The sequence below is a fragment of the Pelobium manganitolerans genome, from assembly GCF_003609575.1.
Taxonomy (GTDB): Bacteria; Bacteroidota; Bacteroidia; order Sphingobacteriales; family Sphingobacteriaceae; genus Pseudopedobacter; species Pseudopedobacter manganitolerans.
In genome coordinates, this window is sequence record NZ_MBTA01000004.1 from 1 (window position 1) to 57671 (window position 57671).

The 57671-nt window shown below is 40.4% G+C and carries 53 protein-coding genes and 2 pseudogenes (1 of these 55 running past the window's edge); 36 read left to right on the plus strand and 19 right to left on the minus strand.

Annotated features, from left to right (window positions below):
* The 5 genes and pseudogenes from BCY91_RS03995 to BCY91_RS17470 form a co-directional block, all read right to left on the minus strand.
* A pseudogene (locus BCY91_RS03995) lies at window positions 1-874 on the minus strand (hypothetical protein); the annotation flags it as partial.
* Between the two features lie 30 nt (window positions 875-904).
* Window positions 905-1540: a conjugal transfer protein TraD gene (locus BCY91_RS04000; RefSeq protein ID WP_078704228.1), complete on the minus strand. Its 636-nt coding sequence runs from the start codon at window positions 1538-1540 to the stop codon at window positions 905-907.
* Window positions 1541-1542: 2 nt separating this feature from the next.
* Entirely contained in the window at window positions 1543-1947 is a 405-nt protein-coding gene (locus BCY91_RS04005) for a DUF3408 domain-containing protein (protein ID WP_078704227.1), read from the minus strand.
* A gap of 12 nt (window positions 1948-1959) precedes the next feature.
* Window positions 1960-2727 carry a ParA family protein gene (locus tag BCY91_RS04010; RefSeq protein WP_120180741.1) on the minus strand — a complete coding sequence of 256 codons (768 nt, stop codon included), beginning with the start codon at window positions 2725-2727 and terminating at the stop codon, window positions 1960-1962.
* A 290-nt stretch (window positions 2728-3017) separates the two neighbouring features.
* Entirely contained in the window at window positions 3018-3326 is a 309-nt protein-coding gene (locus BCY91_RS17470; RefSeq protein ID WP_131829027.1) for a hypothetical protein, read from the minus strand.
* A 101-nt stretch (window positions 3327-3427) separates the two neighbouring features.
* On the opposite strand from BCY91_RS17470, the gene mobA reads away from it, so the two are divergent.
* Both mobA and mobB read left to right on the plus strand, forming a co-directional pair.
* A complete protein-coding gene (mobA, locus tag BCY91_RS04020; RefSeq protein WP_120180743.1) occupies window positions 3428-3859 on the plus strand; it encodes a conjugal transfer protein MobA in 432 nt (143 codons plus the stop codon).
* 7 nt (window positions 3860-3866) lie between these two features.
* A complete protein-coding gene (mobB, locus tag BCY91_RS04025) occupies window positions 3867-5159 on the plus strand; it encodes a conjugal transfer protein MobB (RefSeq protein ID WP_120180744.1) in 1293 nt (430 codons plus the stop codon).
* Window positions 5160-5219: 60 nt separating this feature from the next.
* Here mobB and BCY91_RS04030 read toward each other — a convergent pair whose 3' ends face one another.
* From BCY91_RS04030 to BCY91_RS04040, 3 genes are read right to left on the minus strand one after another with little or no spacing between them, the layout of a single operon-like run.
* The gene (locus BCY91_RS04030) at window positions 5220-6101 is read right to left on the minus strand and encodes a cation diffusion facilitator family transporter (protein ID WP_120180745.1); all 882 of its coding nucleotides are present in this window, start codon (window positions 6099-6101) and stop codon (window positions 5220-5222) included.
* Window position 6102: 1 nt separating this feature from the next.
* Complete coding sequence (locus tag BCY91_RS04035) at window positions 6103-6606, minus strand: DUF2231 domain-containing protein (RefSeq protein ID WP_120180746.1); 504 nt, start codon at window positions 6604-6606, stop codon at window positions 6103-6105.
* Window positions 6603-6920: a hypothetical protein gene (locus BCY91_RS04040; protein ID WP_120180890.1), complete on the minus strand. Its 318-nt coding sequence runs from the start codon at window positions 6918-6920 to the stop codon at window positions 6603-6605. Before BCY91_RS04040 ends, BCY91_RS04035 begins: the two co-directional genes overlap by 4 nt.
* A 196-nt stretch (window positions 6921-7116) precedes the next feature.
* Between BCY91_RS04040 and mobC the strand changes: the two genes are divergently transcribed.
* The 9 genes and pseudogenes from mobC (at window position 7117) to BCY91_RS04085 (ending at window position 16785) form a co-directional block, all read left to right on the plus strand.
* Entirely contained in the window at window positions 7117-9114 is a 1998-nt protein-coding gene (mobC, locus tag BCY91_RS04045; RefSeq protein WP_120180747.1) for a conjugal transfer protein MobC, read from the plus strand.
* A gap of 102 nt (window positions 9115-9216) precedes the next feature.
* Window positions 9217-9891: an ArsR/SmtB family transcription factor gene (locus BCY91_RS04050; protein WP_120180748.1), complete on the plus strand. Its 675-nt coding sequence runs from the start codon at window positions 9217-9219 to the stop codon at window positions 9889-9891.
* Window positions 9892-10071: 180 nt separating this feature from the next.
* Complete coding sequence (locus tag BCY91_RS04055) at window positions 10072-11175, plus strand: MBL fold metallo-hydrolase (RefSeq protein WP_103913861.1); 1104 nt, start codon at window positions 10072-10074, stop codon at window positions 11173-11175.
* A gap of 32 nt (window positions 11176-11207) precedes the next feature.
* Window positions 11208-11567: pseudogene (locus tag BCY91_RS17835) on the plus strand (DsrE/DsrF/TusD sulfur relay family protein).
* Window positions 11568-11580: 13 nt separating this feature from the next.
* Complete coding sequence (locus BCY91_RS04065) at window positions 11581-12825, plus strand: MFS transporter (protein WP_103913862.1); 1245 nt, start codon at window positions 11581-11583, stop codon at window positions 12823-12825.
* A 31-nt stretch (window positions 12826-12856) separates the two neighbouring features.
* Complete coding sequence (locus tag BCY91_RS04070; protein WP_120180749.1) at window positions 12857-14392, plus strand: MBL fold metallo-hydrolase; 1536 nt, start codon at window positions 12857-12859, stop codon at window positions 14390-14392.
* Window positions 14393-14415: 23 nt separating this feature from the next.
* Window positions 14416-15597 (plus strand): trans-sulfuration enzyme family protein, encoded by a 1182-nt coding sequence (locus tag BCY91_RS04075; protein WP_120180750.1) that lies wholly within the window; start codon window positions 14416-14418, stop codon window positions 15595-15597.
* 5 nt (window positions 15598-15602) lie between these two features.
* On the plus strand, window positions 15603-16118 hold the full coding sequence (locus BCY91_RS04080; protein WP_120180751.1) for a hypothetical protein: 516 nt from the start codon (window positions 15603-15605) through the stop codon (window positions 16116-16118).
* A gap of 112 nt (window positions 16119-16230) precedes the next feature.
* Complete coding sequence (locus BCY91_RS04085; protein WP_120180752.1) at window positions 16231-16785, plus strand: cysteine desulfurase family protein; 555 nt, start codon at window positions 16231-16233, stop codon at window positions 16783-16785.
* Here BCY91_RS04085 and BCY91_RS04090 read toward each other — a convergent pair.
* The 3 genes from BCY91_RS04090 to recF all read right to left on the minus strand — a co-directional run bounded on the left by BCY91_RS04090 (window position 16693) and on the right by recF (window position 18813).
* The gene (locus tag BCY91_RS04090; RefSeq protein WP_317124674.1) at window positions 16693-17106 is read right to left on the minus strand and encodes an RteC domain-containing protein; all 414 of its coding nucleotides are present in this window, start codon (window positions 17104-17106) and stop codon (window positions 16693-16695) included. The two genes, BCY91_RS04085 and BCY91_RS04090, sit on opposite strands and share 93 nt — an antisense overlap.
* Before the next feature lie 317 nt (window positions 17107-17423).
* Window positions 17424-17714 (minus strand): DUF721 domain-containing protein, encoded by a 291-nt coding sequence (locus BCY91_RS04095; RefSeq protein WP_120180753.1) that lies wholly within the window; start codon window positions 17712-17714, stop codon window positions 17424-17426.
* Window positions 17701-18813 (minus strand): DNA replication/repair protein RecF, encoded by a 1113-nt coding sequence (gene recF, locus BCY91_RS04100; RefSeq protein ID WP_120180754.1) that lies wholly within the window; start codon window positions 18811-18813, stop codon window positions 17701-17703. The genes BCY91_RS04095 and recF overlap by 14 nt, the downstream gene beginning before the upstream one ends.
* 185 nt (window positions 18814-18998) lie before the next feature.
* On the opposite strand from recF, the gene BCY91_RS04105 reads away from it, so the two are divergent.
* The 4 genes from BCY91_RS04105 (at window position 18999) to ytxJ (ending at window position 21721) form a co-directional block, all read left to right on the plus strand.
* Complete coding sequence (locus BCY91_RS04105) at window positions 18999-19673, plus strand: tetratricopeptide repeat protein (protein ID WP_120180755.1); 675 nt, start codon at window positions 18999-19001, stop codon at window positions 19671-19673.
* Between the two features lie 60 nt (window positions 19674-19733).
* The gene (gene ribH / locus BCY91_RS04110; RefSeq protein ID WP_120180756.1) at window positions 19734-20225 is read left to right on the plus strand and encodes a 6,7-dimethyl-8-ribityllumazine synthase; all 492 of its coding nucleotides are present in this window, start codon (window positions 19734-19736) and stop codon (window positions 20223-20225) included.
* A 432-nt stretch (window positions 20226-20657) separates the two neighbouring features.
* Window positions 20658-21395, plus strand: coding sequence for a DUF6503 family protein (locus BCY91_RS04115; protein WP_120180757.1), 738 nt, complete (start codon window positions 20658-20660; stop codon window positions 21393-21395).
* Window positions 21392-21721, plus strand: a complete 330-nt coding sequence (ytxJ, locus tag BCY91_RS04120; protein ID WP_120180758.1) for a bacillithiol system redox-active protein YtxJ — start codon at window positions 21392-21394, stop codon at window positions 21719-21721. The genes BCY91_RS04115 and ytxJ overlap by 4 nt, the downstream gene beginning before the upstream one ends.
* Here the strand turns inward: ytxJ and BCY91_RS04125 are convergent.
* Genes BCY91_RS04125 through BCY91_RS04150 form a run of 6 tightly spaced genes read right to left on the minus strand, consistent with a single transcriptional unit; the run spans window position 21718 to window position 26465 of the window.
* On the minus strand, window positions 21718-22785 hold the full coding sequence (locus BCY91_RS04125; RefSeq protein ID WP_120180759.1) for a DUF2157 domain-containing protein: 1068 nt from the start codon (window positions 22783-22785) through the stop codon (window positions 21718-21720). The two genes, ytxJ and BCY91_RS04125, sit on opposite strands and share 4 nt — an antisense overlap.
* A gap of 22 nt (window positions 22786-22807) precedes the next feature.
* Entirely contained in the window at window positions 22808-23809 is a 1002-nt protein-coding gene (locus BCY91_RS04130; protein WP_120180760.1) for a bifunctional riboflavin kinase/FAD synthetase, read from the minus strand.
* Between the two features lie 14 nt (window positions 23810-23823).
* Window positions 23824-24552, minus strand: a complete 729-nt coding sequence (truB, locus tag BCY91_RS04135) for a tRNA pseudouridine(55) synthase TruB (RefSeq protein WP_120180761.1) — start codon at window positions 24550-24552, stop codon at window positions 23824-23826.
* Between the two features lie 3 nt (window positions 24553-24555).
* Window positions 24556-25350, minus strand: a complete 795-nt coding sequence (locus BCY91_RS04140) for an undecaprenyl-diphosphate phosphatase (protein ID WP_120180762.1) — start codon at window positions 25348-25350, stop codon at window positions 24556-24558.
* Between the two features lie 5 nt (window positions 25351-25355).
* Window positions 25356-25583: a DUF3098 domain-containing protein gene (locus BCY91_RS04145; protein ID WP_120180763.1), complete on the minus strand. Its 228-nt coding sequence runs from the start codon at window positions 25581-25583 to the stop codon at window positions 25356-25358.
* A 3-nt stretch (window positions 25584-25586) separates the two neighbouring features.
* A complete protein-coding gene (locus BCY91_RS04150; RefSeq protein ID WP_120180764.1) occupies window positions 25587-26465 on the minus strand; it encodes a cell division protein FtsX in 879 nt (292 codons plus the stop codon).
* A gap of 279 nt (window positions 26466-26744) precedes the next feature.
* Between BCY91_RS04150 and BCY91_RS04155 the strand changes: the two genes are divergently transcribed.
* The 3 genes from BCY91_RS04155 to gnd all read left to right on the plus strand — a co-directional run bounded on the left by BCY91_RS04155 (window position 26745) and on the right by gnd (window position 29397).
* Window positions 26745-27281, plus strand: coding sequence for a YciE/YciF ferroxidase family protein (locus BCY91_RS04155; protein WP_120180765.1), 537 nt, complete (start codon window positions 26745-26747; stop codon window positions 27279-27281).
* 76 nt (window positions 27282-27357) lie between these two features.
* Window positions 27358-27771 (plus strand): organic hydroperoxide resistance protein, encoded by a 414-nt coding sequence (locus BCY91_RS04160; RefSeq protein WP_120180766.1) that lies wholly within the window; start codon window positions 27358-27360, stop codon window positions 27769-27771.
* 171 nt (window positions 27772-27942) lie between these two features.
* Complete coding sequence (gene gnd, locus BCY91_RS04165; RefSeq protein WP_120180767.1) at window positions 27943-29397, plus strand: decarboxylating NADP(+)-dependent phosphogluconate dehydrogenase; 1455 nt, start codon at window positions 27943-27945, stop codon at window positions 29395-29397.
* A 71-nt stretch (window positions 29398-29468) separates the two neighbouring features.
* Here the strand turns inward: gnd and BCY91_RS04170 are convergent, their stop codons facing one another.
* Together BCY91_RS04170 and BCY91_RS04175 are read right to left on the minus strand one after the other, a co-directional pair.
* The gene (locus BCY91_RS04170; RefSeq protein WP_120180768.1) at window positions 29469-30797 is read right to left on the minus strand and encodes an SGNH/GDSL hydrolase family protein; all 1329 of its coding nucleotides are present in this window, start codon (window positions 30795-30797) and stop codon (window positions 29469-29471) included.
* A 62-nt stretch (window positions 30798-30859) separates the two neighbouring features.
* Window positions 30860-32080 (minus strand): OmpP1/FadL family transporter, encoded by a 1221-nt coding sequence (locus tag BCY91_RS04175; protein WP_245988999.1) that lies wholly within the window; start codon window positions 32078-32080, stop codon window positions 30860-30862.
* 327 nt (window positions 32081-32407) lie between these two features.
* Here BCY91_RS04175 and atpD point away from each other — a divergent pair, with 327 nt between their 5' ends.
* From atpD to BCY91_RS04270, 18 genes are all read left to right on the plus strand, one after another.
* The gene (gene atpD, locus BCY91_RS04180; protein ID WP_120180770.1) at window positions 32408-33916 is read left to right on the plus strand and encodes a F0F1 ATP synthase subunit beta; all 1509 of its coding nucleotides are present in this window, start codon (window positions 32408-32410) and stop codon (window positions 33914-33916) included.
* 86 nt (window positions 33917-34002) lie between these two features.
* Window positions 34003-34251: an ATP synthase F1 subunit epsilon gene (gene atpC / locus BCY91_RS04185; protein ID WP_120180771.1), complete on the plus strand. Its 249-nt coding sequence runs from the start codon at window positions 34003-34005 to the stop codon at window positions 34249-34251.
* 502 nt (window positions 34252-34753) lie between these two features.
* Entirely contained in the window at window positions 34754-35644 is an 891-nt protein-coding gene (locus tag BCY91_RS04195) for an aminotransferase class IV (protein WP_120180773.1), read from the plus strand.
* The gene (ilvD, locus tag BCY91_RS04200) at window positions 35644-37323 is read left to right on the plus strand and encodes a dihydroxy-acid dehydratase (protein WP_120180774.1); all 1680 of its coding nucleotides are present in this window, start codon (window positions 35644-35646) and stop codon (window positions 37321-37323) included. The genes BCY91_RS04195 and ilvD overlap by 1 nt, the downstream gene beginning before the upstream one ends.
* A gap of 6 nt (window positions 37324-37329) precedes the next feature.
* Complete coding sequence (locus BCY91_RS04205) at window positions 37330-37905, plus strand: ORF6N domain-containing protein (protein ID WP_120180775.1); 576 nt, start codon at window positions 37330-37332, stop codon at window positions 37903-37905.
* A gap of 7 nt (window positions 37906-37912) precedes the next feature.
* Entirely contained in the window at window positions 37913-39658 is a 1746-nt protein-coding gene (ilvB, locus tag BCY91_RS04210; RefSeq protein WP_120180776.1) for a biosynthetic-type acetolactate synthase large subunit, read from the plus strand.
* A gap of 34 nt (window positions 39659-39692) precedes the next feature.
* Entirely contained in the window at window positions 39693-40295 is a 603-nt protein-coding gene (gene ilvN, locus BCY91_RS04215) for an acetolactate synthase small subunit (protein WP_182995301.1), read from the plus strand.
* 1 nt (window position 40296) lies between these two features.
* Window positions 40297-40767, plus strand: a complete 471-nt coding sequence (locus BCY91_RS04220) for a DinB family protein (protein ID WP_120180777.1) — start codon at window positions 40297-40299, stop codon at window positions 40765-40767.
* Window positions 40768-40796: 29 nt separating this feature from the next.
* On the plus strand, window positions 40797-42278 hold the full coding sequence (ilvC, locus tag BCY91_RS04225) for a ketol-acid reductoisomerase (protein ID WP_120180778.1): 1482 nt from the start codon (window positions 40797-40799) through the stop codon (window positions 42276-42278).
* A gap of 95 nt (window positions 42279-42373) precedes the next feature.
* On the plus strand, window positions 42374-43948 hold the full coding sequence (locus BCY91_RS04230) for an ATP-binding cassette domain-containing protein (RefSeq protein ID WP_317124675.1): 1575 nt from the start codon (window positions 42374-42376) through the stop codon (window positions 43946-43948).
* 16 nt (window positions 43949-43964) lie between these two features.
* The gene (locus BCY91_RS04235; protein WP_120180779.1) at window positions 43965-45479 is read left to right on the plus strand and encodes a 2-isopropylmalate synthase; all 1515 of its coding nucleotides are present in this window, start codon (window positions 43965-43967) and stop codon (window positions 45477-45479) included.
* Window positions 45480-45778: 299 nt separating this feature from the next.
* Window positions 45779-47176 carry a 3-isopropylmalate dehydratase large subunit gene (gene leuC, locus BCY91_RS04240; RefSeq protein ID WP_120180893.1) on the plus strand — a complete coding sequence of 466 codons (1398 nt, stop codon included), beginning with the start codon at window positions 45779-45781 and terminating at the stop codon, window positions 47174-47176.
* 178 nt (window positions 47177-47354) lie between these two features.
* Complete coding sequence (leuD, locus tag BCY91_RS04245) at window positions 47355-47951, plus strand: 3-isopropylmalate dehydratase small subunit (protein ID WP_120180780.1); 597 nt, start codon at window positions 47355-47357, stop codon at window positions 47949-47951.
* A 23-nt stretch (window positions 47952-47974) separates the two neighbouring features.
* On the plus strand, window positions 47975-49522 hold the full coding sequence (locus BCY91_RS04250; protein WP_120180781.1) for an alpha-isopropylmalate synthase regulatory domain-containing protein: 1548 nt from the start codon (window positions 47975-47977) through the stop codon (window positions 49520-49522).
* Window positions 49523-49673: 151 nt separating this feature from the next.
* Window positions 49674-50732: a 3-isopropylmalate dehydrogenase gene (gene leuB / locus BCY91_RS04255; RefSeq protein ID WP_120180782.1), complete on the plus strand. Its 1059-nt coding sequence runs from the start codon at window positions 49674-49676 to the stop codon at window positions 50730-50732.
* A 250-nt stretch (window positions 50733-50982) separates the two neighbouring features.
* Window positions 50983-52647, plus strand: a complete 1665-nt coding sequence (locus BCY91_RS04260) for a DUF6377 domain-containing protein (protein ID WP_120180783.1) — start codon at window positions 50983-50985, stop codon at window positions 52645-52647.
* A gap of 549 nt (window positions 52648-53196) precedes the next feature.
* The gene (locus BCY91_RS04265) at window positions 53197-56193 is read left to right on the plus strand and encodes a SusC/RagA family TonB-linked outer membrane protein (RefSeq protein ID WP_120180784.1); all 2997 of its coding nucleotides are present in this window, start codon (window positions 53197-53199) and stop codon (window positions 56191-56193) included.
* Window positions 56194-56281: 88 nt separating this feature from the next.
* Window positions 56282-57671: the 5' portion of a RagB/SusD family nutrient uptake outer membrane protein gene (locus BCY91_RS04270; protein ID WP_120180894.1), read on the plus strand. 98 nt of this gene lie beyond the right edge of the window; the window shows 1390 of its 1488 coding nt (coding positions 1-1390); its start codon is at window positions 56282-56284; the stop codon falls past the right edge of the window.

The following is a 57671-nucleotide window of genomic DNA, read 5'->3' on the forward strand; positions in this document are numbered from 1 at the left end:
TACCTTTGTAAGCAATTTTATCGAACGCATCCTGATCAACCATTAGTTTGAAATCGTCCATAGCATCGATTTTGTCTTCTGAAATGTTATGCTTTTTTGCCATTCCGATCGGGTCAAGTTTTACAAAGTCAGGTATCTCTGCCAATTTTGCTCCCGGTTCGGCGTACGTTGTCAAGCCCTTAGTGTTTGGGCTATACCAAAATCTGTAACCTTGTACTGCTTTTTCTTCCATATCGGATAGAGAAATTACATTTTTCGGATTGGCTTTTTCACGGAGTTCCAATTGATTTACATCCACTATAAATTCTGTTCCGAATACTTTATGTGTCGGAAGTCCCCTTTGTGTATCCGTGGGTATCTTATACAGATTGTCCTTTGGTTGGTTGACAATATATTCTTCTTTTGGTTGTAGCTGTTCAGCGACATTACGTTTTATATGCTCAATCACATTGGTATCTATCCACGGCAGGGTACGCGCTTCAAAGTGCATTTGTTTCACATCCTGATCAGTTAGGCTATTATCATGCTTTCTATTCCATCCCACTATATCCAATTCATACTGATTGGGAAACTGCACTATGATAATATCAGTAGGCAGTTCGGTCATTTTAGAAACATCGTCCTGTTGAAATTCGCGTTTTGTTGGATTATAGGGAATAACAAATGCCCGTCTGTCACGATCATAGTAGTCTTTTATTTCAGTAAAGTCTATGCCTTTGGATATAAAGTCGTCCTTTGGCCGTAGTTTGTTCATGCGTAAATCCACATAGAATGTATGACCTGCAATATCAATAGTAGGTAGTATGCCTTTATTCAAACGCAGATCAAGCAAACTGCCCGGTTCTATATTAGTATTTGGCAATCCATTTTCCATATTTTCTTATTTTAAAAGACAAAGGAAAGTCTATACAAACTCCCCAATGTCAAAATCACTCAAATCACTTTTCCGCAAAGTGGAAGAACTGTCTTCCGTTTCAGATGAAAGGGTGCTATCCAAAAGCTCGGCTATTCTTCGGGAAGCATCTTCCATAGAATTTTCCAATAGGCTGAATAATTCGGTTCCCTGTATTTTTTGAACTATGGCTATCGCTGTTTCCTTTTGGGCTGGTTCCAATTCTTCTTTTTGGAGCAACACCCCCACGGAGCTTAGTTCTTCAAAGGTAACCCCTTGGGCAAAACCGTCATCACCACCGGATATTCCGTACCTGTTCCATTCTTCTTCCTCTTCTTCCAAATCAGGTATCTTTCTGAAAACTTCGTCCAGCTCTTCCTGCGGAATTTGAATACCTACGTTTTCATTTTCGTCGTATTCAATGTCTAAATTAGCAGGGTTTATCTCCGGTTCCTGAATTTGGCGTTCAGTGGCAGTGTTTGGCACTGAAAGGCGTTCTACGGGTTTTGGTTGGCCCATAATATCGGGCAGGTTCGGATTGACTTTCTTCTGCGGAGGTTCTTGTTTCGACCTTTTATGAATGACAATCTTATCCTGCAATAGCAGTACAATGACAATCAGCAGGCATATCACAATTACTATTTCCATAGCTACAAAATGGGTTTAAAATGGTCGTTGAAATAATCGGTAATATCGTCCCCGTACTCTCTGAAATGATGTTCAAGAATGTTGTCAATGTAAGAGTAAAGCGTTGTTCTTTCCTCTCTTGTCAGTTGCACGATGCGGAGCAATCTTTCGTGGTATTCAGGGCGTATGTAAACTACCTTGCCGTTACGCCCCGATGGAAACCGATTGACCAAAAATGTTTCCTCGTAGTCCGCTTTCTTTGATGAACTGTTACGGGCTTTTTCCCTGGGCTTTGTTTCCTTTGGTACATCCTGCTTTTTGTTATTGCTCGGTGGAGCAACAGGCTCATCGCCGCTTATGACGTTCATAAGGTATTCCTCATCAACATTGGGCTTTTCAAAATCGTTGTTTTTGTTATCTGAAGCCATACTTTACTATTTTTATAGATGAGTGATTTTTAAAAATTCCTCGACAAACAAATCCATTTTAGTTGCTTTCATTAACTGTGGTTCGGCAGGCAGCAAACTTGACCGGAATACATAACTACCTGTATCGTCTGTTTCCTTTCGGAAACGCTTGCTATCCATTATCCTTGTTTCCATTATGGGCAGGTTGAGTTCCTTGATGACACTTTGATACACATCATACAAACCTGTTTTTTCCCTGCCGTCCACCTGGTTCCAAAACAGCCACATCTCTTGTTCGGGATTGCCCTCGTCCGTTTGGGGAAGTCCGAGAAAGGCTTTGGTAAAGCCCAATGTACTTTCCACTACCAAACGGTCGGCAGTAATGGGCGAAAAGATGAAGTCCATTTTTTTTAAAGTGGTCAAAACGCCTTTAGTATTGGCTGTTCCCGGCAGGTCGAAGAAGATCACATCTGGCACAACCGCCGACTGGCTTCTGTATTCCGATGCTTTCTCCAGAGCCGTTTCAGCTTTACATTTAATAATCGGGTACGCTTTTTTGTTGATTGCTTGAAACTGCTTCATTGCCGCTTTTTTATGGTAGTCGTTCTGCATTATGGTTCTCTTATCCCGTTCACGCATATTGGTCAGGCTGTGTTGCGGAAAGTCGCAGTCCATCACCAGCACATTAAAACCTAAACGGTAGTGAAGCACACTTGCCAGTAAAGTGGTCATTGTAGATTTTCCCACACCGCCTTTTTGGGTGGAGAAGCTGATTTTTAAAGTTTTCTTTGTTGTTTCCATTATTTAAAAATTTATTGTTACACACTTTATTTGTTTTGCAGGATTGAATATTGGTTTATCTGATTATTACCTCATTCCTATATTCCTGCATTCCCTTTTGGGTACTTTCCTGCATAGGTATCTGCTTTCATTTTTGCCTTGTAAGGCACATTCTTTAGCAAGTGGCAAAACTTGCAACAGGTAAATTGCTTTACCGCTTTTATGCTTTTACACTTTTATTGTTTTATGCTTTTAAAACCCTATGCTTTTATTCCAAACCGCTTGTTTGCAAACCTGATTTTCTTCTTTGTTTAGATACATTTTTTACTACCTGCACTAAAATTATACGGCAAATAAAGCGATTGATTTGCCCGCTGATTGCGGTGTGGCAGTGTTTGGCGTTCAAAGGCAGTGTTTGGCACTGCTATACAGTACAATGCTTTCGTAAACAGGGCTTTACTTTGTACAATGATTTTTATTAATGGATTTATGCAAAATTCTTTTGACAAATCGGAGGGCAACGGGAACGGCATCGAGCCGTTTTTCCCTGTTACATTTAATCCGTCCCGCAGGGCGGATTTTTGTGTTCTACAGAACACGGCAAGTTGTGTTTTGAGCATCTCGGAATGATTTCCGATGCTCAAAACAACTTGCCCTTTGCAGGGGGCAGAAAACACCTTCCGAAGTCAGGGTTTTGTATGGATTTTAAAATGGATTAGTGATGAACGATAACAACAAAAAGCAATTGAAAAAGACCGGACGCCGCCCCAAAGAAGACCCGGCGACCATCCGCTATACAATTTCCTTTAATGAGCAGGAACACGCCCGCTTTCTTGCCCTGTTTGACAAATCAGGTATGCAGGTAAAGGCTCATTTCATTACGTCCTGCATCTTTGACAAGACCATAAAGACCATTCAGATTGACAAGGGAACGGTTGATTTTTATATGCGGCTAACCTCATTTCACAGCCAGTTCCGTTCCATCGGCGTAAACTATAACCAAATTGTAAAGCTGCTGTACAAGAATTTTTCCGAGAAAAAGGCGGCTGCATTCCTGTATAAACTGGAAAAACAGACGGCTGAAATGGCAAAGCTATGCCAAAAAATCATTCAGATTACCGAAAAATTTGAGGAAGAATACCTAAAAAAATAATGTAATAGTGATAGCAAAAATTGGAAGAAGCGCAAATTTATACGGGGCATTGGCATACAATCAGCTTAAAGTAGAAAATGAAAACGGGCAGATTTTGTTTGCCAATAAGATGATTGAAACCGCAAGCGGTCATTATTCCGTGGCACAATTAGCCCAGTCTTTTGCCCCTTACCTGATAGCCAACCGCAATACCGAGAAACATACGCTGCATATTTCGCTAAATCCTGACCCGAACGATAAGGTAAGCGATGAAAAATATCGGGAAATGGCAGAACAGTATATGCGGGAAATGGGTTACGGCGAACAGCCTTTTGTCGTATTTAAACACACCGATATAGACCGCAGCCATATACACATTGTATCGGTTTGCGTGGACGAGCAGGGTAAAAAGATTTCGGATAAATTCGAGAAAATGCGGTCTATGAATGTATGCCGTGAACTGGAAAGACAACACGGATTGATACCCGCAACAGACAAAGAGCGCAACCAAACTGATAAGGTTTTCCGTCCGGTGGATTATCGGGCAGGCGATGTAAAGAGCCAAATAGCTTCGGTTGTTCGCCACCTGCCGAAATACTATCAATACCAAACATTGGGCGAATACAATGCCCTGCTTTCCCTCTTCAATATTACCGCCGAGAAAGTCGAGGGCGAATTACAGGGAAAGATGCAGCAGGGCTTGTTATACATTCCACTAAATGAAAAAGGCGAAAGAGCCGGGCATCCGTTCAAGGCTTCTCTGTTCGGAAAAAGCGCAGGGCTTCCGGCTTTGGAACTGCATTTTGCGAAATGCAAAACCGCTTTAAAGGACAACCCTACCAAGCAAACGCTAAAATCTGCCATTAGCATAGCCCTGAAAACCACAAGCGATGAACAGGCTTTTAAAAAGCAGTTAGGGCAACTGGGCATTAACGTAGTCGTGCGCCGGAATGATACCGGGCGTATTTATGGTATCACATTTATTGACCATAATTCCAAAGCAGTTTGGAACGGTTCACGTTTGGCAACAGACCTTTCTGCCAACACCTTTAATGATTATTGGAACAATAACATCAACCCCGATATTAAAGAACCTGTCGTTTTACAACCCAAACTATCCATATCAAATGATGCGGATCTTCCTGCGGAAGAACCACACCATTTGTTCGACTTCTTAACTAAGGACAAACACGAAGACGGTTTGATTGAGGCATTGGGAGGTTTATTGCCCGAAGCCCAGGGCGAAGATTACGAAGAACAGGACTTTGCCAACAAAATGAAGAAAAAGAAGAAACTCAAAAGAACAGGAAAACAGCAATAGACTATTATCGCCTGCGTAAAAGAGCCAACCCAATGCGAATGTTCAGACCTATAATTCCATTCAATGAACTTTTAAATCATCGGGTTCAATATGGATTAAAACGTGTCCAAGCTGCGGCAATCGTTCTCTTAATATATTTTTTAGTTTATGAGCAATGTCGTGTCCTTGCTTTACGGTAATATTCCTATTAACGGTGGCATGGAGGTCAATGTGATATTTCAGTCCTGCTTTTCTCACAAAACATTTTTCCGTATCATAAACACCCTCAACCGTCAGAGAAATTTCTCTGATTTCCTGTACAAGTTCATCATAAGTATGCTCGTCCATTATTTCGCTCAATGCAGGACGGAAAATGCGATAACTGTTATAGAGTATAAAGCCCGAAGCAAATAATGCAGCCCAATCATCCGCCGTTTCATAGCCTTTGCCGAAAATGAGCGCTATTGAAATACCGATAAATGCCGCTACGGATGTAATGGCATCGCTGCGATGATGCCATGCATCTGCTTTTAATGACGAACTATTGGTCTCTTTGCTTTTCCTTATCACAATCTGAAACGAGATTTCTTTCCATATAATGATTGCCACAAGAATAAAAAGTGTCCAGAATTTTGGCAGTTCGTGAGGTGTATTAATATTTTGAATGCTTTCGTAGGCAATGATAGTAGCCGAAACTATTAAAAAACCTACTACCGCAAACGTTACCAAAGGTTCAATTCTGCCATGTCCGTAAGGGTGGTTTTTATCGGCAGGACGATTGGCATATTTAAGCCCGAATAATACTAAAATGGAAGAAAATATATCTGCGGTACTCTCTATTGCATCCGCAATCAGCGCATAAGAGTTTCCAAAAAAGCCTGCAAGACCTTTTATGCCTGCCAGCATCGTATTTCCGGCTATGCTGAAATAAGTTGTGCGTATTGCTGTTTGTTCTGCTTGCATTTTATTTGGTAAATTCAGAACAATTCCCTGATGGCTTGTATGTACCCGCCCCTTGCTGATACACTAAGGAAGCCCCTAAGTGTCCTACATAAAAGAGTATTGCCATCCCTGCAACAAGTAATATAGTGGCAAGAATGCTGAATAATTTTTTGGCTTTTTTAATATAGTGGGAAATGATGTTGACCAATAACGCTGCGGAATAGATAAAAGCCATGATGTAACCCCACCGTTGATGAGATTTTAAAACTTGTGGGTCGCAGATTTTACGAACCTCAACATCATAAGCCAACTCCCCTGTGTATATGGCAATCCAGGTTCCTATCGTACCGATAACAAGCGTTACAAACACAAATTGCTGAATGAACAATTTGTGCCTGCCTGCCAAGAAATAGTATAACACGCTACCTAAAGAAGCTAATGCTAATGTTGCTATCGGTAAGTGAACTACAAAAGAATGCCATAATTCAGTCCTCCACATTGAGGGCAATTCAGCATTCAATATCATTCTAAAATATTAACAGCTTCAGGAACCAATTTATTCCCCTCTTTTTTAACCGTTACTTCAACTTTACCGTTTTGTTTCAGATTATCAAAAGTAACAGCTTGACCACCTTTTGAGATTTTTGTCTGGTCGGTCAGGTATAGTTCCAACAACTTGTTGTCAGACGTTCTTACATAGATTTCCTTGTCGCCCGCATCAACTTCTTCTGCAACTCCTTGATAGGTTCCTGTCTCTACAACATCAGTCTTTTTATTCTCTCCACAGGAGAACATAAATAAACAACTACTCAATACGGTTACTAATGCTAATTTTTTCATTTTATAATATTTATGATTAATACTTCTATTATTTATACAAAACAAATTTACAAATTAATTTCAATCCGGTACTCCAAAACGTTTCCATCGCACATTGCTCCGCCAAACACTGCCACAGAAAGCCACTGGCTGCCACATTCTTATAGCCACTGCATAGAGCCTTTAAATTCACGCCCGAACATTAAAACTTTAAATAATGCAGGGAGAAGACGATTTAAGAGGGCTTGCCAAGATAATGGCTTTTATGCGGGCAGTCAGTATTCTTTTGGTGCTGATGCACCTTTATTGGTTCTGCTACGGGTTCTTTTTAGAACGTGGCTGGACGTTGGAAGTAATCAATAAGATATTAGGCAATTTCGACAGAACGGCGGGCTTGTTTTCACATAGCTTATATACCAAAGTATTCGCTTTGGTTTTGTTGGCTTTGAGTTGTTTAGGAACAAAGGGCGTAAAGAATGAGAAGATAACCTGGTCTAAAATTTACGTGGCTTTGGGTATTGGTTTTGTGCTGTTCTTTCTAAATAAACCGTTATTAAAGCTATCTCCAGCAATAGGCACATTTCTGTATATTCTTACTATCTCATTAGGATATATCGCCTTTCTTATGGCAGGTGTATGGATGAGCCGATTGCTCCGTACTAACTTGATGGATGATGTTTTCAATAATGAGAACGAGAGCTTTCAGCAAGAAACAAAGCTGATGGAAAATGAATATTCTGTTAACTTACCCACTAAGTTTTACTACAAAGGAAAATGGAACAACGGTTGGATAAACATAGTAAATCCTTTCAGAGCATCAATCGTGTTGGGTACTCCGGGTTCCGGAAAATCGTATGCAATCGTAAACAATTACATCAAGCAACAGATAGAGAAAGGCTTCAGTATGTACATCTACGATTTCAAGTTTGACGACCTTTCAACCATTGCCTATAATCATTTGCTGAAGCATCGGGATAAGTACAAAGTTCAGCCCAAATTTTACGTCATTAACTTTGACGATCCACGCAAGAGCCACCGTTGCAACCCACTAAATCCCGATTTTATGACGGATATTTCAGATGCTTACGAAGCAGCATATACCATAATGCTAAACCTCAACAGGTCGTGGATACAAAAGCAAGGGGATTTTTTCGTGGAAAGCCCAATCATTCTTTTGGCTGCTATTATTTGGTATCTGAAAATATATGAGGATGGTAAATATTGTACGTTCCCACACGCTATTGAATTACTGAATAAAAAATACTCGGACGTGTTCACGATTTTAACCTCATATCCTGATTTAGAAAACTACCTATCACCCTTTATGGATGCGTGGCAAAGCGGTGCACAAGACCAATTACAAGGTCAGATAGCATCGGCAAAAATTCCGTTATCAAGAATGATTAGCCCTCAATTGTATTGGGTAATGACAGGCGATGATTTTACGCTCGACATCAATAACCCGAAAGAGCCGAAAATTTTGTGCGTAGGTAATAATCCCGACAGGCAAAATATTTATTCCGCAGCTTTGGGCTTGTACAATTCGAGGATCGTAAAACTGATAAATAAGAAAGGGCAATTAAAAAGTTCCGTTATCATAGATGAGTTGCCTACAATTTATTTCAGAGGGCTGGATAACCTTATCGCAACTGCAAGAAGTAACAAGGTGGCAGTTTGTTTGGGTTTTCAGGATTTTTCGCAATTAACAAGGGATTATGGCGACAAGGAAAGCAAGGTTATCCAAAATACGGTAGGTAATATTTTCAGTGGTCAGGTAGTTGGCGAAACGGCAAAAAGCCTTTCGGAACGCTTCGGAAAAGTATTGCAGAAACGCCAAAGCATGACGATTAACAGGAATGATAAATCTACCTCTATTTCCACACAGTTAGACAGCCTTATTCCGGCTTCTAAAATCTCAACACTTACACAAGGAATGTTTGTGGGTTCAGTTTCGGACAATTTTGATGAACGTATTGAGCAAAAAATATTTCACGCTGAAATTGTCGTGGACAATGAAAAAGTTGCCACAGAAACTAAGGTATATCAGAAGATACCGGAAATCTTATCCTTTGTTGATGAACACGGAGAAGACAAAATGAAACAGGAAATTGAAAGCAATTACCGTCAGATAAAACAAGATATTGTACAGATTATAGCATTGGAATTGGAGCGTATCAAGAACGACCCGAACTTACAGCATCTGATACAAGAGTGATAGTAATAATAACGCATCTATTCTATTATTTTGTTGAATAGATTTTTATACCTTTGCAATAGGAAAGTTAATGATGATTACCTCATTAGATAATTGATAAAAATGAACAAACGAGAATTTAAAGACAAGGTATATACGGAATTATCTAAAATCGTTAAAGCGATGGCTAACCCACGTAGGTTAGAAATAATAGACCTATTGGCGCAAGGGCAATTTAGTGTTGAACAAATAGCAAAAAATACAGGGCTTTCTATAGCAAATACATCACAGCACTTGCAGAACCTTAAAAATGCAAAGCTTGTCAAGATAAACCGTAACGGTAATTTTATCAACTATTCACTTGCAAGCGAAAGTATGTATAGCACGATGGTATCTCTTCGGGAGTTGGGTATGACTTTTAATGCCGAGGTTGAAAAGGTCATCAGTGATTTCCGTAGTGGTCAAGGCGGAGATATGCAGGCTATCGATGTCGATACCTTGGCAACAATGCTTGAAAATGATGAAGTGATACTATTGGATGTACGACCTGAAGAAGAATATAAAAGGGGGCATATCCACAAGGCATTATCAACACCAATAGAGAAGTTGGGCAATTCATTAAAGAATTTTCCCAAAAGAAAAATGCTTGTGGCATATTGCAGAGGTCCCTTTTGTGTCTATGCAGATGAAGCTGTTGCAATGCTTACGAAAAATGGCTATAATGCAATTCGCTTAGATGAGGGTTTTCCAGAATGGGCGTTAAAAGGTTATCCTATAGAAAAGACTGAAGTTTCGTAAAGACACGAATAAGATAATTTGTGACAGGGTATCTCAATTAAATTGGGATACCCTTTTCGTTTTTATGCATTTCAACCAAGGTTATTTAAACAAGAGAACTTATTCAAAAAATAACTATTCAATAATTCTATTGAATAGTTATTTTTTTCTTTATCTTTGCCTTAATAAAAGACATCAGTTATGAGTACACAGGAAATAACAGTAGCAGAACTACAAAAAATGTTTCAGGACGGCAAAGAAGTGGTCGTATTGGACATAAGACCACAGGAACAAAGAGAAGAATGGCAAATTGCCAGCAGTGTTCATAAGAACGTGTATAACGGTCTTGTGAATGGCGATAAAACGGTCTTTGATGATACTGCGTTTGACAAAGACACTCCCATTGTAACCGTATGTGCCGGAGGAAAAACGAGCCTTATCGCTGCCGAAATACTGAACGGAAAAGGTTATAATGCTTCGTCCTTACAAGGAGGTATGAAAGCTTGGAACTATGCGTGGAACACAGCAGAAATAAAAGATGAAAATGTAACGATTGTACAGGTAAGGCGTGTAGCCAAAGGTTGTATCTCATACATTATCGGATCCGATAATGAAGCTATTATTGTGGATGCGTCCTTAGACCCAAGCGTCTATTTAGAATTAGCAAAAAAATACGGTTGGACAATCAAATATGTAATGGACACCCATATTCACGCTGATTACATTTCACGTACTATCGAATTGGTTAAAGCAACAGAAGCAACACAATTGTTTACAGAGGGTGCAGATGTTGAATACCCTTTTACACCATTCAAAGACGGACAATCAATCCTGTTTGGTGAAAGTGAATTGAAAGCTATTCATACTCCTGGACATACTCCCGAAAGTATCTCATACCTTATCAACGAAAAATATCTTTTAACGGGCGATACGCTATTTACCAATGGCGTAGGAAGACCTGACCTTAAAGCAGACCAAAAACAAGCTGTACAAAAAGCCAATCAACTGTTTGCTTCTTTGGAGAAAATAAAAGCATTGAACGGAAGTACAGCAGTATTACCAGCACATACTTCCAATGCAGTTGCTTTTGACAAAGAACTGATTACAGATACCGTTTCCAATTTGTTTGGAAAGATTGAGCTACTAAAATTGTCGCAAGCAGAGTTTGTAGAACAAACGATAAAACGCATTCCGGCTACACCTCCAAATTACATTCAGATTGCCACGCTTAACAGAAGCGGAAGCTACGAGGGCATTAATCCTGCGGATTTGGAAGCTGGAGCAAACAGGTGTGCGGTTTCATAACCTATATTTTTTCTAACCAAAAAGCAAGTACAATGAGCAAGACTATTTTAATCATCATCAATGATGCGCCATACGGAACAGAAAAAGCATATAATGGCTTACGCATCGCCAACCAAATGAATAAAAGCCATTCAGACATTCAGGTAAATATCTTCCTAATGGCGGATGCCGTCAGTTGAGCTATTGCTGGACAGAAAACCCCTAACGGCTACTATAATATAGAGCGTATGATGAAACTCTCCCTGAACAAAGGAACTAAAGTAAAACTATGTGGAAGCTGTTCGGATGCAAGAGGGCTGACCGCCGAGCAAATTATCGAGGGAACAGAAATGAGTAATATGGAGGAATTGGGCAATTGGATTGCAACGGCAGACCAAACCCTGACCTTTTAAAACAGGATTTTAAGTGAAGAATATACAATTAGGATTAAAAGAAAACTGGCAACAATTTACCTTACTTGTCCTCGTCAATATGATGGTCGGCGGTATGGTCGGTTTGGAAAGAACCGTAGTGCCATTAGTTGGGACTGAAGAATTTAACATACAATCAGATATTGTTGTCTTTTCCTTCATAATCGCATTTGGCATAGTCAAAGCGTTCACCAATTTGATTTCCGGTGTCTTGGCAGACAAGTACACCCGAAAGAAAGTATTGATTTGGGGCTGGCTTGTCGGTCTTCCTGTTCCATTCTTATTGGCTTTTGCACCATCTTGGAATTGGATTTTGTTTGCCAATGTGTTGCTTGGCGTTAGCCAGGGATTAGCTTGGTCAATGACTGTTAATATGAAGATTGACTTGGTGGGAAAGAAAAGCAGAGGCTTGGCAATGGGGCTAAACGAAGCTGCAGGTTATGGCGCAGTTGGGCTGACGGCTTTATTAACAGGTTACTTGGCTTCGCATTACGGATTAAGACCCGAGCCATTCTATATCGGGATTGCTTATACCATTGTAGGGATATTACTGTCCATTTTCTTGGTAAAAGACACGCGGAAACACGCAGAATTAGAGGCTGCCCAAATTCAGGCAACTACCTCGGGCGAAGAAGCCCACAAGCCGAATTTGTGGTGGGTATTTAAACAAACATCGTTCAAAAGCAAAAATCTATTTTCTATTTCACAGGCAGGACTGATCAATAATCTCAATGACGGGATGTCTTGGGGTGTATTTCCCTTGCTCTTTATGTCGTTGGGTGTCGGTCTGGAGGGTGTCGGGTGGATAAAAGCCGTCTATCCGGTGGTATGGGGTGTTGGGCAAATCGTGACCGGACCTTTAGCCGATAAATGGGGAAGAAAACCGCTCATTGTTTGGGGGATGTTCATACAGGTATTGGGTCATATCGTTATTGGTATGGAGATCTTGGATCCATTGACCGCAGGTTTGGTCGGTTCGGTTCTTTTAGGTTTAGGTACGGCAATGGTTTATCCAGCATTGTTAGCCGCTATAAGTGATGCTGCACACCCAAATTGGAGGGCATCTTCTCTTGGTGTTTACCGATTTTGGAGGGATATGGGGTACGCCATAGGTGCGCTGATGGCTGGTATCGTAGGAAACTTCTTTGGACTCATGTGGGCAGTCCATATTGCAGGTATCATAACATTCATTTCAGGTATTGTTGTTTGGGTACGGATGAAAGAAACATTGGAAAAATAACAAGTTTAACTATCTAAAAACTAAAGATATAATGGAAAGCAGAAGAAATTTTTTAAAAACAGGGGCTTTATTTGGTGCGGCTTGTCTTACTTCGCCATTGATTGCTTCTCCGCTGGTCAGCTTAGACCCGCCACAAAAGGAAACAGAGCATAAAAATAGCATTGAAAACTATTCGGCAGGTACTCTTTTTTTCCTGCGGGTATTTGACTCCACGCTGGCACAGACCAGTTATGTCGTGGGCAATAGGCAAAGCAATGAGGTTATTGTCATTGACCCGAAACGTGACATCGATACCTATCTAAAAATTGCCGAAGAAAATAATCTGAAAATTACTCGGGTAACAGAAACTCATATCCACGCTGACTATTTAAGCGGTGCTCCTGAGTTGGCATATGCTACAGGAGCAGAATTGGTACTATCGGGCGAAACCGACCCTAATTGGAAATATGAAATTCCGCACAAGGCAATAAAAGATAGCGACAAAATCATAATGGGTAGTATTATATTGCAGGCCATGCACACGCCGGGGCATACGCCCGAAAGTTTGACCTACTTACTGACCGATCTGTCCGTTTCCAGCCTACCTCAAAAAGCATTTACAGGCGACTTTATTTTTGTAGGTGATGTGGGTCGTCCCGATTTATTGGAAAAAGTAGCCGGACAGACAGGCTCACAGGATATTGGAGCAAAACAGTTATTCGCTTCCATGCAACGTTTTGCAACCCTTCCCGATGATTTAGAGATATGGCCAGGTCACGGAGCAGGCTCGTTCTGCGGTAAATCGCTAAGTGATGTACCACAATCTACCTTAAAACACGAGAAATCGACAAGCAAAGCCTTTCAATTTATAAATGATGAAAAAGGGTTTGTAAAATACATCCTTGACGGGCAGCCAGAACCGCCAAATTATTTTGCTACAATGAAGCAATGGAACAGGATACCCCGTCCCTTGTTGGTTGAGGTTCCAAAACGCCACAAATTAAGTGCACATGATTTCCTGACAGCACAGAAAAATGGTCTAGCTATTGTTGATGCTCGTAAATTAGGAATAGTTGCAAAAGGTCATATTCCAAAAAGCCTGCATATTGAGGGCAACAAATCATTTTCAACCTTTATGGGATGGCTGTTGAATTACCAAACGCAGTACGTTTTGATTGCAGACGAAAGCGAAATTGAGGATTTAACCCGAAAACTGATGCGTATCGGGATGGACAATATGTACGGGTATGTCAGCAATCCGCAATCATTGGGAATTGCTTTAAAGCAAACGAACGTTCTGTCTAAAAGTGATTTTAAACCATACTTCAATAACAAAAATGCTCAGATCATTGACGTACGAAGTAAGGACGAATACAAATCCGGTCATATTGCAACGGCAGAAAATATCGTATTGGCAGACTTGGAAAACAGTCTCAACAAAATAAGTAAAGACAAAGAGATCATTGTGCATTGCAAAAGCGGTGTACGAGCGGCAATGGGCTATTCCATTCTGAAAAAATACGGTTTTGAAAACGTAAAAACCTATACAGGGGATTTGGACGGATTGATAGAAGCTGATAAAAAATAAGACTTAATAAAAAAGATAAAATTATGAAACCAAGTAACAAAAAAACAGGACTATCTACTAAATGCGTACACAGTGGTGAAATAGCAAACGAGCACGGTTCGCCACATACGCCAATATATAACTCTACAACCTTTACTTTCGATACGACTAAAGATTTGTTGGATGTTGTGGACGGGCATAAAGCAGGAAGCCTGTACACACGATACGGCCTTAATCCGTCTATCACTTCACTGGAAGCTAAATTGGCAGAGTTAGAAGATACAGAGGCTTCTTTGGTTTTTAGCTCAGGAATGGCAGCAGAAGCAGCCTTATTCCTCGCATTAGGAAGAAGAGGGGTTATTTGTATAGGCGATGCCTACGGCGGTACCCTTGAATTATTGAATGTTCAGCTACGCAGTCTGAACATTCCTGTACATTTCCTTTTAGGGTCTGAATTGAAGAAATTGGAGGAACTGTTACAGACAGGCGTTGAAATGGTGTTTTTTGAAACCCCGACCAATCCGACCATTGAAATATTCGACATTAAAACCATCGCAGAGATTACACACAAGCACGGTGCTTTGCTTGCCATAGACAATACGTTTGCAACTCCTGTAAATCAAAAACCTATACACTTAGGGGCAGATATTGTTGTGCACAGTGCTACGAAATATTTGGGCGGACATAGTGATATTACGGCAGGTGTCGTAATGGGGAGCAAAAAGCATATCGGCGAAATTTGGGCTTGGCGAAAAAATTTAGGTCAAATGCTTGCTCCCGAAACAGCATCATTGTTGTCAAGAAGTATCAAATCATTAGTGCTTCGTGTAAAACATCAAAATGAGAGTGCTTTACGTATAGCAACCGAGATAGAGAAGCATCCCAAAATTAAAAGGGTACTATATCCTGGCTTGCCCTCGTTCGCAGGACATGAATTAGCCAAAAAGCAAATGAGCGGTTTCGGTGGTATGATAACCATTGAAGTGAATGGAGATTATGGGCAGACCGTGAAAGTGGCAGACAATCTGAAAATTTTCCGTATTGCGCCGAGCTTGGGAAGTGCCGAAAGTTTATGTACACAGCCTGTTACAACTACACATCACGGACTGACGGAAGAAGAATTAAATCGACGTGGCATTACCCCATCAATGATAAGATTGTCCGTAGGCTTCGAGGAAGCCGAGGACCTTATTTCTGATTTGGAGCAGGCTTTAGCCAACATTTAAACAACATGAATATAAGGATCAAAATGGTTGTCTTTTTAGCGGTGCTTTTCACAAGTACCGCTTACAGTCAGGACAATGCTATACCAAATGATTTTCCATTAAAAGTAACGGGCTATTTCGGAATAGTCCACCCCATTGCAACATTTCAAAAAGGGAATGTAAAAATGAATTTTGATGATGCCTATACCGTTGGAATTCCCGTTGGAATAAACGTACAAAAAACTCCGGAAATGGGTTATTCTTTTGAGATTGTTCCAACGATACAGACGGACAAGCAGGCAAGTAAAGTCTCAAATATTGCCATACAGCCCGGTTTATTTTTTCCGTTGCGAAACGGTTGGACAGTAGTCAGTCGCCTTTCCTTTGAAACAGGAGGAAGATATGGGATTGTTCCTGTAATATCCAAAGTAATTCATCGTGGGAAAAATCCAGTGTCATTTGTAGTTCCTTTACCACTCAAGTTTGGTAACAATGAGCCTGTTTCTTTTGGTACTGCATTTTTGGTTACAATTTCTATATAATCTAAAAAGCAGATGAAAGCAATAGACACATATCATCAATTTTCAACAGATTATGGCAAATGGTTTGACGAACACAGCAACTTTTCCAATGATTAAAAAAATATTTTAAGCTATGACAATATACCTAGATTATAATGCCACAACACCCGTTGATAAGCAGGTATTCGAGGTAATGCTACCGTTTTTTACCGATAGCTTTGGAAATCCCTCGAATACTTACAAGTTGGGTACGACAGCAAAAAACGTCGTTGATATGGGAAGAAAACAGGTTGCAGACCTTATTCAAGCCACTGAAAGCGAGGTATATTTCACAGGTTGTGGAAGCGAAGCGAATAATACCGTATTGAAAGGCGTATCCTCCACCTTTGGAAATAAGGGAAAGCACATTATCAGCAGTGTAATTGAGCATCCCTCTGTATTGGAACCGTTGAATTTCCTTAAAAGCATAGGTTTTGAAATAACGTTGGTTTCCGTAGATGAAAAAGGGGCGGTAAACCCCAAAGAAATCGAAGACGCTATAAAGGACGATACCATTCTGATTTCCATTATGCACTCCAATAACGAGGTAGGAACTTTACAGCCTATTAAGGAAATCGGTGCGATATGCACTACCAGCACGATAATACCTGTAAAAATCTTCATTGCAAATACTTTCTTTATATTCTAATTTGAGTGTTTTTAATAGATTTTCATAATAGCTTTGATGTATTTTGCCATTGCTCACGGGGCAAGTTGTTTCGATGCGGAAGACTTTGTTATAGTAAATAAGCTTCCCTAAGATGTTTGGTTTAATGTTCTTGAAAAAATCAATCTCTTGTTGCTCATTTGTAAATCCATCCCGTAAGATTTGAGATTTTATTTGACATAGCATTTCCTTTAGAAATAAGGTCATTTGATAAGCCTCTTCTGGCATCTGCATCATTTGAGAAGAAAGTTTATCTTCCTGATGCTGAATTTGCGCTAATATTTTATTCAACACGATTTCCATAGCATAATCTTTTAGAGGTTCTTACTATTTTTTCAGAGTTGCAACTATTATTAAATATGTCAAAATTTGGAAATATTAATGAAACCAATATCACAGATTACCCCCTATGGGGGAATTTTTATTTGTAGATAGGGGTACAAAAAAGGGTAAAGTAATAATATACCTTACCCAATTATTTAGTAGATTTGCATTAATGATTTACAAGGTAATCAAATGAAAGCGAGTGCAGTAATCACCATTACTAAATCGTTACCGATAGAGTTTTCACTCTTGTAAACTACTCTTTATTAGCCGCTTTGGGCTTTACTAATTTTTTTTTATAAAAAAACAATTTCACCTACCACCGCAGCGCCTGCTTTCTCATTCAAATTAGTCAAAATCTGTTCGCGCATCATCACCAGTTGGTTTTTTACTACTGAAGATTCTATCCTAACAAATAATTTTTTATCCCGGATAAAAATCTCTTTGGTTCGGTTAGCAACAGCTTTTCCAACAACGCTTTCCCAAGATTCCACAGCCTGCGTTTCGTCAAATTTGTTTTTTAGACGGTAAACCTTCAGCATTTGCTCCATCGCCTCTTTCAAAGTTTTATCGTTATTTCTGCTCATGCTGTACTGCGCTATCGTTTATTTCGAACAAATTTAGCTCAACTTTTATGTTTTCAAACACTTGTTTCACCCTTTGCCGATTGGTATCTGTAATAAACAATTGCCCAAAATTGTCCTGAGATACCATCTTCATCAATTTGTTAATTCGTAAATCGTCTAATTTGTCAAAAATATCATCCAGTAAAAGCATCGGCTTAAAGCCTTTGTGTTGATAAATGAAACTGTACATGGCCAGCTTAAGTGCAATCAGAAAAGATTTTTGTTGCCCTTGCGAACCAAATTTTTTCAGTGGCATTTCTTCATGTACATGAAAAAGCAGATCATCACGATGTATGCCCTGCGAAGTACGTTGCAAAACGCGGTCTTTTTCGGTGTTTTCCTTTAACAAGCTCGCAAAGTCTTTGCTTAAAAGAGGCGAATCGTAGGTTAACTTAACGCTTTCTGCGCCTTCGGTTAGGTATTGGTAATGCTGGTCAAAAACAGGCGTAAAATCTTCCATAAAAGCACGTCTCGCTTCAAAAATTTTATTTCCAGCGCTAATGAGCTGCTCGTCAAAAATCTCCAATAATGTAGGGTCGTACCGGCCACTGTCAGCAATCTGCTTTAAAAGCGCATTTCTGTTTAGCAAACTTTTGTTGTAGACAATTAGGTTGTCAAGGTAACGGCTGTCAATTAAAGAAATCACGGTATCCATAAACTTGCGCCGTTCTTCGCTGCCCTCTAAAATCAAAGAAATATCGTTGGGTGATATCATCACCAAAGGAAACAGTCCGATATGATCGGCAAGCCTTTGATATTCTTTTTTGTTGCGTTTAAACTGCTTTTTTTGGTTTTTCTTAACACCGCAGGCAATAAGTTCATCTGCATCGTTTTTATTAAAAACACCCTGAAGCATAAAAAGATCACGGTCTTTTTTTATTTGCTGGCTATCTATGGGGTTAAAATAGCTTTTGCAAAGCGATAAGTAATGTATGGCGTCTAACAGATTTGTTTTGCCTGCGCCGTTATTTCCGGTAAAAGCGTTTGCGCCGTCAATAAAGCTTAGCTCGGCTTCGTCGTAATTCTTAAAATTTACAAGGCTAATCTGTTTTAGATACATAAGACAAAGTTAAAAAATCCAATTGTTCTTTTGACTTTGTTATAATTTGGCGCCATTTATTAGGCTTTAAAGCAGTTTATTAGCCTTCTAAAGCACTTTATCAACTCCGCATAACAATATTTGAAATAAGTGGTTGTTGTTTTTAAAAAAAACCTATTTTTGCAAATCTTAATAAAATTTCTAAAATGTCGAACGCACAGAAAGATCAAACAATTACGCAACCGTCATCAATTGGTAAAACGAGTTTTTTTATTCAGGAAAACAAAAAAAGCCTGATTGTTATTGCTGCTACAATTGTTGGATTGATAGTTTTGTTTTTTGCTTATCAGAAACTTTATTTGGCTCCTCGCGAAACTGAAGCTGTAAACCAAATGTTTAAAGCGCAGCAATATTGGGAGCAAAAAAACTGGGACAAAGCAATCAAAGGTGATGGTAATTTCCCCGGTTTCGAGTCGATTATAGAAAACTATGATAATACCAAATCTGCAAACTTGGCCTATTACTATTTAGGTATCGCTTATTTAAACAAAGGCGAATTTCAGAAAGCTGCAGAGAATTTGACAAAATATAACGGTTCTGATGCTATTTTGGCTCCAGAAGCATTAGGTGCGGCCGGCGATGCTTATGTAGAGCTTAAAGATTACGACCAAGCAATTACATTTTATAAAAAGGCTACTGCTAAAGGCGATAATTTGTTTGCGGCGCCAATTTATCTGAAGAAATTAGGCTTAGTTTACGAAGAGCAAAAAGATTATAAAGCTGCTGTTGACGCCTATAATAAAATCAAAAAGGATTATCCGGAAAGCGCAGTAGCAACAACTATTGACATGTACATTGCGCGGGCTCAAGGCAAATTGTAAAATAATAGCACAAAAATTTAGGTTAGTTGTAAAACAGCTAGCCTTTTTTTTATCAATATCATGGCATCTAACCTTAAAAATCTTTCGGATTTTTCGCATACCACCGTACCATCTGGCCAAGCATTCAAGTTTGGAATTATTGTAGCTTCTTGGAATGCACAGGTCACCGGCGCATTATATAAAGGCGCCTATAATTCTTTGCTTAAACATCAAGTTTTAGAAGAAAATATTATTTCTGTTGAAGTAGCCGGAAGCTATGAACTAATTGCCGGCGCAGATTTAATGCTTGCGAAAAAGCAGGTTGATGCCGTAATTTGTTTAGGTTGCGTAATACAAGGTGAAACAAGGCATTTTGATTTTATTTGCGATGCTGTGGCAAACGGCCTGGCAAACGTTGGACTAAAACATACCAAACCAGTTATTTTTGGCGTTTTAACAACCGATAATTTAAACCAAGCTTTGGATAGGGCAGGAGGCAAGCATGGCAACAAAGGTGATGAAGCTGCCATTACTGCGATAAAAATGGCCGATTTAAACACGTCGTTAAGTTAATTAGGCCCATTTAAAAGCAACCTTAACACCTGCGCAACCGTAAGAATGCTTATATTTAGTTAACAATACAAGTTGGCTTAATGATTGCGCAGCTTAATTGCAATTGTTTACAGCAAAAATTTATAAATAAACAGTTCTGTTTTAGCGATAAAATATAGCGGCTGTTTATCGATGTAAAAATATTAGTAATGAAAAAAACAATCTTCATATTGCTCTCTGTGATGATTTTAGGAACTGTTTTGCAATCATGTAGCTCAAAACTGTGTCCGGCCTATAATTCTTATCCAGAAGCACGCGGTAGACGATAAAACGTCTTTAACTCCAATTTAGCTTTAGCGATTTTTCGCTCAGAAATTTAGCCAATAATTCTATGGCTCAATGTCTCTTGAAATGTGGAAGTCATTAGCTATCTTACTATCAAACAAAAAACAGATGAAAAAGCTATTTTTTTACGCCTTATGCGTTGCGGTTTTAAGTTCATGCACTAAGCCGCAAAAAAAAGATCAGGTATTTGAAAAAATATGGAAGGCAACTGGTGGCAAATCAACGTTTGAAAAGAGCAGGTTTTTTGAGTTTGAATTTGCGGTTGAGCGAGATAGAAATAAAACTCCAGGGCGTAAGCACCTTTGGGACCGCTACACCGGCGACTACCGCTTAGAGAGCGTTGATGCAAGCGGCGCCAAAACTGTAACTTTATTTAACGTAAATACTAAGCAAGGAAAAGCATTTGTTAATGGCGTAGCCCTAGATAACGAACAAACCAGCCAAGCCATACAAACAGCTTATGCCAAGTTTATCAATGACAGCTATTGGCTGATGGTTCCGTTAAAACTGCAAGATGAGGGTGTTAACACTGAACTTGCGCCCGATACAGCCATAAACGACGTGAAATGCAACGTTATCCATTTAAATTTTGATAAAGTAGGCTTAACACCTGGCGATCAATATTGGTTATTTGTAAACGATAACACAGGCGAAGTTGTGCAGTGGACGTTTTTATTGCAGCACCAACAAAAACCGGCTACGTTTACGTGGGCACCTTACCAGGATTTGGGCGGAGGCTTGAAGCTTTCTACCAAAAAAATAAATACCGATGGCAAAACCACAATTTATTACCCTGTGGCAAACGTTTTGACAGAGGTAGATAAGACTAAATTTACACAACCATGAATTGGATACAGTTAGACAGTTTAAACCAGTTACAAGATATTAAAGCCGAAAAAGGTTACCACATTATATTTAAGCATAGCACGCGCTGCTCTATCAGTATGATGGCTAAAAAACGTGTAGATATGGATTTGAACGAGCTTCCAGAGCAGGTTAAACCCTATTTTTTAGATTTACTGGCTCACCGGGAGATTTCTAATCAGATTGCCGAGGTTTTTAGCGTACACCACGAGTCGCCACAGCTTTTATTGATTAAAGATGGCGAGTGTATCTTGGACCAATCGCACGGTGATATTTCTATTGACGAAGTACTGGAAATGGTAAACTAAAATTCGTCATTGTTTTTTTTAGCCGATTGTGCTTTCAAAAATTCTAAATTCCAGATGGTTTCTGCCTTGCGGCCAACCAGCCAAAAAGAAAGTGCAAGCACGCTAAAAAACACAGCTTTGTGCCATGAATCCCAAAAATATTCGAAAAAGCGGGTGTAAAGGTTGATGATTAAAAAGGTCGCGCCGAACTCGCGAGCCATCTCGTCTTTAAATTTAAAGCCCAAATATCCGGTGATGATACAAATAACTACAGAAAGTAAAGCCCAAGGATAAAGGCTTAATTGCGAAACTTTGTACCAATCATCAATGCGGCCAAAATTGCCAAAAATGGATAGCAACCATAGGGCAGAAAAGCCGTAGAACATGCCAATAAAGTAAGTAGCTTTTTGAAAGGTTTGTAAAGGTGGCGACCACTTTTTAAACTTTGCTATCGCGATAAGCAGCGCTCCAAAACAAACAAAGCGTAAAGGGAAATTCATCCCTAAAAAATAAAAATTAGCTCTGCTGAGGTAGCTGGTTTCTGTGCCAAACCAAGCTCCCAAAGAAAACAGTGCGAAACACCAAATCAACTTTGAGCGGAAGTAGAAGCCTAAAAATCCGTAAATAGGTACTGCAATTAAAAACAATAATGCATAATTCTCTGAATCTTTGTTCACTGTTTTGCCAAAGTAAGCCAAGGCGTTGGCAATCAATAAAACGCTAGCCAAAAGCATAGCTTCGTTACTAAAAATCTGCTGTGCTTTGTTTTTCCGCCTTTTGTTACCTATCCATAAAAAATAACTAGCTAAAGCCAAAGAAATTAGTGCAATAACAATATTAGGTGTGTTGTAAAGAGAAGCCAGTAAGCGCGAAAGTTGCTTGTCCAGCAATAAAGAACCTAGCGCAAAAACACCACAGGCCAAAGAAATATAAATGGCGTACTGTGCAAGCTTTTGCCAATCGAAGCCCTTAACGCTAAAGCTGTTTTGTAGTTCTGCAGCTTTATCTTTGCTTAGTAAACCCTCGCGTTCCCAGCGCTCAATTGTTTCTTTTAAAAACGTTGCTTTGTCGCCATCAATCTTCATTAGCAATAAAGATAAAATAAACTTAGCCCCGGGCAAAGTAGCGTATGGTGTCTTTTTTATCTTCGGCCAATTGTGTTTTAAGTTGTTCTAAACTGTCAAAACGTATGTCGTGGCGGATGAAGTGCAAAAAATTAAGCTGAATGTTTTGATGGTAAATATCCTCGTTGAAATCAAAAATATTGACTTCTATGTTCCGGCTCATCCCGTTAATTGTGGGGCGATGGCCAATGTAGGCCATACCCTGGTAGTGTGGGTGGCTGCCTGCTTTTTTAGCGTTTGCCGGATGGTAAGGGTCATTTACTTGCTGATTTTTGTTTCTGTTGCCTAATAATTCTACGGTGACGGCGTATATGCCATCGGCCGGAATCAGTTTGTAGTTTTCTTCGATAAATAAATTGGCTGTTGGATAGCCCAGCGTACGCCCAATTTGGTCGCCCCTAACTACCTTACCCGATAAGGTAAAAGGATGTCCCATTAATTCTAAGGCAGTGCCAACATCGCCCACGTTTAAAGCATTACGGATGCGGGTAGAAGAAACTGCGGCATCTTTTACATCTTCTTCTGCAATTTCTTTTACAGTATAATTATATGTTGCAGAAAACTGCTTTAGTTCGTTTAACCCCCCGGCGCGGTCTTTCCCAAAGCGGTGATCGTAACCAATTACCATCGTTTTTAGTCCAATTTGCTCAACCAAAACGTTTTTGATGTACGCTTCTGGTGTTTGGTTTGAGAAATCTCGGGTAAACGGAGTAATGATGAGATGATCCACGCCTAAATGGTCCAATATTTCGGCCTTTTCGGCCATGGTGTTAATCATCTTCAGCGCATGATTTTCGGGATTCAAAATCATCCGCGGATGCGGAAAAAATGTTAGAACAACTGTTTCTCCTTTAATCAGCTTTGCGCAATCTGTAAGTTCTTTGATGATTTGCTGGTGGCCTAAATGCACGCCATCAAATGTGCCGATGGTTACCGCCGCGTTTTCTAAGCGGGTAAAATCGTTGATGTGATGATAGACTTGCATGGCAATCGCAACTTTTAACTAAAGTTTTCTTCGGTTTTGATAGTGCGGATGTGGTTAACCAGCTCCATTATCTCAAACGCATTATCTACTTTAAAATTACCGCTTCGGGTCCTTCTTAATTTTTTAAGATAAGCGCCCACACCTAAGGTTTCGCCAAAATCATTTGCCAGCGAGCGGATATAAGTGCCTTTACTGCAAACCACCCTAAAATCAACTTCAGGCAACTCAATCCGCGTAAGTTCAAATTCGGTAATATTTACTTGCCTAGCTTTTAAAGCCACTTCTTCGCCACGGCGCGCTTTTAAATACAAACGTTCACCGTCGACTTTTATGGCCGAGTGGGCTGGCGGAAACTGAGAAATTTGGCCGATAAAATTTTGGCAGTGTGCTTTTAAGGTTTCTTCTGCTAAGTGCGAAACATCTGGTCCGGGTATCACCTCTGTTTCCAAATCATAAGACGGCGTGGTTGCGCCTAAAACAATTGTTCCTGTGTATTCTTTTTCTTCTGCTTGGAAAGTGTCAATTTGTTTGGTGAGCTTGCCGGTGCAGATAATGAGCAAGCCCGTTGCAAGCGGGTCCAATGTGCCGGCATGGCCAACTTTGATTTTTAACGGTTTTAAAGAATTACGCAACTTGCCAACCACGTCAAAAGATGTCCACTTGTAAGGTTTATTAATCAATAGCACTTCGCCAGCGCTAAAATTAAATTTCGGGAAAATTTTATCTTGCTCGCCCTGTTCCATTCACTAAATTACTTTCAGGCTATATCCCGAGAGCACCATTATTACTAAAATGGTCCCAACAATGATACGGTAAATGCCGAATACACGAAAGCCGTGTTTACTAAGGTAGTCTATAAAAGTTTTAATGGCTAGCAAGGCCACAAAGAAGCCGATTACGTTACCTATCAGCAGTAGGTTAATTTCTTGCGAGTTGATGACGTGGCCGTCTTTATAAAAGTCGTACAGTTTTTTTGCGGTGGCCGCAAACATGGTTGGGACGGCTAAAAAGAAAGAAAACTCGGCCGCGGCCTTGCGTGTTAACTTTTTGGCCATTCCGCCAACTATGGAAGCACCCGAGCGCGAAACGCCGGGAATCATCGCAATACATTGGAAAACGCCAATTTTTAAAGCGGTTAAATAACTGATTTCATCCGTATCGTCAATAGTGCCTTTATTAAACCATTTATCTACAAACAGCAAAATAATACCGCCTAATACTAAAGAGATGCCCACGGTTAATGGGCTTTCTAAAAGCTCGTCTATTTTATCGCTAAAAAGCAAACCGAAAATTACCGCCGGAATAAAGGCTACAAACAGTTTAAAATAAAAGTGAACAGACCTAAAAAAGCGCTTGTAGTACAAAACCACCACAGAAAGTATAGTGCCCAGTTGTATGGCAACGGTAAAAAGTTTCACAAAATTGTCCGACTGGATGCCCATCAACGATGAAGCAATAATCATATGTCCGGTAGATGAAACTGGCAAAAACTCTGTAAGGCCTTCTATTATGGCCAGTACAATAACCTCAAAAATATTCATCTAAATTATTCTGCCGATCGTTTCTTTAATATTGCGAAGAAGCCCAAAGCAAAACCGCCTATTACAACAATTGGGGCAAGTACAATTTTGCGGAAACTGTAAATGTCGGTTTCGCCGCTCATTAAAGCAAAGCCAATAAAAACAACGGCAATGCTGGCAATCATTAAAATGTAGTTTTGTTTCTGAAAAACAAACTGCACGTTATTGTTAGGGTTAACAGGTTTTTGTGCCATTTATTAACGGTATAAATCGTAAACTTTCAATTTTAAATATTTGGTGACAGCGAAATAAGTGCTTAAGCCCGAAATTAATATTCCAACACCAATAACGCCTAAAAACACCAGTCCAAACTCGTAGTAATTGGTTAAGATAACCAGCTCAGGAATTTGTTGTTGGGCAAAGTAAAGCGTAAGCACCAGTAAAATTACTGCAATTAACCCGGCTATAAAGCCATGCAAAATACCGTAATTGATAAACGGACGTCTGATGAAACTGCGCGTAGCACCCACCAATTGCATACTCTTAATTAAGAAACGTTGCGAATAAATGGCCAAACGAATAGTGTTGTTAATTAAGCCAACGGCAATAATCAGCAATACAAAGCCAAACCCTAAAATTACTATAGAAATAGTTTTGATGTTTTGATTGATCATATCTACCAAAGATTTTTGATAGCGGACCTCATTAATCATTGGGTTTTTACGCAGGTTTTTGCTTAAAATCTCGATGCTTTCGTTATTCGCATAATCAGCCTTCATGTACACATCAATGGTAGAAAGCAAGGGGTTGTAGCCTAAAAATTTGATAAAATCTTCACCTAAATCTTTGGTAAGGTTGCGTGCCGCTATCTCTTTGCTAATGTACTGCGTAGATTTTACGTAGTTGTTTTTCTCGATTTGCTTTTGTAGCTGTAAAATATCTACTTCCTTAGTGCCTTCGTTTATAATTACGTTTAGCACGATGTTTTCTTTCACGTAATTAGAAAGCTTGCGCCCGTGAACAATGATGAGGCCCAATAAACCTACCATCAACAATACCAATGAAATGCTGATTACCGTAGAAACATAAATGGTTTTAGTTTTTTTGGATGCTCGGCTGTCTTCAAATTCTTCCATAAAACGGGTTGATTAGTTTGCGAAAATAATAAACCTAATTTTAATATAAGCATTGTAGCCATATTTAACAATTTTTTACAACCGGAGTGGGTTAGTTTATTCACTTTCAAACAAGCTTTTAGTTGAGAGGTTGTTTAACCTAAAAGCTAAAAACAACTACCGAGGTAAACAGTTTTTTGCATAGTATTTCAATTGAAAAATTACTGCGTCAGAAATAAAGGTTTGGCATTGTGCTTGTTTTGAGGAACACATCTATTAACATCTATAAATAAAAACACCATGGCAACAACAAAAAAAACAGCAAACCTGACAGAGGAAATGAAAAATTCGGAAATGCACCAGTTTTTCTTGGATGAATTGAAAGATATTTACTGGGCCGAAACGCATTTGGCAAAATCGCTTCCGAAGATGAAAAAAGCAGCAACCAGCGATGAGTTAGCCAAAGCTTTTGACAAACACACCAAAGAAACCGAACAGCACATTGAAACTTTGGAACAGGTTTTTGAGCTTTTAGAAGAAAAAGCAAAAGGGAAAAAATGCGATGCAATGGAAGGCTTGCTTTCCGAGGCCGAAGAAATCATTAGCGATACCGATAAAGGTACTTCAGTGAGAGATGCCGGGTTAATTTTAGCTGCCCAAAAAGTAGAGCACTACGAAATTGCAACTTACGGTACCTTGCGCGTATTTGCTAAAACAATGGGACATAAAGAAGTTTATGACCTTTTAAGTAAAACCTTAGAGAACGAGAAAGCAACAGACGTAGCGTTAACAAAAATTGCCGAGGGCTTTGTAAACAAAGAAGCCGCAGCAGAATAGTTTGTTTTACCTATGAAAAACGTGGCCGGCTTCAGTTGAGGCCGGCTTTTTTTTGTAAATATAAATTTAATAGATCATGGAAAAATTGTATACCGCGGTGGTAACCGCAAAAGGTGGAAGAGATGGCCATATTCGCTCTTCGGACGGTGTAATTGATATGGATATGCGCAAACCAAAAGCGATGGGAGGCGAAGAAGGATATGCAAACCCCGAATTGTTATTTGCCGGCGCTTGGGGCAGTTGCTATTTAGGCGCTTTGGGGAGTGTAGGCAAAAGAGATGGCGTGGATGTGAGCAGTGCTACTGCCGAAGTCCACATCAGTTTTAACCAAGAAGGCGAGAGCAGTTTTCAGCTATCTGCAGAGCTTCGGGTACATATCCCCGGTGTAGATTTAGAAAAGGCACAAAAGCTGGCCGATACCGCACATAAAGGTTGTCCTTACTCAAAAGCAACCCGAAATAATATTGATACGGTGATTAAGGCGGTGTAAACGCTAACATTTGAGTACCAACGCATTTATAATTGTTCCGTTTAAGGAAATTAATTATCGATTTTTATGTCTTTTATAAAATGTATCCTTAGATTTGGCATTTTATAAAATGCGTTGGTTAATTAGTCAACAGCTAAGCATCCGTAATAAATTGTCAATCCAAAATAAATAATGAAAGCAGTATCTGATATTGGCGTAATTGGTATCGCCGTAATGGGCGAGAACTTAATTTTAAACATGGAAAGCAAAGGCTTTCATGTAAGTGCTTTTAACCGTACCGTTGATAAGGTGGAAAACTTTGTTGCCGGCCGTGCAAAAGGCAAAAACATTTATGGCGCACACTCTTTAGAAGATTTTGTGGCATCGCTAAAAAGCCCACGTAAAGTAATGTTGATGGTGAAAGCAGGCAAACCTGTTGATGCTTTTATTGATCTGTTAGTTCCTCTACTTTCTCCGGGCGATATCATTATTGATGGCGGCAACTCGCATTTCCCAGACACCGAACGACGTGTGAAATACGTAGAAAGCAAAGGTCTTTTATTTATTGGTACCGGAGTTTCGGGTGGCGAAGAAGGTGCTTTGTTGGGTCCGTCTATCATGCCGGGCGGTTCTAAAGCAGCCTGGCCGGCAGTAAAGCCAATTTTCCAAGGTATTGCGGCTAAAGTTGATGACGGCTCTCCTTGTTGCGATTGGGTAGGCGATGGCGGTGCGGGCCATTTTGTGAAAATGGTTCACAACGGTATAGAGTACGGCGATATGCAGCTGATCAACGAGGTGTATCAGATTATGAAAGACGTTTTAAAAATGTCTGCGGATGAGATGCACCAAGTTTTTAAAGAATGGAATGAGGGCGAATTGGATAGCTACCTGATTGAGATTACCAGAGATATTTTAGCTTTCAGAGATGAAGACGGACAACCATTGGTAGATAAAATTTTAGATACTGCCATGCAAAAAGGTACCGGTAAATGGACGGGTACAGTTGCTTTAGAATTAGGCATTCCGCTGACGTTGATTACCGAATCTGTGTTTTCTAGATGTTTATCTGCTTTGAAGGACGAGCGTGTTGCTGCTTCTAAAATTTTAAGCGGACCAACTCCTTCTTTCTCTGGTGATAAACAAGCCATGTTGAACGATTTGCGCGATGCGCTTTACGCCGCGAAAGTGGTTTCTTATGCACAAGGTTACCAAATGATGAAAGCTGCGGCTGCAGAGTACGGCTGGAACTTGAATTACGGTGCTATTGCATTGATGTGGAGAGGCGGCTGTATCATCAGATCCAAATTCTTAGGAAACATTAAAGAAGCTTTTGATAAAAACCCAGATTTAGCCAACTTATTGCTAGATCCGTTTTTTGCAGAAAAAATGATTGCGCACCAAGCAGGTTGGAGACGTGTTATCGCCGCGGCTGTGATGGACGGTATTCCAACGCCATGCTTAAGTGCAGGTTTAAACTTTTACGATGGTTACCGCACAGAGCGCTTGCCAGCAAATTTACTACAAGCGCAACGCGATTACTTTGGTGCGCACACTTACGAGCGTATTGACAAACCAAGAGGTCAGTTTTTCCATACCAACTGGACCGGTAGAGGAGGCGAAACCGCGTCAACTACATACGAGGTTTAATAATAACTTTCAATAAAAAAAGGCTTCCCGAATATTTTTCGGGAAGCCTTTTTTTATGCACTCAGCTCCGCTTATGGGAATTTTACGGCACGATAATCTGCTATTGGTGCCAATGGAATTGTTGAGCCATATTTAGCATTAATTGCTTTTATAAATTCATTAGCTACAATAGCATAGCCTTTTGGCGTTAAATGCACGCCGTCTAAAGAAAAAGCGTTTCCGGTAATAAAAGCCGAACTGATGTTTACCCCGTCAATAAATACGCCGGTGTAGCTTTGTCCGTTGTCTGTGTGCTTAACATTTAAAGTATTTAAAAATGTATAAGCATCAAAAACAGCTAAACTTTTTGCATTTGCGATGGATTTAATGGTAGCGTTGTAGCTGTTTACATAATCTCTTACCGTAGCAATTTCGGTTTTATCCAAAACATATTTAGATTCTATCGGGTTTAAAGGATGCAAACCGTAAGGGATTTGTGCGGCGTTAGGTTTGCCGAATAAGCCGGTAGAGTTAAAGGTTAAGGTAATTAAATCTTCGTCGGTAGCTGCGCGTGGGCCTGTTGCTGTTTGAATGTAAATTGCCTGCGCCGCTGGGTTAACCTTTTTGGCACCCGCCAACAAAGCCGCTACCGTAACAGTATTTAAAAACGGAATAGCAGAAACATCAGGAATGGTTGCCACTGCGCCCTTTGCGCCGTTTGCCGTTAATTTTGCAATTAGGGCATTGTATAAACCTGCAAACTGATCTTTCGGTGTTAGCGCGTCGCCAACGCCACCGCTGGTGGCATAACCCAAAGCATCATTGTTGCCCAACCAATTGGTAAAAAATGTGAAAGGTTTAGCAGTTGCAAAATCTAGATAGGTAGTGCTGTTTGTTCCTGCTTCTCCGGGAAGTAATCTTTCAAAATAACCATTTAAGTTCCCGTACTGAGCATAAGTAATCTGCTGCAATTTTATACCCGGTACACCGAAGTTGTTAATGTCTCCGCTGTATTTTTTGTATAAGGTGACACTGCCAAATCCAGGCGCGTTAAAAGTTCCTCTAACGGCTGTTTTATCGGTTACGGGCACTAAATTTGGGGTGCCATCGGCATTAAAGCCTGCAAACTTTAAATAACCCGAGCCGTTGCTTTCAGCCTCGTTGAAAAGTGGCTGCTTAAACTCGCCACCGCCCACGCTTTTCATTTGTTTAGCAATTATACTCGGGTAAGAGTTTTGTTGCCCTTCTAAATACAAGCCATTATCGGCATAGCCAGCGGTGAGTGAATTTCCTAAAGCAATGTAGTGCGAAAAATCTGCACTGCCGTTGCTAGCCGTAGGTACCTCAATGTCTGTTTTGCACGCGGAAAAAGACAGTATTAGCGCTGCCAGTAAAAGTTTATAAAGATTAAATTTTTTCATCTTCTTAATATTTTAGTTTTACAAAACCATCAAATCCTAATGACCAATAAGGCCTATATTTATTAAAATTTATAAGATAAGCCGATTCCCGGAATGTACACATGGGTTTTAAACGTACCGGATAAGCCAGTTTCTAAGTTGGTTTGTTTACGCTCATGCACAGCCTCATAAAGGAAAGATAGGTCCACCACAAATTTCTTGGAAACGTTATAACCCAAACCTGCAGAAGCAATAAAGCGATTGGCGTCCGGCGCCTCCGGCGTCACATAACCATCTTTAACTGGTGTAAACGCGTAACCCACGCCCGCTCTTAATGCTAACTTTTCGGTTTGTTGTTGGTTTACGCCCAATTTAATATTGGCGCCGTCGCTATAGTTTCTTGGAGATTTCGTATCTGCAACCCGGGTGTTGTTATCATAATCAAATGATAAATTTTTGTAAACACTCCAGTGTATCCAGTTTACATCTAAAGCCAAAGTTGTTTTTGGCGACGGATAAAATCCGAAGCCAATGCCGGTTGTTGCTGGCAAAGGCAGCTCCGAGTCGAACTTGGTGGGCAGCGTTGCTGCCGGGATACTCGCTGGAAACTCGAATATGGCGTCGCCACCTTTTAGTTTAGTAACTACTTTTGAGCGGTGGGTTACCCCGATGGTAATTCCGGATAAGGTTTTAAAGTACACGCCGGCGTTCCAGCCGTAACCTTCGCCAGTTCCTTTGAGCGTGGCTTTGCTGTCTTGCCCGTTGCTTTGGCTAATAGGCACTGCTTTTTTAAGCTCCACCTCGCCGTGGTTGTACACAAAACCGGCGCCCAAAGAAATGTTATCTGTAAGTTTCACCGAAACCGTAGGCTGAATGTAAATGGCCTTTAAGTCCAAAGAAATTAGAGCATAACGCCCGGACCACTGATCTCCCCAGTTTACCAAGCCGCCAAAGGGCGTGTATGCGCCTATCCCAATTTTGTACTTTCCAGATTTTGGTCCCCACACCGCGTAAGCTTCAAAAGGCGGGGCAATTTCGTTTTTGTTGTTTTCTACCGTTGTTGAGCCGTCTTGTAAAAAGGCCGATTTAAACATAAGTGGACTAACACCTAAGTTAATCTCGTTATCCTTTAGCATCGCCATGGCTCCGGGGTTAAAAAATAAAGTGGCGCCATCCATGGCAGTGCCCACACCCGCACCAGCCATCCCAATTTGTTTTTGCCCCTGCAAGTTTACTTGGAAACCTTGGGCAAAAATGGTAGCAGGCATAACTATGCACGCTCCAAGTAGCAATTTTCTAATCATAAGAATTTCTTTTTGTTAATAATTGGATCTAAACGCTGCCCCGTCGGGAGATAAAATTTATTATGCTAACATAATAAATTTATAAATCAAACGGAAGCAAAAGCTGTAAATATTTTAATGCGTTTTCTCTCAAAAACACATAAAATTTAAGCCAAAAACAGTTGCTTAAGCCGGCTAAATTTTAAGGTTCAAAGCCGGCATAAATTATTGTGGAAGATTTTGAAAATCGATGTTTGTTTTTAACTAATAAAACGTAATTTTGCGAACTCAAATAAGAAAGCCCTAATAGGCTTATAAACAAGGGATTTTAAAAAAATACCATAATTTATGCCAAATATTGGAAAAATAGCGCAGATCATCGGTCCAGTTATCGACGTTAGTTTCTCTGCAGAAGATGCAAAGCTTCCTAAAATCTTTGATGCCCTTATCATCAACAAAGAAAACGGACAGAAAATTGTTTTAGAGGTTCAGCAACATTTAGGCGAAGACCGTGTTAGGGCTGTGGCCATGGATTCTACCGACGGTTTGGTTAGAGGAATGGATGTGGTAGACAGTGGTGCACCTATCAAAATGCCAATTGGCGAAGCTATTAAAGGGCGCGTTTTTAACGTTGTTGGTGAAGCTATCGACGGTATCGAAGATATCGATAACGTAAACGGTAAATCTATCCACAACTTGCCTCCTAAATTTGAAGAGCTTTCTACCGAAAACGAAATCTTATTTACAGGTATCAAAGTAATCGATTTGTTAGAACCTTATGCAAAAGGTGGTAAAATCGGTTTGTTTGGTGGTGCGGGTGTAGGTAAAACGGTATTGATCCAAGAGCTTATCAATAACATCGCCAAAGCTTACGACGGTTTATCTGTGTTTGCAGGTGTGGGCGAGCGTACACGTGAAGGTAACGACCTTTTGCGCGAGATGATTGAAGCCGGAATTATCAAATACGGCGAAGAGTTTAAACATTCCATGGAAGAAGGTGGCTGGGATTTATCTAAGATAGATAAAGAAGAGCTAAAAGACTCTAAAGCTACCTTCGTATTCGGTCAGATGAACGAACCTCCAGGTGCAAGAGCGCGTGTAGCTTTATCTGGCTTAACCATTGCAGAATATTACAGAGACGGTGAAGGCGACGGGCAAGGAAAGGATATCCTTTTCTTTATCGACAACATTTTCCGTTTTACTCAAGCAGGTTCAGAGGTTTCGGCTTTATTAGGTCGTATGCCATCTGCGGTAGGTTACCAGCCAACTTTGGCAACAGAGATGGGTACCATGCAAGAGCGTATCACATCAACTAAAAGAGGATCTATTACATCTGTACAAGCGGTTTACGTGCCTGCGGATGACTTAACCGACCCTGCACCGGCTACAACTTTCGCGCACTTAGATGCAACAACTGTACTTTCGCGTAAAATTGCCGAGTTAGGTATTTACCCAGCTGTGGATCCGTTGGATTCTACTTCTAGAATTTTAACGCCTGTTGTTGTTGGTGATGAGCATTATGATTGCGCACAACGTGTAAAAGAAATTTTGCAGCGCTACAAAGAGTTACAAGATATCATTGCGATTTTGGGTATGGATGAGCTTTCTGAAGAAGATAAGCTAACCGTTTCAAGAGCTAGAAGGGTACAACGTTTCTTGTCTCAGCCGTTCCACGTTGCCGAGCAGTTTACCGGTTTAAAAGGTGTTTTAGTTGATATTAAAGATACCATCAAAGGCTTTAACATGATTATGGCCGGCGAGGTCGACGAATATCCGGAAGCAGCTTTCAACTTGGTAGGAAGCATTGAAGAAGCCATTGAAAAAGGTAAAAAATTATTAGCAGAAGCGAACGCTTAATTTAGAAGTGAGAAGTTAGATGTGAGGTGTGATAAGGAGCTGAATAGGTCTCCAATCTCATATCTCGCATCTCAAATCTAAAAATAATGAATTTAGAAATATTAACACCAGACAAAAAAGTCTTTGAAGGAGAAGTAACTTCGGTTACAGTGCCGGGCGCACAAGGCTCTTTTGAGATTTTAAATAACCACGCGCCAATTATCTCCACCTTAGAAAACGGCAAAGTGGTAGTTAGGGCAAGCGGTCGTGAGCAAAGTTTTTACACTTACGGAGGAGTTGTAGAGGTGATAGACAATAAAGTAATTGTTTTAGCCGAAGGTGTTAAAGAAAACTAGAACTTTTCGAGTTCTAAAAAAAGGAACCAGCGCAAAAAGGCGCTGGTTTTTTTATGCGCTTTTAAAAGCGTATTTTATGAAATATTTTTGTTGCAAAGCTGTTTTTAAGAAGAATTTTAAGCTATTCACCAATTTACTAAAACCTTATACCGAATACCAAATTGATGTTTGGTATAAGGACGTAAAAATTAAATTTTGTATTTTTATATTTAATTAGGTTTTAATTCTTAAATACTGTTTTTTATAAGATTAAAATTTTTTTTAAAACATTTTGTATTTGCTATTGTGGGTTAAAGCTACAAGCGCTATCTTGTTTTTATCAAATAACAAGAAACTTGAACCTGTTTAAAAGATGTTATTAACTGTCACTATTATCCTGATTGTGTTATTGCTGATCATCGGCAACAAACAGAAGGCGTGTGTACTATAATAGCAACAAAAATAAGACAGCGCCTTCCGTTAAAAGAAGGCGTTTTTTTTATAAGTAAATTGTTTAAGGTGTATGGAAAGTTTTAAAAGAGATCAGCTGATTTATAAAGACGGTGTTTTTGTGAAAGCATCTGAAGCCGGTATCGACTTTTTTAGTCAAACCATACACTACGGCTTTGGTGCTTTTGAGGGTTTGCGCTCTTATCAAACCGGTAACGGTGTTAAAATATTTAAAGCTAAAGAGCATTTTAATCGTTTGAAGTTTTCTTGTGCACAAATTAATATGCCCTTTAATTGGGATATTGATCAGTTGATTTTAGACACCTACACTTTATTAGAGCGTATCGGTTTAACTAATGCATATATCCGTCCGATGGTTTTTGCTGGGGCAGATATGTCTATGATCAGTTCTAAAAAAGCGCAATTGATAATCACTGCCTGGAGTTGGGATGCATTTTATGGCGATAAGTTTTTAAAAACATGTATTTCTAAAACAGAGAAGCCAACGCCATCATCTATCCCCATAAATGCAAAAATTACAGGTAACTACATCAACTCTGTTTTGGCCATAACAGATGCAAAAGCACGAGGTTTTGACGAAGCCATATTGGTAGATGTTAACGGTTTCATCAGCGAAACAACTTCTGCCAACGTATATATGGAAAAAGGCGGTAAACTATATACGCCCAAAGCAGATAACGTAATGCCAGGGATCACTCGGGCCACCGTGATGAAAATTGCCGAACAGTTAGAAATAGAAGTGATAGAAAAAGATATCACTGTTGAAGAGTTTAAAAATGCCGATAGCGCTTTCGCCTGCGGAACTGCGGTAGAAATTATCGGTATCAAATCCGTAGATGAGTGCACCTATCCTTTAGCTTTTGATTTAAGTTTAGGGGCAAACATCCAAAGGGTTTATAAAAGCCTTGTTTTAGATAAATTAAGTTTTGAAGTAATCATATAATGGAATTAAATAAATACAGTAAAACAATTACGCAGGATAAAACGCAGCCCGCGTCTCAGGCACAACTTTATGCCATTGGCTTAACAACGGCAGATATGTCGAAGCCGCAGGTTGGTATTGCCAGCATGGGTTACGATGGTAATAACTGTAATATGCACCTAAACGGTTTAGCAGCCGAGGTGAAAAAGGGCGTGTGGCAAAATGGAATGGTAGGCCTTACTTTCCATACCATTGGTGTAAGTGATGGCATAACCAACGGAACTGCCGGTATGCGTTATTCTTTGGTATCAAGAGATATTATTGCAGATTCTATTGAAACGGTTACTGGCGCACATTTTTACGATGGTTTAATTACCGTGCCGGGCTGTGATAAAAATATGCCCGGGTCTTTAATTGCTATGGCGCGTTTAAACCGCCCGTCTATTATGGTTTACGGAGGTTCTATCCACCCGGGCGAGTATAAAGGCGAAGCGCTAAACATTGTTTCTGCTTTTGAAGCTTTGGGTCAAAAACTAGCAGGTAATTTAAGTGACGAGGATTACCAAGGTGTTATTGAACATGCTTGTCCCGGTGCAGGTGCCTGCGGCGGAATGTACACGGCAAACACCATGTCTTCTGCCATTGAAGCTATGGGAATGAGCTTGCCTTACAGCTCATCAAATCCGGCTTTAAGCCAAGAAAAAATAAACGAGTGCCAAGAAGTAGGTAAATACCTAAAAATCCTTTTAGAGAAAGATATAAAACCGAGCGACATTATGACGCGTAAAGCATTTGAAAATGCAATTACCGTGATTATGGTGTTGGGCGGAAGTACCAATGCGGTGTTGCACATGATTGCAATGGCAGATTCGGTTAACTTACCATTGACGCTGAAAGACTTCCAAGATGTGAGCGATAAAATTCCGGTTTTGGCAGATTTAAAGCCAAGCGGTAAATATCTAATGGAAGATCTTCATAATATTGGCGGTGTACCGATGGTGATGAAATATTTGCTGAAACGAGGTTTAATCCACGGTGATTGTTTAACCGTTACCGGAAAAACCATCGCAGAAAACTTAGAAAATGTTCCGGATATCGAGTTTGAGAACCAAAAAATCATTTTCCCTTTAGAGAAGCCAATTAAAGCAACTGGTCACCTACAAATGCTTTACGGTAACGTTGCAAGTGAAGGTTCGGTAGCAAAAATTTCGGGTAAAGAAGGTGAGCGATTTAAAGGAACGGCACGAACATTTAACGGCGAAAGTGAATTGATAGAAGGTATTTCATCTGGCAAAGTTAAAGCTGGCGATGTGGTAGTTATCCGTTACGTGGGACCTAAAGGCGGGCCGGGTATGTCAGAGATGTTAAAACCGACTTCTGCCATTATTGGTGCGGGCCTGGGCTCTTCGGTGGCTTTAATTACAGACGGACGTTTTTCTGGCGGTACACATGGGTTTGTTGTAGGGCACATTGTTCCAGAAGCATACGAAGGCGGAAACATCGCGCTTATCCAAGATGATGATATCATCGAAATTGACGCAATTAATAATACTATAAATGTGCTGGTTTCTGATGAGGAATTAGAGGCTAGAAGAAAAGCTTGGGTACAGCCAGAGCCACCGGTAAAAAGAGGGGTGTTGTACAAATACTTTAAGCTGGTAAGCAACGCCACTAAAGGTTGTATAACCGACGCAGATTAATTTAAAATGCAAATCATTAAAAGCATACAAAGTAGAATATACGAAGTCCGTGGTGAACGGGTAATGCTCGATTTTGATTTGGCGTTTTTATATGAGGTGGAAACTAGAGTTTTAAATCAGGCGGTTAAAAGAAACAGCAAACGTTTTCCGGATGATTTTATGTTCAGATTGACAGCGAAAGAATGGGAAGCTATCCGATCACAACTTGTGCTCGGTTATGAAGATACTGTAAATCCATCATCACAATTTGTGATGATGAATATTCCTTCTAACAGAACCGGAAAATATTTGCCTTACGCTTTCACCGAACAGGGCGTTGCCATGTTAAGTGGTGTGTTAAATAGCGATAAGGCCATCAGCATGAATATAGCGATTATGAGAGCTTTCGTTGATGTAAGGAGAATTTTGATCAAACAAATTGATGTAAAAGATAAATTGGATGAGATTGTAGAACGAGTCGGTGAGCATGATATACAGCTGCACCATTTATATCAGGCTATGGAAAATCTGATTGATGAAAAGGTGGCGAAGAAAAGCTGGGACGAGAGAGAAAGAATTGGTTTCAAAACAAAAAATAAATAAAGAGATTATGGATACTCTTGAAATACAAAAAGATAAAACAGACGCGCAACAAGCTAAAGCAGTAGCTACCTTAACGGGCTCGCAAATTTTGTTGAACGGATTAATTGCAGAAGGGGTAGATACTATTTTTGGTTATCCGGGCGGCGCAATTATGCCTATTTATGATGCCCTATACGATTATAACGATAGGCTAAAACACATTTTAGTACGTCATGAGCAAGGCGCTACCCACGCGGCACAAGGTTATGCGCGTACCTCTGGAAAGGTGGGAGTGGTATTTGCCACAAGTGGTCCGGGCGCCACCAACCTGATTACAGGTTTGGCAGATGCACAGATAGACAGCACACCGATGGTTTGTATTACTGGGCAAGTTTTTGCGCACCTTTTAGGTACCGATGCTTTCCAAGAAACGGACGTAATTAACATCACTACGCCGGTTACCAAATGGAACTACCAGGTAACAGATGCTTCGGAAATTGAAGAAGTTTTGGCAAAAGCATTTTACATTGCTAGCACTGGCAGGCCGGGACCAGTTTTGGTAGATATTACCAAAAATGCACAGATACAAATGGCAGAATATTTTGGTTACCAAAAGTGCGATCATGTTCGTAGCTATAAACCAAAGCCAGAGATCAGAAAATCATACATTGAGCAAGCTGCCGAATTAATTAATAAAGCAGAAAAACCTTTTGTGCTTTTTGGCCAAGGTATTTTGTTAGGAAATGCCGAGCAAGAGTTTAAAGCTTTTGTTGAAAAATCTGGTATCCCATCTGCGTGGACAATTTTGGGCGCGGGCGCTATCCCAACAGATCACCCTTTAAACGTAGGTATGTTGGGCATGCACGGCAACTACGGACCAAATGTTTTAACCAACGAGTGCGACGTGTTAATAGCGATAGGGATGCGTTTTGACGACCGCGTAACTGGCCGTTTAGACAAATACGCTAAGCAAGCAAAAGTTATCCATTTAGATATTGACCCGGCCGAAATCGACAAAAACGTAAAAACTACCGTTCCGGTTTGGGGAGACTGTAAAGAAACTTTGCCGATGCTTACCGAACTGGTTCAGCAAAAAACGCACGATGCCTGGTTGCAAAAGTTCAGAGACTTTGCACAACAAGAAATGGATCAGTGTATTGATGCCGAGATTAACCCTAAAGAAGGAGAGCTTTCTATGGGCGAGGTAATTAACCAATTGAACCAGCTAACCAACGGCGATGCAGTGATTGTTACTGATGTTGGCCAGCACCAAATGGTGGCTTGTCGTTATGCTAAATTCAATAATACGCGTAGCAACATTACCAGCGGCGGTTTAGGAACCATGGGTTTTGCTTTGCCGGCAGCAATAGGAGCCAAATTTGGCGCGCCGGATAAAGATGTTGTTGCCGTAATTGGCGATGGCGGTTTCCAGATGACTCTGCAAGAGTTGGGCACCATCATGCAGTCAAAAGTGGATGTTAAAATCATTATCCTAAACAACCAGTTTTTAGGCATGGTACGCCAGTGGCAAGAGCTTTTTAACGATAAGCGTTATTCTTTTGTGGATATCACCAGCCCAGATTTTGTAGCTTTGGCAAAAAGTTATTACATAGATGGCCAGCGTATTTCTGAGCGCAATCAGGTAAAAGATGCTTTAGCCACCATGCTTGAGCACAAAGGACCTTATTTGTTAGAAATTATGGTTAAAAAAGAAAATAACGTTTTCCCGATGGTGCCACAAGGCTGTAGCGTAAGCGAAATCAGGTTAAAATAAGTCGTTCGTAATTTAAAGATCCAAACCGTTTGAAATGGAATCACAAATTGAAAAACAGGAATATAACATCACAGTTTATACCGAAAACCAAATTGGTTTACTTAACAGAATTGCGATTATCTTTAGCCGCAGAAAGCTTAACATTGAAAGTTTAAACACTTCGCCTTCTGAGGTTAATGGCATACACCGTTTTAATATCGTAATTACCGAAACCGAAGAGGTGGTGCGTAAAGTGGCGCGCCAACTAGAGAAGCAGATTGAGGTTTTGAAGGTGTACTACAACACCAATGCAGATGTAATTTGGCAGGAGATGGCGCTGTACAAAGTGCCAACAGATGTAATTGCAGAGCAAGTAAGTGTTGAGCGTTTATTGCGCGAACATGGCGCCAGAGCGGTAGTAATCCGTAACGATTACACCGTTTTTGAAGCTACCGGTCACCGCGAAGAGACAGATAAATTAGTGGAAGTTTTGCAACAATACGGTTTAATAGAATTTGTAAGAAGCGCCCGCGTAGCAATTATCAAAGCTAGCGATGGTTTCCACTCTAAACTAAAAGAATTTGAACAGCGAGAACCGGGGGATGAAGTGGTGGAAAACCAATATCTAAACAATCGCGACAAAGTATTTACAATGTAATATGGCAAATTCAACTTTTAAATTTATTATACAAGGCCGCGAGGCGTTTATCCGTTTAATTGATACGCTTTCTGTAGAAGAGCTTAACCGCATTCCAGAAGGTTTTAACAACAATATTATCTGGAATTTTGGCCACATCGTGGTAACTACGCCGGCACTTTGCTACGTGCGTAGCGGTTTGTGGGAGAATGCTTCTTCGATAAAATTTTTGGAAGATTTCCAAAAAGGGAGTAAACCTACGCGCCAGATCAGCGAAAGTGAAATTGAAGAGCTGAAGGCTTTGGCGATATCAAGCATAAAAGCTATAGAACAAGATGATGAAAAAGGCGTTTTTAGTGCGGTAAAACCTTTTTCAACATCAACTTACGGTGCAGAAATGGTTAACTTTGATGAGATTTTGATCACCACTTCTGGGCACGATAATATGCACCTTGGCTATGCCTTGGCGCAGAAAAGATTAATCAAACAGTAAAAAACAAAAACATCATAACACATTAAAAAATGGCAAATTATTTTAACACACTACCTCTTAGAGAACAACTGAACCAACTGGGCGTTTGTGATTTTATGGACAATGCTGAGTTTTTAGACGGGGTAGAGGCGCTAAAAGGCAAAAAAATTGTGATTGTTGGTTGCGGTGCACAAGGCCTTAACCAAGGTTTAAACCTAAGAGATAGCGGTTTAGATGTAAGCTACGCCTTACGTAAAGAGGCTATTGAAGCTAAAAGAGATTCTTGGAAAAATGCTACCGAAAACAACTTTAAGGTAGGCACTTACGAGGAGCTGATTCCTAACGCAGATGTGGTAGTTAACTTAACGCCAGATAAACAACATACTTCTGTTGTTAACGCGGTAATGCCTTTGATGAAAAAAGGTGCTACTTTATTGTACTCTCACGGTTTCAATATTGTGGAAGAAGGTATGCAAATCCGTAAGGACCTTACTGTAATTATGGTAGCCCCTAAATGCCCAGGTTCTGAGGTAAGGGCCGAGTATGTTAGAGGTTTTGGTGTTCCAACCTTAATTGCGGTACACCCAGAGAACGACCCTGAAGGCAAAGGTTTGGCACAAGCAAAAGCTTATTGCGTAGGTACCGGCGGCCACAGAGCGGGCGTATTAAAATCATCTTTTGTTGCCGAGGTAAAATCAGATTTGATGGGCGAGCAAACTATCCTTTGCGGATTGTTGCAAACCGGTTCTATCTTATCTTTTGATAAAATGGTTGAAAAAGGCATTGATGCCGGTTACGCTTCAAAATTGGTTCAGTACGGTGTTGAGGTAATTACCGAAGCTTTAAAGCACGGTGGTGTTTCTGGTATGATGGACCGCTTGAGCAACGCTGCTAAATTGAAAGCATTTGAAGTTTCGGAAGAGTTGAAAGACATTATGCGTCCGTTGTTCCAAAAGCACCAGGACGATATCATGAGCGGAGAATTTAGCCGCACCATGATGGAAGACTGGGCAAACGGCGATAAAAACCTTTTAGCGTGGAGAGCCGAAACCGGCGAAACTGCTTTTGAAAAAACTCCGGCTGGCGATGTTAAAATTGGCGAGCAAGAGTATTTTGATAACTATTTACTGATGGTTGCTTTTGTAAGAGCAGGTGTTGAGTTGGCTTTTGAAACGATGGTTGAAGCTGGTATTAAGCCAGAGTCTGCTTACTACGAATCGTTACACGAAACTCCGCTAATTGCAAACACCATTGCACGTAAAAAATTATTTGAGATGAACCGTGTAATTTCTGATACCGCAGAGTACGGTTGTTACCTGTTTGATCAAGCATGTAAACCGCTTTTAGGCGATTTTATGAAAAAAGTGGATGTTGATTTAGTAGGTAAAAACTTCAACGAAGGTAAAGACGGTTCTGTTGATAATGCAGAGTTGGTACGTGTTAACGAAATTTTACGTAACCATCCGGTAGAAATTGTAGGTACTAAATTGCGTAAAGCAATGACCGCAATGAAAGCGATTAAAACGGCTTAAGAAGAAAGCCTCACCCCCTTTTATTCCCCTCTCCAGAGGAGAGGGGAGTAGAGCGGGAATTCAACTTAACAAACAAAGTACGGAGTAGAAAGCAATTGATTAATCAAAGCGATAAGCACTCCCTCTCCTCTGGAGAGGGTTGGGGTAAGGCTACTTCCCTTTCATCCGGAGAGGGACGGAATGAAGTTCTCCATCTATCCAACCTATCTTTCAAACACGGCAAAATCGACGTGTTTTCCAATTTAAATTGGATAGTTAAGAAAGGGGAAAACTGGGCTTTAGGTGGCGTTAGTGGCAGTGGAAAAACAGCTTTAGCTAAAGCCATCATAGGAGATTTGGATGTTGCTGGTAGCGTAGAAACAAATTTTGATTTAACAAGCAGTTTACGTCCGGAAACTTTATACGTAGAAAGCTGGTATCAGTTTAAAAACGTAGAAGGCGTTGCAAATTTTTATTATCAGCAACGTTACACCAGCCAACAGGCAAAAGAAACATTAACCGTAAATGCCGAATTGGCGCATTTTGGCAAAGAAAAGAGCTTAAATCTTAGCGACACAAAAAGCCTAATAAATGCTTTAGGTTTTGCCGAGCTAAGTAACTCGCAACTGATAGAACTTTCAAGTGGCGAGCATAAAAAATTACAGTTGGTTAAGGCTTTGTGGTTGCAGCCGCAATTGCTGATTATAGACCAACCTTACACCGGTTTAGATGCAGCATCGCGCAAAAACCTAAACCGATTGTTAGACAATGCGGCAGAAAAAGGCACTACATTGATATTGATTAGCAATGATGAAGAATTGCCAAGCTGCGTTAACCGTTACGCTGCGATAGCAAACGGAAAACTGAAAATATTAGATAGCGCGCCAAGCTCAGATTTTGCAGAAGCAGATTTGCAGCGCGAACTACCCAAATTTTTAAAGCAGGCGCCGGTTTACCAGTCAGAGCAGATAGCAAAGATGGTAAACGTGAACATCAGCTACGGCAATAAAAAAGTGCTTAAAAATATCAATTGGGAAGTTAAAGCAGGCGAAAAATGGTTATTGCAGGGACATAACGGCTCCGGAAAATCAACTTTGCTGAGTTTAATAAACGGCGATCATCCGCAATCTTATGCCAACGAATTATATTTGTTTGGCAAAAAACGGGGCAGTGGCGAAAGCATTTGGGATATTAAACAGCACATCGGTTTAATTTCGCCCGAGTTTCATTGGTACTTTGATAGCAATGCCACCGTTTGGGAAAGCGTCGCGTCTGGCCTGTACGATTCGGTAGGCTTATTTGCCCGTTTGCCGTACAGCAAAGCCAAACAGGTAGATGAAACAGTTGAATACTTTGGTTTAACAGATTGCAAAAACGAGCGACTGGCAAATTTGCCTTTAGGCAAACAAAGGTTGGTGCTGTTGGCGCGTACCGTAATTAAAAATCCGGAATTGCTCATTTTAGATGAGCCATGCCAAGGTTTAGATAAAGCGCAAACCGAATATTTTAACCATTTAGTAAGCGAGCTGAGCCAACACGGGATGACGATCATTTACGTAGGTCATTTTGAAGCTCAACTGCCAAAGTGCCTCAGCAAAAAACTGGTTTTGTCGCACGGCGAAGTCATAAAAAACGAAAATATAATTAAAGAAGATAAAGCTAAAGATAGCACCGTTACAGTGCAATTTTAATTTTTGAAAAAACGATATGTTACACGATCCGAATCGCATTTACATTTTTGACACCACTTTAAGAGACGGCGAACAAGTGCCGGGCTGTCAGCTAACCACTTCAGAAAAAGTAGAGATTGCTTTGCGTTTAGAAGCTTTGGGTGTGGATGTAATTGAAGCTGGTTTCCCAATTTCAAGTCCGGGTGACTTTGAAAGTGTGGTAGCGCTTTCTAAAGCCGTGAAAGAGCCGGTGATTTGTGCCTTAACCCGCGCAAACACTAAAGATATTGACGCCGCCGTTGAATCTTTGAAATATGCAAAGCGTCCGCGTATCCACACGGGTATCGGCTCGTCTGATATGCACATCAAGTACAAATTTAACAGCACGCGCGAGGATATTTTGCAACGCGGGGTAGATGCCGTTAAATACGCAAAGCGATTTGTAGAAGACATTGAGTTTTACGCGGAAGATGCTGGCCGGGCAGATATCGAATTTTTAGCCCAGATGGTGGAGGCGGTAATTGCTGCCGGTGCAACAGTGGTTAACATTCCAGATACCAACGGCTACTGCTTGCCAGACCAATACGGCGCAAAAATCAAGTTTTTGATGGATAACGTTAAAAACATCGACCAAGCCATTATCTCTGTGCATTGCCATAACGATTTAGGTTTGGCTACCGCAAACACTATTGCGGGCATCCAAAACGGAGCGCGCCAGGCAGAGTGTACCATCAACGGAATTGGCGAGCGTGCCGGAAACACTTCTTTAGAAGAGGTGGCCATGGTATTAAAAACCCATCAAACATTAAATAAATATACCAACATCAACTCGCGCCATTTCTATGAAATTAGCGGAATGGTAAGCCGTATGATGCGTATGCCGGTGCAACCGAACAAAGCTATCGTAGGTAAAAATGCTTTCGCGCACAGTTCGGGTATTCACCAGGACGGGGTGTTAAAACATCGTGAAAACTACGAAATCATCAATCCAGAGGATGTAGGTATTGATTCGTCGGAGATTATTTTAACTGCCAGAAGCGGTCGCCACGCCTTAAAACATCACCTAGAAAGATTAGATTATGTAATTGATAAAATTAATTTGGACGATGTTTACGAGCGGTTTTTGGTAGTTGCAGATAGTAAAAAGGAGATTAAAGACGATGATTTGCTGGCTTTGATGAGCGGCGAAGGATCTGAACGCAACTACAAAGACGGCGTTACCGTTAAGTTATTGCAAGTAATGTGCGGCGATCCCTTGTTACCAACATCAATTGTGCGTTTAGATATTAATGGTAAGTTGAAAGAAGCAGTATCATCTGGTAACGGTCCCGTTGATGCAACTATCAAAGCCATCAACTCTATCATCGAAAAAGACAGCATCGAGATTAAAGATTTCCATATTGATGCGATACACGGCGGTAGCCACGATGTGAGTAAAGTAAATATGCGTTTAAAGTACGATAATAAGCATTACAACGGTTACGGTTTTAGTACGGATATCGTTGCGGCATCGGCTAATGCGTATTTAGATGCGGTAAATAAGTTTATCTAGTTTGCTAGGTGGCCGTTGGTTAGGTGCTCCGGAATTAAAAGTTTTAAACAAAATTCCGTCACCTCGAGGAAACGAGAGGTCTCACAAGCGGAGTAAAGACGAGTGATATGTTTCACTGCGTTCAACATAACGAGATGAGTAACAGAACCGCGTTAGGGATTGAAATGGATACCGGCTTGTGGCTAAGGCCTGCAGGCGTATGAATGGAAAGCCCGCCCGAACGCCCAAATAAATAAAATAAATTTGAGGTTGTAAATTTGACCTCTCAACAAAATAATAAAAGAGTAATAAAATATAAAATGAGCAGTACATTATTTGATAAAGTGTGGGATAGCCACGTAGTGCGCCACATTGAAGGCGGACCAGATGTGGTTTTTATAGATCGCCACATGATCCATGAGGTAACCAGTCCGGTTGCTTTTTTGGGACTAAAAAATAGAGGCATAAAGGTGTTGTACCCACAGCGTACGTTCGCCACTGCCGATCATAACACGCCTACCATTAACCAGCACTTGCCCGTTGCCGATCCGCTTTCGGCAAACCAGCTTAAAGCTTTGGAGGCAAACAGTGCCGAGCACGGAATTTCACACTGGGGCTTAGGTCACCAAAAAAACGGAATTGTACACGTTGTTGGTCCCGAGTATGGTATTACCCAACCGGGCGCTACCATCGTTTGTGGCGACTCGCATACTTCTACGCACGGCGCTTTCGGTGCAATTGCATTCGGTATAGGCACGTCTGAGGTAGAAATGGTGTTGGCTTCGCAATGTATTATGCAGCCCAAGCCGAAAAAGATGCGCATTAATATTACCGGTTCATTAGGTTTTGGTGTTACGCCAAAAGACGTGGCTTTGTTTATCATATCTAAACTAACTACTTCTGGCGCAACGGGTTATTTTGTAGAATACGCGGGTAAGGTGTTTGAAGAAATGACAATGGAAGGCCGTATGACGGTTTGTAACCTTTCTATTGAGATGGGTGCGCGCGGCGGTATGATTGCGCCAGACGAAACCACTTTCAACTACATCAAAGGCAGAGAGTTTACCCCTAAGGGCGAGGCTTGGGATAAAGCGATGGCTTACTGGCAAACCTTAAAAACAGATGCTGATGCAGTGTTTGATAAAGAATATACTTTTGACGGCAGCGAGATTGAACCGATGATTACCTACGGAACTAATCCGGGTATGGGTATAGGTATTTCTAAGGATATTCCTAATGCAGAAGCGGTAGAAGGCGGTAAAGCTACCTACGAAAAATCTTTGAACTACATGGGTTTCCATGAAGGCGAGGCAATGATAGGCAAGCCGGTAGATTATGTATTTATCGGTAGCTGTACAAACGGCCGTATCGAAGATTTTAGAGCTTTCGCCTCGATTGTGAAAGGTCGCCATAAGGCAGAAAATGTAACGGCTTGGTTGGTGCCAGGCTCGCACATTGTGGAGGCTAAAATCAAAGAAGAAGGTTTGTTGGATATTTTTACCGAGGCAGGTTTTGTGTTGCGCCAACCGGGCTGTTCTGCCTGTTTAGCCATGAACGACGATAAAATTCCGGCTGGGAAATATGCAGTAAGTACCTCAAACAGAAACTTTGAAGGTCGCCAAGGTCCAGGTTCACGCACGCTATTGGCCAGTCCATTGGTGGCTGCCGCCGCTGCGGTAACGGGCAAAGTAACAGATCCTAGAGAGTTGATGAAGTAGGTGGTTAGTTGGTCAGGTTGTTAGATGGTTAGGACTGCAAAGTCGGACACCATAACCAACTAACAATCTAACAAACCGAAAAGTAATAATATAAAATTTAGGGTTTAGCTAACTAGCTTGTAACCGCTTTAAAAGCCTAACAACCTAACAAACTAAAACCTAACAAACTAAACAAAAAATGGCATACGATAAATTCACCATATTAAAATCTCCGGCAGTTCCATTGCCGATAGAGAACGTTGATACCGACCAAATTATACCTGCTCGCTTTTTGAAAGCAACAGAGCGTAAAGGTTTCGGCGATAACTTATTTAGAGACTGGCGGTACAACAGCGACGGTACTCCAAAAGCTGATTTCGTTTTAAACAATCCAACCTACAAAGGAAAAATTTTGGTGGGCGGTAAAAACTTCGGTTCGGGGTCATCTCGCGAGCACGCCGCTTGGGCCGTTTACGATTACGGTTTCCGTGCAGTAGTTTCTAGCTTTTTTGCCGATATTTTTAAAGGCAACTGTTTAAACATCGGCGTATTGCCGGTGCAAGTAAGTCCCCAATTTTTAGAGCGTATTTTCACAGCTATCCATGCTAATCCGGATACAGAATTAGAGATTAACTTGCCGGAACAAAGAATCACTTTGTTGGAAACTGGCGAATCAGAGCAGTTTGATATCAGCTCTTACAAAAAAGAGAATTTAATGAACGGTTTTGATGACATCGATTACCTGCAAAACATCAAACCCGAAATACAGGAATTTGCAAAGCAACTTCCACTTTAAACTCGAATAAAAATAGCTTGTTGATGAAAAGAAGAAAAATAGAAATCATGGACACTACGCTCCGCGATGGCGAACAAACATCGGGAGTATCATTTTCCGCTTCGGAGAAGCTCACTATTTCTCAGTTGCTTTTAGAGGAATTGATGGTGGACAGGATTGAAATTGCTTCTGCCAGAGTGTCTGAAGGAGAGTTGGAAGCCGTAAAATCGGTATGCAAATGGGCCAATGAGCACGGTATTTTAGAAAAAATTGAGGTTTTAACTTTTGTTGATAAAGGCGTTTCTATAGATTGGATGCTACAGGCCGGTGTTAAGGTGCAAAACCTGCTAACTAAAGGCTCCTTAAATCATTTAATCCATCAGCTTAAAAAAACGCCCGAACAACATTTTAGCGAAATCGCTGAAACTATTGCGCTAGCTAAAGAAAACGGAATTAAAACCAACGTTTATTTAGAAGATTGGAGTAACGGAATGCGTAATTCGCCGGATTATGTATTCCAATACCTCGATTTTTTAATCCAGCAACCGGTAGAGCGCATCATGCTGCCCGATACTTTGGGGATTTTAACGCCTGCAGAAACTGGCGAATTTATCAGTAAAGTAAAATCAAGGTATCCGCAAAACCGTTTTGATTTCCACGGCCATAACGATTACGATTTAGGTACAGCCAACGTGTTAGAAGCTGTGAAGGCAAATGTTGATGGTTTGCACTTAACCATTAACGGCATGGGCGAACGTGCCGGAAATGCGCCTTTAGCCAGTGTAATAGCTGTAATTAACGATTTTTTGCCCGAAGTAGAAGTAGGATTAAAAGAGAGCTCGTTATATAAAGTGAGCAAACTGGTAGAAACCTTTTCGGGTGTGCGCGTGCCAGCTAACAAACCTATTGTTGGCGAGAACGTTTTTACCCAAACTGCGGGCATCCACGCCGATGGCGACAACAAAAAAAATCTTTATTTCAGCGCCCTAATGCCCGAGCGTTTCGGGCGTAAGCGTTCCTATGCTCTAGGCAAAACATCGGGCAAAGCCAATATCGAAAAAAACTTGCAAGAGCTTGGCTTGAAACTGAACGATGCGGATTTGAAAAAGGTGACGCAAAGGGTAATTGAGCTTGGCGATTTAAAGGAAACCGTTACGCAAGATGATTTGCCTTACATTATTTCTGATGTTTTGGCCAGCAGTGACTATAAAGAAACGGTAAAAGTGCATTCTTATCTGCTTTCTCACGCGGCCGGTTTGCGCCCCTCGGCAACAATCGCCATCAAGTTTAACGATAAACTTTACGAAGAACATGCGCAAGGCGATGGCCAGTTTGATGCCTTTATGAATGCTTTATCCAAGCTTTATAAATCTAAAAACAAAAAGTTGCCGACCTTGGTAGATTACAGCGTTCGTATTGCCCCAGGAAGTAGTTCTGATGCACTTTGCGAAACTGTAATCACTTGGAAAACCGAGAAAAAAACTTTTACAACACGCGGTTTAGACTCGGATCAAACAGTTTGTGCAATAAAGGCAACCGAGAAAATGCTGAATATTATTTGTGCGCAGGAGAAAGATAGTATCAAGATGTGAGTATCAAGATGCTTATAGAATGCGATAGAAGAATAATTTTGAAATAAATGTAATAAGTCTCGATACTTAGTACTCGATACTAAAAATTAAATAATAAAAACGTAGCAGAGTTCTCACTACTTGATACTCACTACTCAATACTAAAACAACAATGAAACTAAACATCGCCCTATTAGCGGGAGACGGAATTGGACCTGAGGTAATCAATCAGGCTGTAAAAGTGGTAGACGCTATCGCTGTAAAGTATAACCATGAAATTAACTGGACATCTGCGCCAACCGGTGCCTGTGCAATTGACGAGTGCGGCGAGCCTTATCCAGACTCGACACATGAAGTCTGTTTAGCTGCTGATGCGGTGCTTTTTGGGGCAATCGGTCATCCAAAATATGATAATGACCCAAGCGCACCAGTTCGTCCGGAGCAAGGCTTGTTAAAAATGCGCCAAAAATTAGGCTTGTTCGCAAACGTTCGCCCCACTTTTACTTTCCCATCTTTAATTGATAATTCTCCTTTAAAAAGAGAAAGAATTGAAGGAACAGACTTGGTTATTTTACGTGAGTTAACTGGTGGAATTTACTTTGGCGAAAGAGGAAGAAAGGACAATGGAAACACCGCTTTTGATACTTGTACTTACACTCGTGAAGAAATTCAGCGTTTAGCTAAAATGGGTTTTGAATTGGCGATGACACGTAGCAAAAAACTTTGCTGTGTAGATAAAGCAAACGTTTTAGAAAGCTCGCGTTTATGGAGAGAAACCGTACAAGCGATGGAAAAAGATTATCCGGAAGTAAGCGTAAGTTACGAGTTTGTGGATGCCGTAGCGATGCGTTTGGTGCAGTGGCCAAATTCTTATGATGTGTTAATTACAGAAAACCTTTTCGGTGATATTTTAACTGATGAAGCTTCTGTAATTTCTGGTTCTATGGGCTTAATGCCATCTGCATCTAAAGGTTTGCATACTTCTTTGTACGAGCCAATTCACGGATCGTACCCACAAGCAGCCGGAAAAGATATTGCTAACCCGTTAGCAACTGTTTTATCTGCCGCAATGATGTTTGAAGATGCTTTTGGTTTACAGGCCGAAGCTGATGCCATTAGAGCTGTGGTAAATAAGTCTTTAGCAGAAGGTATTGTTACCGAAGATTTAGCCGGAAAAAACAAAGCCTACAAAACCAGCGAGGTTGGTGATTGGTTGGCTAAGAATGTATAGGGTCCGGAATTAACTCTATCCAAGCAGTGTCTCCTTTTTCAGGGACACTGCGGTAACTGTTCCGGTATAGCGCAGGTTCCTCTACGAGAGAACCTGCTAGGACATAAATATAAAAGAGCCTTCAATATCGAGGCTCTTTTTGATTTAAGACAATTGATCTTGTGCCAATCCTATTGGTCCTTAATCTAGGCATCACAATCGTTATGTTTTTATTATTATACCTTTATGTTCTGGTTTAACTTATGTTTCAATGAAAAATTTCTTTTTGTGGATTGTTTTAGTGCTTTTTTCGGGAGATATTTATGCAATAGATACTCAAGACAGTCTTTCTGCTACGTTATATAATCTAATAGACAACAAAGCAACCTATGTCCACAAAAAAGAGAAGCGCCTTTCAGAAATAAAAAATATGCTCGACGTTCCTGATTTGAGCATAGAACAGGAATATAATATTAACAAACAACTTTTTGAAGAGTATAAAACGTATATATCTGATTCTGCGATATATTACGGCAGAAAGAACCTGAAAATTGCTTTAGAATTGGGCAACAAGCATCAGTTGGCCGAAACGAGACTTACACTGGCATCTTCCTATTCGATAGCCGGAATGTTTATTGAAAGTCTCGAACTTTTAAGAAGTATTGAAAAAGAAAGCCTTACATACCAGCTGAAAGTAGATTACTACGATAACTTTAAACTTCTTTATAGCTATTACGCCCATAATAATTCTTACACCTATGGTTACAAAGCGAAAAGCGAACGCTATAGGGATTCGCTTCTGAAACTTCTCGATACTAGTTCTACCCAATATAAAATAGTTTATTCAGAAAAACTATGTGACCATGATCGACTAAAAGAAGCCAAAGAGATTCTTTTAACGCTGTTAAACCAGTCTGAAGAAGAGAACCACGAACGGGCAGTCTTGGCCTACGCACTGGCAAATGTTTATAAAAAAGAAAACAACATTGAAATGCAGAAAAAATACTATACAATTTCTGCCATCAGCGATATAAAAAACAATATTAAAGAAAACGCCTCTTTACAAGCTTTGGCCACTGTTTTGTACGATACCGGCGAGATAGAAAACGCCTATCAATGTATAAAATCTTCTATGGAAGATGCCATATTTTGCAACGCCCGTTTACGTACATTTGAAGTTTCAAAAATATTCCCCATTATAGATTCCGCTTATCAGGAAAAAACATTAAAGCAAAGAGAAGAATTAAAACATTTTCTGTTGCTCATCAGCATACTTTCGGTTTTTTTGATTATTGCACTAGTTTTTGTTTACCGGCAGATGAAAAAAGTGGCCCGTATAAGAAGAAAACTACATCAATCTAATCTAAAGTTGAGCGATGTAAACAGCAATCTTAAAGAAACAAATGACAAACTAAAAGCTGTCAACCTGCAGTTTTCGGCACTGAATGTTGAACTTTCTGAAGCCAACCAAATAAAAGAAGCTTACATCGGTCATTTTCTTGACCTGTGCTCAACATATATCAATAAGCTACAAAAGTTTCAGAATAACCTCAACAGAAAGGTTATGGAAAACAAGCAGGAAGATCTTTATAAAATGTTGCGTTCTAATGAGATGGTAGAGAACGAGCTAAAAGAGCTATATGATAATTTCGATCATATTTTTTTACACCTCTATCCAAATTTTATAGAAGAATTTAATGCACTGTTGCAGGAAGAAGAAAAATTTGTGCTTAAAGCCAATGAACTGCTGAACGTAGAGCTTCGTATTTTTGCCTTAATACGGTTGGGGATAACAGATAGCTCAAAAATTGCCGACTTTTTACATTATTCTACAAATACCATCTATAGTTATAGAACCAGGGTAAGAAACAAGGCTGCTGTACCTCGGCAGGAATTTGAAAATTTAGTAATGAAAATAGGGTCTATTAGTCAATAATAGGAGAATTTTAAAGTAAAATTCTCCTATTTTAGGAATAAGATCGGTAAGCGAAACCACCTCAATACCGTTTTTCATCGGCCAGCTTTCGCTGCCATTTGCAGCCACTACTACAAAAGTTTGTGTAGGGTTTTTGTTACCCAAACAATGTGTGCAGTCAATCTGGAAATCGTATGTCCGTTATGCCTTTGTTTGTTTTCCACATATCAAAATTAGCGTTTTGCGTCCAGTGAGAAGAATTCCATTCTTCTTTCCCAAAAACCTATGCACTTTCAGTGCATAGTGGTTTAGTTATAATAGGTAATGTTTTTGTTACCAATGAAAAACATCATTAATCACCCAATAATACCTTTTATAATATCTATATTTTTTATAGTTCATATTAAATATAAGTATTTGATAAATAATGAATTATGTGTTTTGTTGGTCTATATTTTATCTTTACAGCCTTTTTTTACGGTATATAGCCTGATACATTTGTGTAACGGAAGCAAGTAAATTTTTAGTTTCCAAATAACCAATTAAACTAAATCCTTTATTAAAAACTGCATGAAAAAATTTTACAAACAATTTAAGGAATTGCCTATTCCTAAAATATTCCTTATTATGCTATGTATGCTTTTTACAGGAACGGTGGCAATATCGCAGAACCTTAAAAAAGTAACAGGAACCGTTCTGGACGAACAGGGTGAAACCATTATTGGAGCTACTGTTATGGTAAAATCCTCTGGAGGCAGGGGAACCGTAACAGATATTAACGGCAAGTTTACTATTGATGTGCCCGATAATGCAATATTGGTAATCTCTTATATGGGTTTCTTAAAACAGGAAATTTCCACAGAAGGGAAAATCGATATTCGTGTGATATTGAAGGCCAATGCGCAGGAACTGGAGACGGTAGTAGTGGTGGGCTATGGTGTTGTCCGTAAAAAAGATTTAACAGGCGCAACAGCATCGGTAAGTAGCAAAACATTAAAAGACCAACCAGTAGCCAGCATAACAGAAGCATTGCAGGGTAGAGCCGCCGGTGTGATGATCACCAATTCCGGTGCGCCCGGAAGCAACAGTTCTATCCGCATCCGTGGTTTAGGCTCAATTAACGATAGTTCTCCGCTGGTTGTGATAGACGGAGTTCCTACAGATTTAAACCTGAATGCCATTAACCAAAACGATGTTGAATCTATCGATATTTTAAAAGATGCTTCCGCAACAGCTATTTACGGTTCACGCGGAGCAAACGGTGTAGTGCTGATTACAACTAAGAAAGGTAAAGACGGAAAAGGAACTTTTGCCTTTAGCTCGAACGTAGCCGTACAAGATGCTATCGGTGTACCAAAATTGCTAAATGCCAGCCAGTTTGCTTCATTACATAACGAAATGATGGTAAATGCCGGAAATGCACAACGTCCGGATTTTACCGACCCTACAACATGGGGAGAAGGAACCAACTGGTATGATGAGCTGATACAGACCGGAATGATGCGAAATACTTCCTTGTCTTATTCGGGTGGAAACGAAAAATCAACCTATTACGTGTCGGGTAGTGTTTTTGATCAAAAGGGAATTGTTATCAACACAGATTTTAAGCGTTATACCGCACAGTTCAATAACGAATCAAAAACGTTAAGCTGGTTAAAGTTTGGAAACAATCTCACTTTCAGCCACGACAAAAAACGTAACGGTTCCTACGATATTTTAGGAACCATGCGGGCATTGCCAACACAGCCCGTTTATGACGATGAAGGAAATTACTCTGGCCCGGGAAACAATGCACAGTGGTACGGGGATATGCGAAACCCCATTGGAACAGCAAATCTGGAGAAAAACGAGACCAAAGGCTATAATCTGCTGGGAAATATTTACGGGGAAGCCACTATTCTGAAAAAAATCGTCTTCAAAACATTGGGCGGTATCGATTATAAAGACTGGAACTCGGTTTCTTTCTCGCCCAAATACGACTGGAAGCCAATTCCGGTTCCACAATCAACCAGAGGCGAAGGCTGGAACAAGAGTATTACCTACCTGTGGGACAATACACTTACCTACATGGACACTTTTGCCGGAAAGCACAGCCTAAATGCCATGATAGGCTCCAGTGCCCAGAATAATGATTTCAGGTACATCAACGGGAGCAAAAAAGAATTTCTTTCCGACGATTACAACCAGTTGAACAACGGCTTGTTGGAACCGCAAATAGGCGGCGGAAGAAGTGAATGGAGCTTACTTTCATTCTTCGGACGTGTAAATTATTCTTATGATAACAAATACCTTTTAACCGCAACAGTGCGCCGTGACGGTACTTCGCGTATTGCCAGCAAAAACCGTTGGGGAACATTCCCTTCGTTCTCTGCAGCATGGCGTATCACCGAAGAATCTTTTTACAAAAAGAACAATATTCTTAGCGATGCCAAATTAAGGTTTGGCTATGGCGAAACCGGTAACCAGGCACCATTAGACACTTACGCCGCCATTACACGTTTAAATACATCACAATATGTGTTTAACGGAACGCCCGTAGCAACACTTTATCCTTTGGTAATGCCAAGCCCGGATATTAAATGGGAGGTGGTGAAACAGTGGAATTTGGGTGTAGATGCATCATTGCTGAACCAGCGTATTGATGTAACATTTGATACCTACATCAAAAACACCAGCGATATGTTGGTGGGGATGTCTGTTCCGATAACTACCGGATATTCAGACATCTACACACCACAGATTAATGCAGGTAAAGTTCAGAACAAAGGATGGGAATTTACTATTTCATCACGCAATACTACAGGTGCGTTCGAGTGGAATACGAATGCAAACGTATCCTACAATAAAAACGAAATCAAGAAATTGGATGGCGATGTACCTATTTATTTCGGATCACAGGTACATGCCGTTGGAAAACCGGTGAGCGCATTTTATGGATATGTAACCAACGGAATATTCCAGAACTTGACCGATGTAAATAATTACGCCCTCCAAGTTGATGGAGGAACGGCTCCCGGAGACATCCGCTTTAGGGATTTGGACAATAACGGCGTAATCAACGAATTTGACCGTACTTTCATTGGAAATCCAACACCATATTGGATATTTTCGATGAACAATAGCTTCAACTATAAAAACTTCGATTTTCAGGTTTATCTGCAAGGTGTAGCCGGAAACGAGATATATAACGGGAACAGGGTAAGTCTCGAAGGAATGTCCACAACTGTAAACCAGTCTGTAAAAGTATTGGACCGCTGGACGGGCGAAGGAACTAGCAATGTTATACCCAGAGCTGTTTACGCCGACCCGAACAATAACAACCGCTCTTCCAATCGCTTTATAGAAGACGGTTCTTTTGTGAGGCTAAAAAGTGTGATTTTAGGATATACCCTGCCTTCTAAAGCATTGGCAAAAGCCTATATCTCAAACGCCCGGTTTTATATATCAGGCAATAATTTGCTTACGCTGACGAATTATTCAGGTTTTGATCCCGAAGTTTCGGGGGTAGACTCGGGAAATTACCCGTTCACTCGCACCTTAAATTTTGGTATCGATATTAAGTTCTAATTCCATAAAAAGAAAATTTCATGAAACCATCCATGATTTAGCCAAAGCTCACACAGCATTTTATCAAATCATGATTAATCATAAACAAATGAAAAAAATATTATATACATCAGCTATATTTTTGTCAGCAATACTGGCTTCCTGTTCCGGTTTTTTAGAGCAAAAACCCTACGAAGACCCCGGAGCGGAAACTATAAATGACGAGGCAAGTGCCATTGCGTTAACCAATGCGGCCTATCAACCATTACAGCGCCCAAAACTGTACAACATGCGTATCTGGACAACCGATATTATTGCCGGAAACAGCGTAGTTGGAGCCGGAGGTGGCGATGATGGAATAGAAACCGTTCAGCTATCTAATTTTACAACTACTGCAGACAACTTCGCCGCAATTGATTTTTGGAGAGGGCCAAATCCCGGAATACTTTATTGCAATACCGTTTTAGAAAATGTTCCTAAAATGAATATTAGCGATGATATAAAAAGACGCTGTATAGGCGAGGCCAAATTTTTAAGGGCACATTACTATTTCCTTTTGGTGCAATTGTTTGGAGATGTACCTCTAAGTCTTACACCAACCAAACCCGATGATGATTTATTCCCTAAACGAGTGAACAAAAACACCATTTACGAACAGGTGATTATTCCCGATTTAAAAGATGCAATAGAATTATTGCCTACAAAAGAAGAGTATAGCGGTGCAGACATAGGAAGAGCCTCCAAAGGCGCTGCTTACGGGATGCTGGCAAAAGTGTACCTCACATTAGGCAAATATCAGGACTGTTTGGATATGATTGCCAAAGTAGAAACATTGGGCTATTCTCTTAATCCCGATTATTCGGATTGTTTTGGCGGAGAAGCAAAAAACAAAAACACAGCAGAATCTCTTTTTGAAGTGCAATATTTTGGATTAACCAATGCCGGTTTCTGGGACGATGAAAACCAAGCCACTTGGTTAAGTACCTACATGGGCCCACGTAATCAGAACTGGGTTGGAGGTGGATACGGTTGGAATCAGCCGACACAGGAATTTGTGGATCAGTACGAAGCCGGCGATTTAAGGAAAGATAAAACAATTCTGTATCCCGGTTGCCCACCATTTGACGGAAAGCAGTATAGTGCTTCCATGTCATCAACCGGTTACAATGTCCGTAAATTTTTGGTGCCACTTTCTGTATCGCCGGATTACAACACCAATTCGGCAAGCATCATTGTGCTCCGTTACGCCGATGTATTATTGATGAAAGCAGAAGCATTAAATGAGCTTGGGCTAACGCAAGAGGCAGAAACACCACTATTTGAAGTACGCAAACGGGCAGGCTTAACAAATCGGGGAGATATAGAGAACCTGAATCAGGCGCAAATGCGGGAAAAAATTATCCATGAGCGCCGTATAGAACTGGCTTTCGAAGGACAGCGTTGGTTTGATATGATCCGCTGGAATAACGGACAATACGCATTGGATTTTCTGCACTCTA

Coding starts and splice junctions, on each gene's coding strand:
- BCY91_RS04000 (WP_078704228.1), bottom strand. CDS start 1,540: ATGGAAATAGTAATTGTGATATGCCTGCTGATTGTCATTGTACTGCTA.
- BCY91_RS04005 (WP_078704227.1), bottom strand. CDS start 1,947: ATGGCTTCAGATAACAAAAACAACGATTTTGAAAAGCCCAATGTTGAT.
- BCY91_RS04010 (WP_120180741.1), bottom strand. CDS start 2,727: ATGGAAACAACAAAGAAAACTTTAAAAATCAGCTTCTCCACCCAAAAA.
- BCY91_RS17470 (WP_131829027.1), bottom strand. CDS start 3,326: ATGCTCAAAACACAACTTGCCGTGTTCTGTAGAACACAAAAATCCGCC.
- mobA (WP_120180743.1), top strand. CDS start 3,428: ATGAACGATAACAACAAAAAGCAATTGAAAAAGACCGGACGCCGCCCC.
- BCY91_RS04030 (WP_120180745.1), bottom strand. CDS start 6,101: ATGCAAGCAGAACAAACAGCAATACGCACAACTTATTTCAGCATAGCC.
- BCY91_RS04035 (WP_120180746.1), bottom strand. CDS start 6,606: ATGATATTGAATGCTGAATTGCCCTCAATGTGGAGGACTGAATTATGG.
- BCY91_RS04040 (WP_120180890.1), bottom strand. CDS start 6,920: ATGAAAAAATTAGCATTAGTAACCGTATTGAGTAGTTGTTTATTTATG.
- mobC (WP_120180747.1), top strand. CDS start 7,117: ATGCAGGGAGAAGACGATTTAAGAGGGCTTGCCAAGATAATGGCTTTT.
- BCY91_RS04050 (WP_120180748.1), top strand. CDS start 9,217: ATGAACAAACGAGAATTTAAAGACAAGGTATATACGGAATTATCTAAA.
- BCY91_RS04055 (WP_103913861.1), top strand. CDS start 10,072: ATGAGTACACAGGAAATAACAGTAGCAGAACTACAAAAAATGTTTCAG.
- BCY91_RS04070 (WP_120180749.1), top strand. CDS start 12,857: ATGGAAAGCAGAAGAAATTTTTTAAAAACAGGGGCTTTATTTGGTGCG.
- BCY91_RS04075 (WP_120180750.1), top strand. CDS start 14,416: ATGAAACCAAGTAACAAAAAAACAGGACTATCTACTAAATGCGTACAC.
- BCY91_RS04080 (WP_120180751.1), top strand. CDS start 15,603: ATGAATATAAGGATCAAAATGGTTGTCTTTTTAGCGGTGCTTTTCACA.
- BCY91_RS04085 (WP_120180752.1), top strand. CDS start 16,231: ATGACAATATACCTAGATTATAATGCCACAACACCCGTTGATAAGCAG.
- BCY91_RS04090 (WP_317124674.1), bottom strand. CDS start 17,106: ATGGAAATCGTGTTGAATAAAATATTAGCGCAAATTCAGCATCAGGAA.
- BCY91_RS04095 (WP_120180753.1), bottom strand. CDS start 17,714: ATGAGCAGAAATAACGATAAAACTTTGAAAGAGGCGATGGAGCAAATG.
- recF (WP_120180754.1), bottom strand. CDS start 18,813: ATGTATCTAAAACAGATTAGCCTTGTAAATTTTAAGAATTACGACGAA.
- BCY91_RS04105 (WP_120180755.1), top strand. CDS start 18,999: ATGTCGAACGCACAGAAAGATCAAACAATTACGCAACCGTCATCAATT.
- ribH (WP_120180756.1), top strand. CDS start 19,734: ATGGCATCTAACCTTAAAAATCTTTCGGATTTTTCGCATACCACCGTA.
- BCY91_RS04115 (WP_120180757.1), top strand. CDS start 20,658: ATGAAAAAGCTATTTTTTTACGCCTTATGCGTTGCGGTTTTAAGTTCA.
- ytxJ (WP_120180758.1), top strand. CDS start 21,392: ATGAATTGGATACAGTTAGACAGTTTAAACCAGTTACAAGATATTAAA.
- BCY91_RS04125 (WP_120180759.1), bottom strand. CDS start 22,785: ATGAAGATTGATGGCGACAAAGCAACGTTTTTAAAAGAAACAATTGAG.
- BCY91_RS04130 (WP_120180760.1), bottom strand. CDS start 23,809: ATGCAAGTCTATCATCACATCAACGATTTTACCCGCTTAGAAAACGCG.
- truB (WP_120180761.1), bottom strand. CDS start 24,552: ATGGAACAGGGCGAGCAAGATAAAATTTTCCCGAAATTTAATTTTAGC.
- BCY91_RS04140 (WP_120180762.1), bottom strand. CDS start 25,350: ATGAATATTTTTGAGGTTATTGTACTGGCCATAATAGAAGGCCTTACA.
- BCY91_RS04145 (WP_120180763.1), bottom strand. CDS start 25,583: ATGGCACAAAAACCTGTTAACCCTAACAATAACGTGCAGTTTGTTTTT.
- BCY91_RS04150 (WP_120180764.1), bottom strand. CDS start 26,465: ATGGAAGAATTTGAAGACAGCCGAGCATCCAAAAAAACTAAAACCATT.
- BCY91_RS04155 (WP_120180765.1), top strand. CDS start 26,745: ATGGCAACAACAAAAAAAACAGCAAACCTGACAGAGGAAATGAAAAAT.
- BCY91_RS04160 (WP_120180766.1), top strand. CDS start 27,358: ATGGAAAAATTGTATACCGCGGTGGTAACCGCAAAAGGTGGAAGAGAT.
- gnd (WP_120180767.1), top strand. CDS start 27,943: ATGAAAGCAGTATCTGATATTGGCGTAATTGGTATCGCCGTAATGGGC.
- BCY91_RS04170 (WP_120180768.1), bottom strand. CDS start 30,797: ATGAAAAAATTTAATCTTTATAAACTTTTACTGGCAGCGCTAATACTG.
- BCY91_RS04175 (WP_245988999.1), bottom strand. CDS start 32,080: ATGATTAGAAAATTGCTACTTGGAGCGTGCATAGTTATGCCTGCTACC.
- atpD (WP_120180770.1), top strand. CDS start 32,408: ATGCCAAATATTGGAAAAATAGCGCAGATCATCGGTCCAGTTATCGAC.
- atpC (WP_120180771.1), top strand. CDS start 34,003: ATGAATTTAGAAATATTAACACCAGACAAAAAAGTCTTTGAAGGAGAA.
- BCY91_RS04195 (WP_120180773.1), top strand. CDS start 34,754: ATGGAAAGTTTTAAAAGAGATCAGCTGATTTATAAAGACGGTGTTTTT.
- ilvD (WP_120180774.1), top strand. CDS start 35,644: ATGGAATTAAATAAATACAGTAAAACAATTACGCAGGATAAAACGCAG.
- BCY91_RS04205 (WP_120180775.1), top strand. CDS start 37,330: ATGCAAATCATTAAAAGCATACAAAGTAGAATATACGAAGTCCGTGGT.
- ilvB (WP_120180776.1), top strand. CDS start 37,913: ATGGATACTCTTGAAATACAAAAAGATAAAACAGACGCGCAACAAGCT.
- ilvN (WP_182995301.1), top strand. CDS start 39,693: ATGGAATCACAAATTGAAAAACAGGAATATAACATCACAGTTTATACC.
- BCY91_RS04220 (WP_120180777.1), top strand. CDS start 40,297: ATGGCAAATTCAACTTTTAAATTTATTATACAAGGCCGCGAGGCGTTT.
- ilvC (WP_120180778.1), top strand. CDS start 40,797: ATGGCAAATTATTTTAACACACTACCTCTTAGAGAACAACTGAACCAA.
- BCY91_RS04235 (WP_120180779.1), top strand. CDS start 43,965: ATGTTACACGATCCGAATCGCATTTACATTTTTGACACCACTTTAAGA.
- leuC (WP_120180893.1), top strand. CDS start 45,779: ATGAGCAGTACATTATTTGATAAAGTGTGGGATAGCCACGTAGTGCGC.
- leuD (WP_120180780.1), top strand. CDS start 47,355: ATGGCATACGATAAATTCACCATATTAAAATCTCCGGCAGTTCCATTG.
- BCY91_RS04250 (WP_120180781.1), top strand. CDS start 47,975: ATGAAAAGAAGAAAAATAGAAATCATGGACACTACGCTCCGCGATGGC.
- leuB (WP_120180782.1), top strand. CDS start 49,674: ATGAAACTAAACATCGCCCTATTAGCGGGAGACGGAATTGGACCTGAG.
- BCY91_RS04260 (WP_120180783.1), top strand. CDS start 50,983: ATGAAAAATTTCTTTTTGTGGATTGTTTTAGTGCTTTTTTCGGGAGAT.
- BCY91_RS04265 (WP_120180784.1), top strand. CDS start 53,197: ATGAAAAAATTTTACAAACAATTTAAGGAATTGCCTATTCCTAAAATA.